51 protein-coding genes (1 of these 51 cut by a window edge) are annotated in these 55,736 nt (G+C 68.3%); 23 read left to right on the top strand and 28 right to left on the bottom strand.

The features are described 5' to 3' along the window. The 4 genes in view from E5P2_RS16505 to E5P2_RS16520 are tightly spaced (at most 25 nt apart) and all read left to right on the top strand, a layout consistent with a single transcriptional unit that may run on beyond the window. Positions 1–679, top strand: partial view of a 2-hydroxyacid dehydrogenase gene (locus E5P2_RS16505; protein ID WP_162568206.1) — the 3' portion only. 317 nt of this gene lie to the left of the window's left edge; only the last 679 of its 996 coding nucleotides appear in the window; the start codon falls outside the window, past its left edge; its stop codon occupies positions 677–679. 4 nt (positions 680–683) lie between these two features. Next, positions 684–1,190, top strand: a complete 507-nt coding sequence (locus tag E5P2_RS16510) for a gluconokinase (protein ID WP_232080722.1) — start codon at positions 684–686, stop codon at positions 1,188–1,190. Positions 1,191–1,203: 13 nt separating this feature from the next. Further along, a complete protein-coding gene (locus E5P2_RS16515) occupies positions 1,204–1,977 on the top strand; it encodes a glucose 1-dehydrogenase (RefSeq protein WP_232080723.1) in 774 nt (257 codons plus the stop codon). 25 nt (positions 1,978–2,002) lie between these two features. After that, the gene (locus E5P2_RS16520) at positions 2,003–3,034 is read left to right on the top strand and encodes an L-idonate 5-dehydrogenase (protein WP_162568208.1); all 1,032 of its coding nucleotides are present in this window, start codon (positions 2,003–2,005) and stop codon (positions 3,032–3,034) included. A gap of 9 nt (positions 3,035–3,043) precedes the next feature. On the opposite strand, the gene cysE is transcribed toward E5P2_RS16520, so the two are convergent. Both cysE and E5P2_RS16530 read right to left on the bottom strand, forming a co-directional pair. After that, complete coding sequence (gene cysE, locus E5P2_RS16525; protein WP_162568209.1) at positions 3,044–3,817, bottom strand: serine O-acetyltransferase; 774 nt, start codon at positions 3,815–3,817, stop codon at positions 3,044–3,046. 35 nt (positions 3,818–3,852) lie between these two features. Continuing rightward, positions 3,853–4,614, bottom strand: coding sequence for an RNA methyltransferase (locus E5P2_RS16530; RefSeq protein ID WP_162568210.1), 762 nt, complete (start codon positions 4,612–4,614; stop codon positions 3,853–3,855). 91 nt (positions 4,615–4,705) lie between these two features. Here E5P2_RS16530 and E5P2_RS16535 point away from each other — a divergent pair, with 91 nt between their 5' ends. The 3 genes from E5P2_RS16535 to E5P2_RS16545 are packed head-to-tail and all read left to right on the top strand — an operon-like array spanning position 4,706 to position 9,056. Next, positions 4,706–5,740 (top strand): inositol monophosphatase family protein, encoded by a 1,035-nt coding sequence (locus E5P2_RS16535; RefSeq protein WP_162568211.1) that lies wholly within the window; start codon positions 4,706–4,708, stop codon positions 5,738–5,740. Then, positions 5,740–7,965: an FUSC family protein gene (locus E5P2_RS16540; RefSeq protein ID WP_162568212.1), complete on the top strand. Its 2,226-nt coding sequence runs from the start codon at positions 5,740–5,742 to the stop codon at positions 7,963–7,965. The genes E5P2_RS16535 and E5P2_RS16540 overlap by 1 nt, the downstream gene beginning before the upstream one ends. Further along, entirely contained in the window at positions 7,965–9,056 is a 1,092-nt protein-coding gene (locus tag E5P2_RS16545; RefSeq protein WP_162568213.1) for a mechanosensitive ion channel family protein, read from the top strand. The genes E5P2_RS16540 and E5P2_RS16545 overlap by 1 nt, the downstream gene beginning before the upstream one ends. A gap of 4 nt (positions 9,057–9,060) precedes the next feature. On the opposite strand, the gene E5P2_RS16550 is transcribed toward E5P2_RS16545, so the two are convergent. Continuing rightward, positions 9,061–10,047, bottom strand: a complete 987-nt coding sequence (locus tag E5P2_RS16550) for an AraC family transcriptional regulator (protein WP_162568214.1) — start codon at positions 10,045–10,047, stop codon at positions 9,061–9,063. A 73-nt stretch (positions 10,048–10,120) separates the two neighbouring features. Between E5P2_RS16550 and E5P2_RS16555 the strand changes: the two genes are divergently transcribed. The 3 genes from E5P2_RS16555 (at position 10,121) to E5P2_RS16565 (ending at position 12,200) form a co-directional block, all read left to right on the top strand. Continuing rightward, positions 10,121–10,723 carry a PadR family transcriptional regulator gene (locus E5P2_RS16555; protein ID WP_162568215.1) on the top strand — a complete coding sequence of 201 codons (603 nt, stop codon included), beginning with the start codon at positions 10,121–10,123 and terminating at the stop codon, positions 10,721–10,723. Between the two features lie 7 nt (positions 10,724–10,730). Further along, positions 10,731–11,567 (top strand): siderophore-interacting protein, encoded by an 837-nt coding sequence (locus E5P2_RS16560; protein WP_162568216.1) that lies wholly within the window; start codon positions 10,731–10,733, stop codon positions 11,565–11,567. A gap of 117 nt (positions 11,568–11,684) precedes the next feature. Next, positions 11,685–12,200 (top strand): hypothetical protein, encoded by a 516-nt coding sequence (locus E5P2_RS16565; RefSeq protein WP_162568217.1) that lies wholly within the window; start codon positions 11,685–11,687, stop codon positions 12,198–12,200. Between the two features lie 21 nt (positions 12,201–12,221). On the opposite strand, the gene E5P2_RS16570 is transcribed toward E5P2_RS16565, so the two are convergent. The 7 genes from E5P2_RS16570 to E5P2_RS16600 form a co-directional block, all read right to left on the bottom strand. Then, positions 12,222–13,196: a tripartite tricarboxylate transporter substrate binding protein gene (locus tag E5P2_RS16570; RefSeq protein ID WP_162568218.1), complete on the bottom strand. Its 975-nt coding sequence runs from the start codon at positions 13,194–13,196 to the stop codon at positions 12,222–12,224. Beyond that, positions 13,193–14,065, bottom strand: a complete 873-nt coding sequence (locus E5P2_RS16575; RefSeq protein WP_232080724.1) for an amidohydrolase family protein — start codon at positions 14,063–14,065, stop codon at positions 13,193–13,195. The genes E5P2_RS16570 and E5P2_RS16575 overlap by 4 nt, the downstream gene beginning before the upstream one ends. 7 nt (positions 14,066–14,072) lie before the next feature. Further along, complete coding sequence (gene ligK / locus E5P2_RS16580; RefSeq protein ID WP_162570517.1) at positions 14,073–14,756, bottom strand: 4-carboxy-4-hydroxy-2-oxoadipate aldolase/oxaloacetate decarboxylase; 684 nt, start codon at positions 14,754–14,756, stop codon at positions 14,073–14,075. Continuing rightward, positions 14,756–15,781 carry an amidohydrolase family protein gene (locus tag E5P2_RS16585; protein WP_162568220.1) on the bottom strand — a complete coding sequence of 342 codons (1,026 nt, stop codon included), beginning with the start codon at positions 15,779–15,781 and terminating at the stop codon, positions 14,756–14,758. Before E5P2_RS16585 ends, ligK begins: the two co-directional genes overlap by 1 nt. Then, entirely contained in the window at positions 15,778–16,869 is a 1,092-nt protein-coding gene (locus tag E5P2_RS16590; RefSeq protein WP_162568221.1) for a 4-oxalomesaconate tautomerase, read from the bottom strand. The genes E5P2_RS16585 and E5P2_RS16590 overlap by 4 nt, the downstream gene beginning before the upstream one ends. Positions 16,870–16,925: 56 nt before the next feature. After that, positions 16,926–17,837, bottom strand: a complete 912-nt coding sequence (locus tag E5P2_RS16595; RefSeq protein WP_162568222.1) for a LysR substrate-binding domain-containing protein — start codon at positions 17,835–17,837, stop codon at positions 16,926–16,928. An 85-nt stretch (positions 17,838–17,922) separates the two neighbouring features. Then, positions 17,923–18,789 (bottom strand): pirin family protein, encoded by an 867-nt coding sequence (locus E5P2_RS16600; protein WP_162568223.1) that lies wholly within the window; start codon positions 18,787–18,789, stop codon positions 17,923–17,925. A gap of 131 nt (positions 18,790–18,920) precedes the next feature. Between E5P2_RS16600 and E5P2_RS16605 the strand changes: the two genes are divergently transcribed. From E5P2_RS16605 to E5P2_RS16620, 4 genes are all read left to right on the top strand, one after another. After that, the gene (locus E5P2_RS16605) at positions 18,921–19,823 is read left to right on the top strand and encodes a LysR family transcriptional regulator (RefSeq protein ID WP_162568224.1); all 903 of its coding nucleotides are present in this window, start codon (positions 18,921–18,923) and stop codon (positions 19,821–19,823) included. 78 nt (positions 19,824–19,901) lie between these two features. Beyond that, entirely contained in the window at positions 19,902–22,526 is a 2,625-nt protein-coding gene (gene mutS / locus E5P2_RS16610) for a DNA mismatch repair protein MutS (protein WP_162568225.1), read from the top strand. Positions 22,527–22,552: 26 nt separating this feature from the next. Further along, on the top strand, positions 22,553–23,380 hold the full coding sequence (locus E5P2_RS16615; RefSeq protein ID WP_162568226.1) for a proteasome-type protease: 828 nt from the start codon (positions 22,553–22,555) through the stop codon (positions 23,378–23,380). A gap of 14 nt (positions 23,381–23,394) precedes the next feature. Next, positions 23,395–24,198 carry an alpha/beta fold hydrolase gene (locus tag E5P2_RS16620; protein WP_162570518.1) on the top strand — a complete coding sequence of 268 codons (804 nt, stop codon included), beginning with the start codon at positions 23,395–23,397 and terminating at the stop codon, positions 24,196–24,198. Positions 24,199–24,220: 22 nt separating this feature from the next. Here the strand turns inward: E5P2_RS16620 and E5P2_RS16625 are convergent, their stop codons facing one another. Next, complete coding sequence (locus tag E5P2_RS16625) at positions 24,221–25,777, bottom strand: phospholipase D family protein (RefSeq protein WP_232080725.1); 1,557 nt, start codon at positions 25,775–25,777, stop codon at positions 24,221–24,223. A 55-nt stretch (positions 25,778–25,832) separates the two neighbouring features. Here E5P2_RS16625 and E5P2_RS16630 point away from each other — a divergent pair, with 55 nt between their 5' ends. From E5P2_RS16630 to E5P2_RS16645, 4 genes are all read left to right on the top strand, one after another. After that, positions 25,833–26,396 (top strand): peroxiredoxin, encoded by a 564-nt coding sequence (locus E5P2_RS16630; protein WP_162568227.1) that lies wholly within the window; start codon positions 25,833–25,835, stop codon positions 26,394–26,396. Between the two features lie 14 nt (positions 26,397–26,410). Continuing rightward, the gene (locus E5P2_RS16635) at positions 26,411–27,304 is read left to right on the top strand and encodes a LysR family transcriptional regulator (protein ID WP_162568228.1); all 894 of its coding nucleotides are present in this window, start codon (positions 26,411–26,413) and stop codon (positions 27,302–27,304) included. A gap of 105 nt (positions 27,305–27,409) precedes the next feature. Then, positions 27,410–28,732 carry an arylsulfatase gene (locus E5P2_RS16640; RefSeq protein WP_162568229.1) on the top strand — a complete coding sequence of 441 codons (1,323 nt, stop codon included), beginning with the start codon at positions 27,410–27,412 and terminating at the stop codon, positions 28,730–28,732. Positions 28,733–28,814: 82 nt separating this feature from the next. Beyond that, entirely contained in the window at positions 28,815–29,732 is a 918-nt protein-coding gene (locus tag E5P2_RS16645) for a Bug family tripartite tricarboxylate transporter substrate binding protein (RefSeq protein WP_162570520.1), read from the top strand. 21 nt (positions 29,733–29,753) lie between these two features. On the opposite strand, the gene E5P2_RS16650 is transcribed toward E5P2_RS16645, so the two are convergent. Continuing rightward, on the bottom strand, positions 29,754–30,578 hold the full coding sequence (locus E5P2_RS16650; RefSeq protein ID WP_162568230.1) for an undecaprenyl-diphosphate phosphatase: 825 nt from the start codon (positions 30,576–30,578) through the stop codon (positions 29,754–29,756). A 220-nt stretch (positions 30,579–30,798) separates the two neighbouring features. Here E5P2_RS16650 and E5P2_RS16655 point away from each other — a divergent pair, with 220 nt between their 5' ends. Next, positions 30,799–31,383 (top strand): DUF2889 domain-containing protein, encoded by a 585-nt coding sequence (locus E5P2_RS16655; protein WP_162568231.1) that lies wholly within the window; start codon positions 30,799–30,801, stop codon positions 31,381–31,383. Between the two features lie 27 nt (positions 31,384–31,410). On the opposite strand, the gene E5P2_RS16660 is transcribed toward E5P2_RS16655, so the two are convergent. The 7 genes from E5P2_RS16660 to E5P2_RS16690 are packed head-to-tail and all read right to left on the bottom strand — an operon-like array spanning position 31,411 to position 38,169. Continuing rightward, positions 31,411–32,343, bottom strand: coding sequence for a 3-keto-5-aminohexanoate cleavage protein (locus E5P2_RS16660; protein WP_162568232.1), 933 nt, complete (start codon positions 32,341–32,343; stop codon positions 31,411–31,413). 17 nt (positions 32,344–32,360) lie between these two features. Beyond that, the gene (locus tag E5P2_RS16665; protein WP_162568233.1) at positions 32,361–33,527 is read right to left on the bottom strand and encodes an acyl-CoA dehydrogenase family protein; all 1,167 of its coding nucleotides are present in this window, start codon (positions 33,525–33,527) and stop codon (positions 32,361–32,363) included. Further along, entirely contained in the window at positions 33,524–34,729 is a 1,206-nt protein-coding gene (locus tag E5P2_RS16670) for a CaiB/BaiF CoA transferase family protein (RefSeq protein ID WP_162568234.1), read from the bottom strand. Before E5P2_RS16670 ends, E5P2_RS16665 begins: the two co-directional genes overlap by 4 nt. Next, the gene (locus tag E5P2_RS16675) at positions 34,726–35,658 is read right to left on the bottom strand and encodes an HpcH/HpaI aldolase/citrate lyase family protein (RefSeq protein ID WP_162568235.1); all 933 of its coding nucleotides are present in this window, start codon (positions 35,656–35,658) and stop codon (positions 34,726–34,728) included. The genes E5P2_RS16670 and E5P2_RS16675 overlap by 4 nt, the downstream gene beginning before the upstream one ends. A gap of 47 nt (positions 35,659–35,705) precedes the next feature. Continuing rightward, the gene (locus tag E5P2_RS16680) at positions 35,706–36,665 is read right to left on the bottom strand and encodes a Bug family tripartite tricarboxylate transporter substrate binding protein (protein WP_162568236.1); all 960 of its coding nucleotides are present in this window, start codon (positions 36,663–36,665) and stop codon (positions 35,706–35,708) included. 31 nt (positions 36,666–36,696) lie between these two features. Next, positions 36,697–37,149, bottom strand: coding sequence for a MaoC family dehydratase (locus tag E5P2_RS16685; RefSeq protein WP_162568237.1), 453 nt, complete (start codon positions 37,147–37,149; stop codon positions 36,697–36,699). A gap of 36 nt (positions 37,150–37,185) precedes the next feature. After that, on the bottom strand, positions 37,186–38,169 hold the full coding sequence (locus tag E5P2_RS16690) for a Bug family tripartite tricarboxylate transporter substrate binding protein (protein ID WP_162568238.1): 984 nt from the start codon (positions 38,167–38,169) through the stop codon (positions 37,186–37,188). A gap of 125 nt (positions 38,170–38,294) precedes the next feature. Here E5P2_RS16690 and E5P2_RS16695 point away from each other — a divergent pair, with 125 nt between their 5' ends. The 4 genes from E5P2_RS16695 to E5P2_RS16710 all read left to right on the top strand — a co-directional run bounded on the left by E5P2_RS16695 (position 38,295) and on the right by E5P2_RS16710 (position 41,243). Further along, positions 38,295–39,029 carry a FadR/GntR family transcriptional regulator gene (locus E5P2_RS16695; protein WP_162568239.1) on the top strand — a complete coding sequence of 245 codons (735 nt, stop codon included), beginning with the start codon at positions 38,295–38,297 and terminating at the stop codon, positions 39,027–39,029. 40 nt (positions 39,030–39,069) lie between these two features. After that, positions 39,070–39,843 (top strand): enoyl-CoA hydratase/isomerase family protein, encoded by a 774-nt coding sequence (locus tag E5P2_RS16700; RefSeq protein ID WP_162568240.1) that lies wholly within the window; start codon positions 39,070–39,072, stop codon positions 39,841–39,843. A 17-nt stretch (positions 39,844–39,860) separates the two neighbouring features. Further along, positions 39,861–40,631: an enoyl-CoA hydratase/isomerase family protein gene (locus tag E5P2_RS16705; protein WP_162568241.1), complete on the top strand. Its 771-nt coding sequence runs from the start codon at positions 39,861–39,863 to the stop codon at positions 40,629–40,631. Positions 40,632–40,748: 117 nt separating this feature from the next. Further along, entirely contained in the window at positions 40,749–41,243 is a 495-nt protein-coding gene (locus tag E5P2_RS16710) for an H-NS family nucleoid-associated regulatory protein (protein ID WP_162568242.1), read from the top strand. A 72-nt stretch (positions 41,244–41,315) separates the two neighbouring features. Here the strand turns inward: E5P2_RS16710 and E5P2_RS16715 are convergent, their stop codons facing one another. From E5P2_RS16715 to E5P2_RS16755, 9 genes are all read right to left on the bottom strand, one after another. Next, positions 41,316–42,005 carry a DUF2894 domain-containing protein gene (locus tag E5P2_RS16715; protein ID WP_332107548.1) on the bottom strand — a complete coding sequence of 230 codons (690 nt, stop codon included), beginning with the start codon at positions 42,003–42,005 and terminating at the stop codon, positions 41,316–41,318. Beyond that, positions 41,998–42,645, bottom strand: coding sequence for an OmpA family protein (locus tag E5P2_RS16720; protein ID WP_162568243.1), 648 nt, complete (start codon positions 42,643–42,645; stop codon positions 41,998–42,000). The genes E5P2_RS16715 and E5P2_RS16720 overlap by 8 nt, the downstream gene beginning before the upstream one ends. After that, positions 42,642–44,735: a DUF802 domain-containing protein gene (locus E5P2_RS16725; protein ID WP_162568244.1), complete on the bottom strand. Its 2,094-nt coding sequence runs from the start codon at positions 44,733–44,735 to the stop codon at positions 42,642–42,644. The genes E5P2_RS16720 and E5P2_RS16725 overlap by 4 nt, the downstream gene beginning before the upstream one ends. Then, positions 44,728–45,471 (bottom strand): DUF3348 domain-containing protein, encoded by a 744-nt coding sequence (locus E5P2_RS16730; protein WP_162570522.1) that lies wholly within the window; start codon positions 45,469–45,471, stop codon positions 44,728–44,730. The genes E5P2_RS16725 and E5P2_RS16730 overlap by 8 nt, the downstream gene beginning before the upstream one ends. 116 nt (positions 45,472–45,587) lie before the next feature. Further along, on the bottom strand, positions 45,588–46,232 hold the full coding sequence (locus E5P2_RS16735) for an aspartate/glutamate racemase family protein (protein WP_162570523.1): 645 nt from the start codon (positions 46,230–46,232) through the stop codon (positions 45,588–45,590). 9 nt (positions 46,233–46,241) lie between these two features. Next, positions 46,242–47,720 carry an efflux transporter outer membrane subunit gene (locus tag E5P2_RS16740; protein ID WP_162568245.1) on the bottom strand — a complete coding sequence of 493 codons (1,479 nt, stop codon included), beginning with the start codon at positions 47,718–47,720 and terminating at the stop codon, positions 46,242–46,244. A gap of 15 nt (positions 47,721–47,735) precedes the next feature. Continuing rightward, a complete protein-coding gene (locus E5P2_RS16745) occupies positions 47,736–50,999 on the bottom strand; it encodes an efflux RND transporter permease subunit (RefSeq protein ID WP_162568246.1) in 3,264 nt (1,087 codons plus the stop codon). Positions 51,000–51,195: 196 nt separating this feature from the next. Beyond that, entirely contained in the window at positions 51,196–54,312 is a 3,117-nt protein-coding gene (locus E5P2_RS16750) for an efflux RND transporter permease subunit (RefSeq protein ID WP_162568247.1), read from the bottom strand. Positions 54,313–54,322: 10 nt separating this feature from the next. Continuing rightward, positions 54,323–55,591 carry an efflux RND transporter periplasmic adaptor subunit gene (locus E5P2_RS16755; RefSeq protein WP_162568248.1) on the bottom strand — a complete coding sequence of 423 codons (1,269 nt, stop codon included), beginning with the start codon at positions 55,589–55,591 and terminating at the stop codon, positions 54,323–54,325. Positions 55,592–55,736 lie beyond the last annotated feature (145 nt).

Consider the following 55,736-nt stretch of genomic DNA (forward strand, 5'->3'; position numbering starts at 1 on the left):
CTATGGTTTCGCGCTGATGATGGCAACGGCCCGCCGCATCGCCGAATCCGAGCACTTCCTGCGCGCCGGCGGCTGGACCAAGCCCGGCATCTTCGACATGTTCGCCGGCGCCGACGTGCATGGCGCCACGCTGGCCATCCTGGGCATGGGCCGCATCGGGCGCGCCATCGCACGCCGCGGCGCGGCGGGCTTCGGCATGCGCGTGATCTATCACAACCGCTCGCGGCTGGCGCCCGACGTCGAGGCCGAGAGCGGCGCGCGCTACGTCGACAAGGCGACGCTGCTGAAGGAGGCCGATCACCTGGTGCTCGTGGTGCCCTACTCGCCCGCCTCGCACCATGCGATCGGCGCCGCCGAGCTGGCGCAGATGAAGCCCGGCGCCACGCTGACCAACATCGCGCGCGGCGGCATCGTCGACGACGCGGCACTCGCCGAGGCGCTGCGCAAGGGAACGATCGCGGCCGCCGGCCTCGATGTGTTCGAGGGCGAGCCCACGGTGCATCCGGCGCTGCTGAAGCTGCCCAATGTCGTGCTGACGCCGCACATCGGCAGCGCCTCGGTCAAGACGCGGCGCGCGATGGCGGCGTTGACCATCGACAACCTGATTGCGGCGCTCGGCTTCGGGCCATCGGCCGGCCATCCGCCGACGCCGGTCAATCCCGAGGTGCTGGCACACTGAGCACATGCCTTTCAAACTGCTCGTCATGGGGGTCTCGGGCTGCGGCAAGTCCACCGTGGCCGCCGGGCTCGCGGGTGCGCTGGGCGTGGCGCTGATCGAGGGCGACGACCACCATCTGCCGCAGAGCCAGGACAAGATGCGCCGCGGCATCGCGCTCACCGATGCCGACCGCGAGCCCTGGCTCGACCAGCTGGGCGTGCTGCTCGCGGACGCGCAGGGCGGCGTGGTGCTGACCTGCTCGGCGCTCAGGCGGCGCTACCGCGACCGCTTGCGCGCGGCCGAACCGGCACTGCAGATCGTCTTCATCGAGATCAGCCCCGAGGAGGCGCGCGCACGCGTGGCGGCGCGCGCTTCGCATTTCTTTCCCGCCAGCCTGGTGGCCAACCAGTTCGATGCGCTGGAATCGCCGCTCGGCGAGCCCGGCGTGCTGCCCGTCGACGCGACCTGGACGATCGAGGCGCAATGCGACGCGGTGCTGCGCTGGCTCGCTCCCGCACCATCCCATTCCTGAGGAGAACTCCATCTTGAACAACGTCCTGAAAAGCTTCGACCTCACGGGCCGCACGGCGCTCGTCACCGGCTCCAGTGCCGGCATCGGCTTCGCGCTGGCGCGCGGGCTGGCCGGTGCGGGTGCGCGCGTGGTCCTCAACGCGCGCAGCGCCGGCAAGCTCGAACAGGCCGCCGCGCAATTGCGCAGCGAGGGCGCGACCGTCTTCACTGCGGCCTTCGACGTCACCTCGGGCGATGCGGTGAGCGCGGCGATCGCGAAGATCGAGGCCGAGATCGGCGCCATCGATATCCTCGTCAACAACGCCGGCATGCAGCGCCGCGGGCCGCTCGACGAATTCGAGGAAGCGCAGTGGCACGAGCTCATGAAGACCAACGTCGACAGCGTGTTCCTGGTCGGCAAGGCGGTCGCGCGCCACATGATCCCGCGCCGGCGCGGCAAGATCATCAACGTCTGCTCGGTGCAGAGCGAGCTCGGCCGCCCGGGTATCGCGCCCTACACCGCGAGCAAGGGCGCGGTGAAGATGCTGACCAAGGGCATGGCGATCGACTGGGGCCAGCACGGCATCCAGGTCAACGGCCTCGGGCCGGGCTACTTCAAGACCGAGCTGACCGATGCGCTGGTGAAGAACGCGGAGTTCACGCAGTGGCTGGTCGGGCGCACGCCATCGCGGCGCTGGGGCGATGTGGAGGATCTGGTCGGCGCGGCCGTGTTCCTGGCGAGCGATGCGTCCAACTTCGTCAACGGCCACATCCTTTATGTCGACGGCGGCGTGACGGCCACGCTCTGACGGACATCACACGAAAGAACATCCCATGGAAGCCCTCGTCATCCACGCCCCCGGCGACCTGCGCGTCGAAGACGTGCCCACGCCCGAACTCGGCCCCGGCCAGCTGCAGGTGCGCGTGCGCTGCGGCGGCATCTGCGGCTCCGACCTGCACTACTACCAGCACGGCGGCTTCGGCACCGTGCGCATCCAGGAGCCGATGGTGCTCGGCCATGAAGTCGCGGGCGTGATCGAAGCGGTCGGCGCGGGCGCGCCGTTCAAGGCCGGCGAGCGCGTCGCGATCAGCCCGAGCCGCCCCTGCGGCGTCTGCCGCTACTGCCAGCAAGGCCTGCAGAACCATTGCCTGGACATGCGCTACTACGGCAGCGCGATGCGCAATCCGCACGTGCAGGGCGCGTTCCGCCAGCAGATCGTGGTGGAGCAGTGGCAGGCGCACCGGCTGGCCGACAGCGTGAGCGACGGCGAAGGCTCGATGGCCGAGCCGCTGTCGGTCGCGCTGCATGCGGTGCGGCGCGCGGGCTCGCTCCTGGGCAAGAGCGTGCTGGTCACCGGCTGCGGGCCGATCGGCGCGCTGGCGATCATCGCGGCGCGGCGCGCGGGCGCCATGCACATCGTCGCCACCGACGTCGGCGCGCACACGCTGGGCAAGGCGCTCAAGGTCGGTGCCGACGAGGTGGTCAACGTCGCGGAAGAACCCGACGGCCTCGCGCGCTTCGGTGCCGACAAGGGCCGCTTCGACGTGCTGTTCGAGGCCAGCGGCAACGAGCGCGCGCTGCGCGGCGCCTTCGACGCGCTGCGCCCGCGCGGCATCATCGTGCAGCTGGGCCTGGGCGGCGAGATGACGCTGCCGATCAACACCATCGTCGCCAAGGAGTTCGACCTGCGCGGCGCCTTCCGCTTCCACGAGGAGTTCGCGGTCGCGGTGGAATTGCTCAACAAGGGGTTGGTCGACGTGAAGCCGCTGATCTCGGCGACGCTGTCGTATCGCGACTCGGCGCGTGCGTTTGCGCTGGCGGCGGATCGCTCGCAGGCGATGAAGGTGCTGCTGAACTTCGACTGAGCGATCCGCTCACTTGCCGATCAACTGCGTCAGCCGCTCCGCCTCGAAGCACTCGGAGCGCGCCGCATCGCCGGGCACGCAGTCCTTCTTGCCCGGCTGCGCGGACAGCGACTCGATCGCCTGCCACAGCAACGCGATCTGGTGGTCCTGGCCGGACGCGGTATCGATCAAACCCTTCATGGCCTGCGACAGCGGATCGTCCTCGAGCGTGATGCCGTAGGCCGAGAATTTCTTCTCGCCGGTCGTCACGTCGGCGCTGGCGCCGGCCTTCGACGGAATGATGCGCGCCGGAATGCCCACCGCGGTCGCGCCCGCAGGCACCGGCTTGATCACCACCGCATTGCTGCCGATCTTGGCGCCGTCGCCGACCACGAAGCCGCCGAGCACCTTGGCGCCCGCGCTGACCACCACGTCGCGCCCCAGCGTCGGATGCCGCTTGGCGCCCTTGTAGAGCGAGGTGCCGCCGAGCGTCACGCCCTGGTAGATGGTGCAGCCGTCGCCGATCTCGGCGGTCTCGCCGACCACCACGCCCATCGCGTGGTCGAAGAACACGCGCTCGCCGACGATGGCGCCGGGATGGATCTCGATGCCGGTGAACCAGCGCGAGCACTGCGAGATCCAGCGGCCGGTCCACTTCAGCCCGTGGCACCAGCACCAGTGCGCGAGGCGGTGCAGCACCACGGCATGCAGGCCGGGGTAGAGGGTCAGCACTTCCCAGCGCGTGCGCGCGGCCGGATCGCGGTCGAGGATGCACTGGATGTCGGAACGCAGGCGCGAGAACATGCGGGTTGTGGTTCTATCGATAGGGCCTGCGCAGTCTAAGGCCCCGGTTCTTCGCTTGCGGCAGGTGGGGTCTTGGGCCTGCCTTGCGCAGTCTCGGTCATCGCCTTCGCGATGCCGCGCAGGATATGGATCTCCTCCTGCGTCGGCTGCGCGCGGTTGAACAGCTGCGTCAGCCGCGGCATCAGCTTCTTGGGCGCCTGCGGATCGAGAAAGCCGATGCCGACCAGCGCGCGTTCCCAGTGCCCGAGCATGCCGGCCAGCGCCTGCGCGTCGGCCGCGGCCACGGGCGGCGTGGCGTCGCGCACGCCGTAGCCGCCGAGCGCGAGCCGCCATTCGTAGGCGATCACCTGGATCGCGGCGCCCAGGTTCAGCGAGCCGAAGGCCGGATCGGTCGGGATGCTGAGCGCGACGTGGCAGCGGTAGACGTCCTCGTTGCGCATGCCGAAGCGCTCGGAGCCGAACAGGAAGGCGACGTGCTGCTCGCCCGCCTGCGCCAGCGGTTCCAGATGCTCGCGCGGCGTGCGCGTGGGCGGGCCGAAGTCGCGCGGCACCATCGCGGTCGCGCACAGGTGGGTGATGCCGTCGAGCGCCTCGTCCAGCGTCTCGACGATGCGCGCGTTGGCCAGCACGTCGAGCGCGCCGCTGGCACGCTGGATGGTCTCCTCGCGCCGCAGCACGTTGGCCCAGCGCGGCGCGACCAGCACGAGGTCGCCGAAGCCCATGGTCTTCATGGCGCGCGCGGCGGCGCCGACGTTGCCGGCATGGCTGGTCTGGATCAGGACGAATCGGGTACGCATGTAAAATGCCCCGATTCTCGCCGCCCGCATCGCCGGGCCGCATTCCAAGGCGCGTTTCGCACGCGGCCCTTCCCGTTCTTCCCACAATCCAATGCCGTCCCCCAACCTGCACCCCATGCTCAACGTGGCCGTCAAGGCCGCCCGCGCCGCCGGCGCCATCATCAACCGCGCCGCGCTCGATGTCGAAGCGGTGCGCATTTCGCAGAAGCAGGTCAACGACTTCGTGACCGAAGTCGACCACGCGAGCGAGCGAGCGATCATCGAGACGCTGCTCACCGCCTACCCGGGGCACGGCATCCTGGCCGAGGAATCGGGCACCGAGCATGGCGCCAGGGATTCGGACTACGTCTGGATCATCGATCCGCTCGACGGCACCACCAATTTCATCCACGGCTTCCCGGTCTATTGCGTGTCGATCGCGCTCGCGATCAAGGGCAAGATCGACCAGGCCGTGATCTACGACCCGACCCGCAACGACCTCTTCACCGCCACCCGGGGCCGCGGCGCCTACATGAACGACCGCCGCCTGCGCGTGAGCAAGCGCACGCGGCTCGCCGAGTGCCTGATCTCGACCGGCTTCCCGTTCAGGAGCGGCGACAACTTCAAGCAGTACCTGGCCATCATGGCCGACCTGATGCCGCGCGCAGCCGGCCTGCGCCGCCCCGGCGCGGCCGCGCTCGACCTGGCCTATGTCGCGGCCGGCTTCTCCGACGGCTTCTTCGAAACCGGCCTGAGCATCTGGGACGTGGCGGCAGGCTCGCTGCTGGTGACCGAGGCGGGCGGCCTGGTCGGCAACTTCACCGGCGAGCCCGACTTCCTCGAACAGCGCGAGATTCTCGCGGGCGCGCCGCGCATCTACGGACAGCTGGTGCCGCTGCTGGCCAAGTACTCGAAGTTCGCGGGCGTCGACGACAAGCTGCGTGCCGGCGAACGCGTGCGCGCGGTCGACCCCGCCGCCGCGCCCGGTCATGCCTATGCGCGCAGCAGCATCGATGCGATGTCGCCGCCCGCCGAGGCCGAGGGTGCGGCCGAAGCCGCACCTGCCGCGCCCGTGCAGCGCAAGCTCACGCGCATCCGCCGCGAAGCTCCCGTCGCCCCCGTCGAAGGCGACCCGCGCGCCAAGTGATGCAGGCGCTCCGCGCCAGCGCGCGCAGCCGCGCGGCCCTGCGTGTCGCGCTGAGCCACTACGTCGCGAACGGGCTGTCGGTCGCGTTCGGCCTGCTGCTGATCTCGGGCGGCGTGCATGTGTTCATGGGTCCGCTGGCCGCGGCCGCCGCGGCCACGGGCGTGATCGTCGCCTCGCCGCCCGACCTGGCCGCGCCGCGCCGCGGCAAGTTCCTGCAGATGCTGCCGGCGCCGCTGATCGGGCTGCCGCTCTTCTTCGGGGTGCAGCTGGTGCATGCCGATCCGCTGCGCCTCGGGCTGGTGCTGGTGCCGGCGACCTTCCTCGCCTTCCTCGGCATGGCCTGGGGCAAGCGCGGCATCCCGATCGCGATCGCGGTCACCTTCTCGATGATCTTCTCGATGGCCACGCACGCGCCCACGGGCATCGACGAGGCGGTCGAGCGCACGCTGAATTTCGGGCTCGGCGCCGCGCTCTATGTGGTCTATGCGACGCTGGCGAACCTCGCGCTCAACGCGCGCTACCGCGTGCAGGTGATGGCCGACATCGTGTTCTCGCTGGCCGCGCTGATGCGCCTGGAGGCGCGCCAGTTCATGCCGCGCGATGAAGCGGACGACGTGCGCAAGACGCCGGCCTCGATGCTCGGCCAGCTGCTGCGGCAGCAGGCGGCGCTGGCCGACCAGTTGCAGGGCGCGCGCGACATCGTGCTCGAATCGCCGCGCACGCCGCGGCGCCAGAAGCTGGCCGGCATGCTGATTGCCGTGATCGAGATGCGCGACCAGCTGCTGGCCAGCGAGCTCGACCTCGACGCGCTGCGCGCGCATCCGGGCCATGGGAAGGCGCTGGCCGAGATGCGCGGCGTGCTCGAGACACTGGCCGACGAGATGACCGCGCTCGGCGATGCGCTGCTGCTCGGCCGCCAGCCCGCGGCGATGCTGGACCGCCGGCCGCAGTTGGCCGCCATCGCGCTGCAGGACGACGGCCAGCGCAAGGGCCACGCCGGGCCGACCACCGCCGTGCTCGGGCGCGGCCTGGCGAGCCGCATCGGCCACATCAACGACGAGGTGCTGCACCTGGTCGCACTGGCCCGCGGCGACGCGCAGCCCGACCTCGCACTCGTGCGCGCGAACTGGCAGATGTTCGTGAGCCCCACTGCATGGTCGCTCAGCCCCTTCTTCACGCTGTGGCGCTGGGACGCGCCGCCGTTGCGCCATGCGATCCGCGCGACGCTCGCGATCGCGACCGGCTACGTCATCGCGGTGTTTCTGCCCTGGGGCTCGCACGACTACTGGATCCTGCTGACCATCATCGTGGTGCTGCGCGGCAGCCTGTCGCAGACGCTGGAGCGGCGCAACAGCCGCGTGGGCGGCACGCTGGTGGGCTGCGTGTTCGCGGTCGGCCTGCTGTCGACGCATCCCTCGCCGGTCACCCTGCTGATCACGGTCACCGTGGCGCAGGCCGTCGCCCATGGCTTCGCGATCCGGCGCTACATCATCACGGCCGTGTCGGCCACCGTGCTCGGGCTGGTGCAGGCGCACATGCTCTACGTTGGCGTCGGACCGACCTTCGCGCTGTTCGAGCGGATCGCCGATACGCTGATCGGGGCGGCCATCGCCTGGGCCTTCTGCTACGTGCTGCCGTCGTGGGAGCGCAGCCAGATCCCGGCGCTGGTGGCACGCACGCTGACCGCGCAGGCACGCCATGCGCGGCTCGCGCTCGGGCTCGGCCAGCTGCGCGCGGTCGACAGCAGCCCCGAACTCGAATGGCGGCTCGCGCGGCGCGAGGCCTTCGACAGTCTGTCGGCGCTGGTGCAGGCGACGCAGCGCTCGCTCTCCGAACCGCGTGCCGTGCGGCCGCCGATCGAGGCGCTCGAGCATCTGCAGGCGCACAGCTACCAACTGCTCGCCCAGCTGAGCGCCGTCAAGTCGATGCTGGTGCTGCGGCGCGACCGGCTGACGCCGGCCGAGGTCGAAGGCCCGCTCGCGCGCACCGCGGAACGCATCGAGGCGCTGATCGGCGCCACACCCACCACCGGGCCGTCGATGCCGGAAAGCGGATCCGCCACCGCGCTCACCGGGCCGATCCCGCTGCCCGACCCCTTCGACAACGACATCAGCCCCTGGCTGCTGCGCCGGCTCGACCTGGCGACCGGCATCGCCGCGCAGTTGCGCGAGGATGCGGCGCGCATCCTGCAATCCCTCGACGACGAAAGACTCCGCCCCGCCTGATGACCAAGGACATGCTGCTCACCCATCCGTGGTTCGGCCCTGCCGTGGCCGCCCTGATCGCCGTGCCGCTGGCGCTGCTCGTGCACCGCGTCGGCGGGCTCGTGCTGCGCCGCCTGGCGCGCGGCACGCCGACGCTGCACGCGATGCTGGTCAACATGCAGCCGGCCGGCCGGCTGGTGCTGCCGCTGGTGGCCCTGCAGATGGTGTGGCAGGCCGCGCCGGACGATCTGCGCTTCCTCGCCCAGGTGCAGCACCTGAATGGCCTGCTGCTGATCGCCGCCGTGACCTGGCTCGCGGTGCGGGCGGTCAACGGCTTCGCCGACGGCGTGCTCGCGCAGCATCCCTACGACGTGGCGGACAACCTGCAAGCGCGCCGCGTGCTCACGCAGACCCGCGTGCTGGCCCGCACCGCGAGCAGCATGCTGCTGGTGGCCGGTGGCGCGCTGATGCTGATGACTTTTCCCGGCGCGCGCCAGGTCGGCGCCAGCCTGCTGGCCTCGGCAGGCGTGATCGGCATCGTCGCCGGTCTGGCCGCCAAGCCGGTGTTCAGCAACCTGATCGCGGGCCTGCAGATCGCGCTGGCGCAGCCGATCCGCATGGACGACGTGCTGGTGGTCGAAGGCGAATGGGGACGGGTCGAGGAGATCACCGGCACCTTCGTCGTGCTGCGGATCTGGGACGACCGGCGGCTCATCCTGCCGCTGTCGTATTTCATCGAGAAGCCGTTCCAGAACTGGACCCGCAGCAGCTCGCAGCTGCTCGGCGCGGTCTTCGTCCATGCCGACTACGGCATGCCGCTCGCACCGCTGCGCGCGGAAGTCGAGCGGCTGGTGAAGGCGGCGCCCGAATGGGACGGCCGCTTCTTCAACCTGCAGGTGACCGATGCCACCGAGCGCACCATGCAGTTGCGCGTGCTGTGCACGGCGGCCTCGTCCTCGCTCGCCTTCGACCTGCGCTGCAAGGTGCGCGAAGGCGTGATCGGCTTCATGCAGCGCGAGTACCCGCAGTTCCTGCCGCGCATGCGCATCGAGGATGGCGCGGGCGCGGACATGGCTGCGGCAGCCGTGCAGCACGCCATGACGACGGCCTGATCGGCTACAGCCGGCGCACCGGCATGCACAGGGTGCAGGAGAAGGCGCCGGTCTTCTCGTCCATCTCGAAGTCCGTGCCGTAGATCTCGATGGGTGCGCCGTCGTCGGCTTGCCAGCCGCTGTCGGGCAGCCAATCGCACAGCGCCATCCAGGCCTGGTGGATGACCGCCGACGTGCCGGTGAAGCGGGTACAGGCAAAGCGGCCGCCGCGCAAGGTCTGCACGCCGATCTCGCCTTCGGGCTTGAAATCGCCGTCGACCTCGATGCAGGCGTCGTAGCGGCATTTCCCGGGCGGCGTGACGTCGGGGTTGTCGTGGCTGATGCCGAACATCGGCCGGCGCGGCTGCATCAGCCCGTGCTCGCCGCACCAGGCGGCAAAGCGCTGCCAGGTCCGGGCGATGCCCGAATCGCCATAGGGGCCGACATGCCGCATGTAGGCGACACGGACCTCCGGCAGGGTCTTGATCTCGATCGTCATCTGCGTCTCTCCGAGTTGAGGAACACGGCCCGTGGGCCAGGAACTCTCATCCTGCAGAAAAGCCTCGACGGCCGCTTGATGCGCGTTGCGGTCGGCTTGATGAATCTTGCGCAATTGAACGCGGTGACGCTCGGCCCATGACCTGAAGGCACCGCGCCGCCACGCGGTCGGCGTCACGCCGAAGTGCGCGCTGAAGGCCCGCGTGAACACCGCCGCCGAACCGAAGCCGACATCGAGCGCAATGGACAGCACCGGCTCGAGCGGCAGAAACAGCAGCCGGCCGGCCGCCACCTCCAGCCGGCGCCTCCGCACGCGCTCGGCCAGTGTCTCGCCGGTCATGGTCTGGAACACGCGATGGAAATGCCAGGACGAGAAGTGCGCGACCTCGGCCAGGGTCGCGAGGTCGAGCGGCCCCGACAGATGCTTGTCGATGTGGTCGATCACGCGGTTGATGCGCGCGACATAGGCATGGCGCGAGGTCATCGCGGACCGCCCCACGGTGCGCAGGGGCATTTCGTTGGTTTGACTTCGACACTATTTAGATATATCTTTATCAAATCCGATACCCACAACGAGGTGCATTTCCATGCGAGATTTCAAACGCTTTTTACACGGCACACGGCGCGGCGAACACGGCGACGGGCTGGGCGGCAGCCGGACCGACGGCGGCGAACACCATGGCGAACACCACGGCGGTTCGCGCGGTGGCCGCGGCGGCGGCGGACGCGTCTTCGGCCACGGCGGCCTGCGCTTCGTGCTGCTGCGGCTCATCGCCGACAAGCCGGGTCACGGCTACGAACTGATCAAGGCCATCGAGGAGCGCCTCGGCGGCCGCTACAGCCCAAGCCCCGGCACCGTCTACCCGACGCTCACCATGCTGGAAGAGCTCGGCTACGTGCGCGTCGACGCCGCCGACGACGGCGGCCGCAAGCGCTACACCGTCACCGACGCCGGCCGCGAATTCCTCGCCGCCAACCAGGTGATGACCGACGAGATGATGGCCCGCATGAATGGCGGCGTCGACGGCGCGGGACCGCGCTCAGGCCGGCCGCCGCAGGTGGTGCGCGCCATCGAGAACCTCAAGCTTGCGATGCGCATGCGCCTCTCGCGCGAACCTCTCACCGAACAACAGGCCCACGAATTCGCCGCAGTGCTCGACAGCGCCGCCCAGCAACTCGAACGCATCTGACATGCCCATGACCGATTTCTCCACCACCCCCTCCTCCGCGCCCGAGCGCCTGCCGCGCCGCCTGCGCCACGAACTGCGCTTTCGCCAGCTCCAGGTGCGCACGGTGCAGCGCCTCACGCCGCACCTGATCCGCATCACGCTCGGCGGCGAAGCGCTCGACGGCTTCACCAGCCCCGGCTTCGACGACCACGCCAAGCTTTTCTTCCCCGACCCGCAGACCGGCGCACTCACCCTGCCCACGGCCGGACCCGGCGGACCGGTCTGGCCCGAAGGGGCGAAGCCCACCATGCGCGACTACACGCCGCGCCGCCACGACGCGGCCGCCGGCACGCTGGAGATCGACTTCGCGCTGCACGATGCCGGCCCGGCCACGCAATGGGCCGAACGCGCCCGGCCCGGCGACGTGCTCGGCGTCGGCGGCCCGCGCGGCTCCTTCATCGTTCCGACGGAGTTCGACTGGCACCTGCTGATCGGCGACGACACCGCGCTGCCCGCGATCTGGCGCCGCCTGGCCGAACTGCCCGCCGGCGCGCGTGCGGTGGTGATCGCCGAGGTCGATGGCGAAGCCGACGAGCTCGCGTTCGAATCCGCCGCCGGTATCGACCTGCAATGGGTCCACCGGCGCGGTGCCGAACCGGGCACCGGCACCCTGCTGCTCGACGCCCTGCGAAAAAAGACGCTGCCCGAAGGCGATTTCCACGCCTGGGTGGCCTGCGAATCGGCCGCGGCCAAGGCGCTGCGCGCCCACCTCGTCGGCGAGCGCGGCGCCCATCCGAAGTGGGTCCGGGCGTCGGGCTACTGGCGGCGCGGCGCGGTCGCGACACACGACACGCACGAAGACTGAACCCCTGTCCACCCCCCGAAAGCAGTAGGCCGCGCCGGCGTTTGACACACCGCAGCACAGGGTCGAGAATTTCCCCGCTCTGAGTACTTAAGGACTATTACTTTCGGGAGCTGAGAAATGAACATCGGACTTGCGCAATGGCATTTCTTCGCGGTGCTTTCGACGGGTGGACTGATCCTGCTCGCGCTGATGTGGTTCGCATGGCACCGGGTGATCGGCCGCCGCGAAGCCGAACGCCGCATCGCCGCGGCCCGGGTCCGTTCGGGACACGTGCCGCTAGAAATCCCCACCGTGCGCGGCCGTCTGGATGACCTGGGCGAGACGCCGCCCGACACGCTGCCCGAGTGGTTCATCCAGGGCAAGGGCGAGCATGCGATCGTCGACGAGCAGCCGCGCATCCGGATCCGCTATCTCGACCCCCACGGCAAGAAGGCCGAATGCACGATACAGGTCGACCACCTGGACGTGCAGAAGAAGATCATCACGGGCCATTCCGAATTGCCCGGCGACATCCACCGCCTGCCGCTGCACGCGATCACCGGCGCGCGCATCGCGGACTCCGGCCAGCGCTTCAACGTCGACCTCTGGGTGGATGCGGTGCGCGTGGCGCGCCGGCGGCGCGGACAGGCCTGAGCCGCGCAGGCGCACCCCTCCTCAGCGAACCGGTATCTTCGCGCTGGCGATGACCTCGCCCCAGCGCCTGATCTCCGATGCAAGAAGTTGCGACAGCTGCTCGCGCGTGCCGGCCTGCGCGCGGACACCGAGCGACAGCAGCCGCTGCCGCACGTCGGGCGTTTCCACGGCTTGCCGCACGGCTGCGTTGAGGCGGTCCAGCACCGCGGGCTGCGTGCGCGCGGGCGCGGCCAGCGCGTTCCACGAGGCCACGTCGTAGCCGGCGAGACCGGACTCCTGGACCGTCGGCACCTCGGGCAGCCCGGCGAAGCGCCGGCCCGAGGTGACGGCGAGCGCGCGCAGTCCGTCGGGCTTCAGCTGGGACAGCATCGGCCCCAGCACCTCGAAGCCGACATCGAGCTGGCCGGCCAGCAGCGCGGTCTGCAGTGCCGGCGTGCCGTTGTAGGGCACGATCAACGCGTCGATGCCTGCCATGGTCCTGAACATCTCGGCGGCGAGGTTCTGCGTGCTGCCGGCAGCGATGGTGCCGATCGTCAGCTTGCCGGGACTGGCTTTCGCGTCGGCCAGCAGATCGCGCAGGTTCGCGAAGCGCGAAGCATGGGGAACGAACAGCGCCAGATCGAAGAAGCCGAGCGTGCCGACCGGTGCGAAGTCCTTCACCACGTCATAGGGCAGCCTGGCGAACAGGCTGCTGCTGATCGCGTTGCCGTTGCTCAGCAGCAGCAGCGTGTAGCCGTCGGGCGCCGAGCGCGCCACCATGGCCGAGCCGACGATGTTGCCCGCGCTCGGCCGGTTGTCGATGATCACCGGCTGGCCGAGCGACTTCGCCATCGCCTGCCCCACGATGCGCGCCGTGATGTCGGCGACGCCACCGACGCCGAAGGGCACGATGATCGTGACCGCGCGGCCGGGGAAATTTACCGGCGATGCCGCGAACGCCGGTGCGGCAGCGAAGCCGAGCAACGCAGCGATCGATGCGCGCCGGGTCGGGTTCATGACCAGTACAGCCGCATCGGGTTGTCGACCAGCAGTTGGCGCTGAAGCGCCGCGCTCGGAGCGATGCGCGGAATCATGTCGACCAGCGTGCCGTCGTCGGGCATGTGCGATTTCAGGTTCGGATGCGGCCAGTCGGTGCCCCACAGCACGCGGTCCGGAAAACGCTCGACCAGACGGCGTGCGAACGGCACCACGTCGTCGTAGGTCGGCGGACCGGAGACCGACAGGCGCTCCGGGCAGCTCACCTTCGACCACACGTTCGGATGCTCCTGCATCAAGCGCACGAAGCGCTCGAACTGCGGCCCGTCGATCGGCTGGCCGACATCGGGCCGGCCCATGTGATCGACCACCACCGTGGTCGGCAGGCGGGTGAAGAAGTCCCACAGCCCGGGCAGGTCCTGCGCCTCGAAATAGACGACCACGTGCCAGCCCAGCGGTGCGACGCGCTCCGCGATGTTCGACAGCACTTCGCGCGGCGTGAAGTCGGCCAGCCGCCGCAGGAAATTGAAGCGCACGCCGCGCACGCCGGCCGCGTGCAGCATGCGCAGCTGGTCGTCGCTCACGTCGCGTGCCACCGAGGCGACGCCGCGCGCCCGGCCGCCCGAATGCGCCAGTGCATCCACCAGCGCGCGGTTGTCGTTGCCGTGGCAGGTCGCCTGCACGATCACGTTGCGCTCGAAGCCCAGGTGATCGCGCAGCGCGAACAACTGTTCCTTCGAGGCATCGCAGGGCGTGTACTTGCGCTCGGGCGCGAACGGAAACTTCGCGGCAGGTCCGAACACGTGGCAGTGCGCATCGACCGCGCCGGGCGGCGGCGTGAAGCGCGGCGTCGAGGGGGCGGGATGGAAGCAGAGCCAGTCCGGGTCCATCGCCCGCTCAGTCGACATAGCGCAGGCCGGCCTTCGCCAGCGCGTCGCGCATCTTGTACATGTCCAGTCCGAGCTCGCCGGCGGCAAGCCGCTCGCGCTTGGCGGTTTCGTTGGCCTCGCGTGCTTCGGCCGCATCGGCCGTCTGCTGTGCGAAGGCGGCCGGCACGACGACGACGCCGTCGCCATCCGCCACCACCACGTCGCCCGGATGGACCAGCGCGCCGGCACAGACCACCGGCACGTTGACCGAACCCAGCGTGGCCTTGACGGTGCCGCGGGCACTGATGGCACGCGAGAACACCGGGAACTGCATCTCGGCCAGCGTCTCGACGTCGCGCGCACCGGCATCGATCACCAACCCTTTCGCGCCGCGGGCACGGAAGGAGGTGGCGAGCAGGTCGCCGAACATGCCATCCTCGTTGTCGGTGGTGCAGGCCACGACCACGACGTCGCCTTCCCGGATCTGCTCGGCGGCGACGTGCAGCATCCAGTTGTCGCCGGGCTGGGCCAGCACGGTCACGGCCGTGCCGCACAGGCGCGCGCCCGCGTAGACGGGACGCATGCAGGGCTTCATGAGGCCGACACGGCCCATGGCTTCATGAATGGTCGCGACGCCGAGCTTGCCCAGGCGTTCCACCGCATCGGGTGCGGCGCGAACGATGTTGCGTTGGACGATGCCGAGCGTGTTCATCATTTGCCTGCCTTCTTCAATGCGGCATCGAGCCGGGGATAGACGCGACGGGCATTGCCCTCGTAGACCTTGTAGCGGTCCTCGGCGCTGAGCGCAGACGCCTCGATGTAGCGGCGCGTGTCGTCGTAGGGATGGCCGGTCTCGGGATCGATGCCGCGCACCGCGCCGATCATCTCGCTGGCGAACAGCACGTTGTCGACCGGGATCACCTTCGTCAGCAGGTCGATGCCCGGCTGGTGGTACACGCAGGTATCGAAGAAGATGTTGTGGAGCAAATGGTCCTTCAGCAATGGCTTCTTGAGTTCCTGCGCCAGGCCGCGAAAACGCCCCCAGTGGTAGGGCACCGCGCCGCCGCCGTGCGGAATGATGAAGCGCAGCGTCGGGAAGTCCTTGAACAGGTCCGAGGTCAGGCACTGCATGAAGGCCGTGGTGTCGGCGTTCAGGTAGTGGGCACCGGTCGTGTGGAACGCCGGGTTGCAGCTCGTGCTCACATGGACCATGGCCGGAATGTCCAGCTCGACCATCTTCTCGTAGATCGGATACCAGTGGCGGTCCGACAGCGGCGGCGAAGTCCAATGGCCGCCGGAGGGATCGGGGTTGAGGTTGATGGCGACGAAGCCGTAGTCCTTGATGCAGCGTTCGAGTTCCGGCAGGCAGCTGCGCGGGTCCACGCCCGGCGATTGCGGCAGCATCGCGGCGCCGATGAAATGCGCGGGAAACAGCGATGCGACGCGCGCGCAGAGTTCGTTGCAGATCGCCGCCCAGGTCGACGACACCGCGAAATCGCCGATGTGATGCGCCATGAAGCTCGCGCGCGGCGAGAAGATCGTGAGGTCGCTGCCGCGCTCGCGCATCTTCGCCAGCTGGTTGGACTCGATCGATTCGCGCAGCTCGTCGTCGGAGATCCTGAGCTCCGACGGGCTCGGCGCCGTGCCGGGATTCGCGAGGCTGTCGATCTGGCGCTTGCGCCAGTCCTCCAGCGCCTTCGGTGCCGTCGTGTAGTGGCCGTGGATGTCGATGATCATTCTTGCTCCTTGTTCCAGACTGCGGCAGGCACCATGGCCTCGCCGCGCATGATGAGCCGTGCCGTGCGAAGCAGCGCGGCCCGGGTGACGTTCTGCGGGTCGGCCGCGTCGACCTCGATCTCGACGCTGAATTCGCCGGTCGGATGCTCGACCGAGATCTGCTTCACGCGGCCCTCGGGCACCCGCGCGAGGCCTTGCGTCACCGAGCCTTCGAGCACGCAGGCGGTCGCGACCGTCACCGCCGCGAGCACGCCGATCGCGTCGTGGCACACGTGCGGAATGAAGCAGCGCGTGTTGAGGGCGCCGTCCGCCGTCGGTGCGGCCACCAGGCACATCTTCGGGTAGTTCTTCTTCGTCACGTCGCCCAGGCCCATCGCGTGGCCCGCGGCCAGCCGAAGCTGTTCGAGACGGCCCTTGAGTTCGACGTCGCCGTTGAGCGCGGCCACGCTCTCGTCACCGGTACGCCCGACGTCGGCGGCGCGGAACAGCACCATCGGCATGCCGTTGTCGATGCAGGTCACCTCGATGCCGTCGATGGTGTCGCGTGCATGGCCCGTGGGCAGCAGGCTCGCGCAGACCGAGCCGGCCGTGTCGAGGAAATTGATGGTGATGGCGGCCGATGTGCCCGGCACACCGTCGATGCGCGCGTCGCCGTCATAGCGCACGCGGCCGCCGGGCGTCTGCACGGTGATGTCGCACTGCATGTCGGTGTTGAGCGTCAGCACGCGCAGCGTGGTCGTCTCGCCCTGCGCCGCGGCCAGTCCGGTCTCCAGTGCGAAGGGCACCACGGCCGCCAGCATGTTGCCGCAGTTGGGCGTGGTGTCGACCGTGTCGCTGTCGGGCTGCAACTGCGCGAACAGGAAGTCGAGGTCGACGCCCTCGGTCCGGCTGCGGCGCACGATGCCGACCTTGCTCGTGAGCGGATGCGCACCGCCCAGGCCATCGATCTGGCGCGGGTCGGGCGACCCCATCACCGCCAGCAGCACGCGGTCGCGCCGTGCGATGTCTTGCGGCAGATCCGCGGCGTTGAAGAACGGACCGCGCGATGTGCCGCCGCGCATGAAGAGGCAGGGAATGGCTGTTTGCATGGTGTGGATCTTGCGCAAATTCCGCGCAATGAGCGAGGCCGAAAATGCGCTAGCAGCTAGCGCGTTTCGGCATGACTGCGCTGGCGCATGAGCTCGGCCACCAGCGCGGCGGTCTGCTTGGCCAGCGGCGTCGGCTTCTTGTGCGCCGGCAGCGCGAGGCACAGCACGCTGACCAGCCGCGGCTGGACGATCGGTCGCACCGACAGCTCCGGCGCGCGCGCCGACGCCTTCACCCCGCTCGCGGTGAGCACGGCATGGCCGTAGCCGGCGCGCACGAGGTCGATGATCGCGGGAACGCTCGACACCTCCCACGCGATGTCGAGCTTGAAGCCGGCCAGCGAGGCGTGGGATTCGAGCAGCTTGCGGATCACGTGGCCGCGCTCGGGAATCACGAGCGGAAATGCCGCCAGCTCGGCCAGTGGCAGCGGCGCCGGCGGGGCGCGCTTTCGCTTGGCCACGGGTGACACGAGGCACAGGTTCTCCTCGCGCAGCGGCGTCACCTCGATCGCGGCCTGCGGCTCGGGGTTGAACACCACGCCGAAGTCGATGCGTCCCGACGTGATCCATTCGGCGATGTGGGTCGACAGCCCCTCGACGACCGCCAGCTTCGCTTTCGGCCACTTGGCCCGGAACCGGTCGATCAGCGGCAGCGTGAACTGAAGCCCGACGCTCGGCGGCAGCCCGACCACCACGCGGCCCAGGGGCTCGTCGCGGCCCGCGGCCAGGTCTTCGCGCGCGCGCTCGACCTGCTCGAGGATGCCCACGCTGTGGTCGAACAGCCGCCGGCCGGCATCGGTCAGGCGCACGCCGCGGCCGTTGCGCAGCAGCAGCGTCTGATGGAGTTCGACCTCGAGCATGCGGACCTGGCGGCTGAGTGCGGGCTGCGCGACGCCGAGCACGACCGACGCCTTGCTGAAGCTGCCGAGCTCGGCCACTCGGACCAGCGTCTCCAGGTGCTTGAAGTTCATCTCGCCCGAGGATACTGGAGACGGCGGCGCGCGGAAGGCAGGAGGCCGGGCGCCGGAGGCCTCCGCGCCGGGAGGCCTCGGGCGCTCAGGCCGCCATCCGGCCGAAGCGGCCGCTGTTGAAGTCGGCCATGGCCTGGCGGATCTCGGCCTCGTTGTTCATCACGAACGGACCGTAGCCCACCACGGGCTCGTCGATCGGCTCACCGGACAGCCACAGCACGGTCGCATCGCTGTTGGCTTCGATCTCCACGCCGGTGCCGGTGCGCTCGAGATGCACCAGCTGTCCTTCGCGCGCAACGGTGTTGCCGTTGATCAGCACCGTGCCGTGCAGCACGACCAGCGCCAGCGTGTGGCCTTCCTTCGCGTCGAACCGGCCGACGCCGCCCTGGCCGATGCGAACGTCCCACACATCCATCGGCGTGAAGGTCCGCGCCGGCCCGCGATGCCCGTCGAACTCGCCGGCGATCACCCGCACCCGGCCGGCCCCCCCGGACAAATCCACGGACGGAATCTGCGCATCCAGCAGGGTCTGGTAGCCCGCCTCGGTCATCTTGTCCCTGGCGGGCAGATTGACCCAGAGCTGCACCATCTCGATCGTGCCGCCACGTTCGGTGAAGGCCCGCGAGTGGAACTCCTCGTGCAGGATGCCGCCGCCGGCGGTCATCCACTGCACGTCGCCCGGGCCGATCAGGCCGCCCGCGCCGGTGGAGTCCCTGTGCTCCAGTTCGCCCTGATAGACGATCGTCACGGTCTCGAAGCCGCGGTGCGGGTGCTGGCCGACGCCGCGCGGGCGTGCGGCCGGTCCGAAGGGCGTCGGCGCTGCGTGGTCGAGCAGCAGGAACGGGCTCAGGTGCTGGCCCAGGCCGTCGTAGCCGAACAGCGAACGCACCGGAAAGCCATCGCCCACCCAATGCGGACGGGGGGCGCTGTAGACACCGAGGATCTTCTTCATGTTCATCTCCATGTGTCGCCGAGACAAAGGTCTTGGCCGATGGATAGAGAATAGGAACCGAACGATGATTCCGGTAGTCGGCAATACTTGCCATCAGCGTTCTATCTTGTGAACGATGAAGGCGATGGCCGATGAAAGACCTGAACGAGCTCTACTACTACGTGCAGGTGGTGGACCACGGTGGTTTCGCGCCCGCCGGCCGCGCGCTGGGCATGCCGAAGTCCAGGCTGAGCCGGCGCATCGCGCTGCTGGAGGAACGTCTGGCCACGCGCCTGATCCAGCGCTCGACAAGGCGCTTCGCCGTCACCGAGTCGGGCCAGACCTACTATGGCCACTGCAAGGCGATGCTGGTCGAGGCCGAGGCCGCCGATGAGGCCATTGCGCTGACCCATGCCGAGCCGCGAGGCATCGTCCGCATGACCTGTCCGGTGGCGCTGCTCGATGCGCGCATCGCCGACATGGTGTCGGCCTTCATGGTGGCGTATCCGCGTGTGGAGATTCACCTGGAAGAAACCAACCGCCGCGTGGACGTGGTGGGCGAAGGCATCGACGTGGCCATCCGCGTGCGTCCGCCACCGATCGAGGACAGCGATCTGGTGATGCGTGTGCTCGCCGAGCGGGGGCAATGCCTGGTGGCCTGCCCGCGCCTGCTGTCGAACGGGATTCCCAGAGTGCCTGCCGATCTGGCAGGCCTGCCGAGCATGGACCTGGGGCTGCCGCAGCATGAGCACGTGTGGAGCCTGATCGGCCCCGAGGGTGCGCAGGCGGCCATCCGCCACCAGCCGCGCCTGATCACGCGCGGCATGCTGGCACTGCGGGCAGCCGCCATGGCCGGCGTGGGCGTCGTTCAGTTGCCCTCGATGATGGTGCGAGAGCAGATCGAGCGCGGCGAACTGGTCCACGTCATCCCGGGATGGGCTCCGCGGCGCGAGATCATCCACGCAGTGTTCGCTTCGCGCCGCGGGCTGCTGCCGGCGGTCAGGGCGCTGGTGGATTTCCTGGCGGATCGGTTCCAGGCGCTGGACGAGGACTGATGAGGCCGGATGAAAAAGCGCCCCGCCGACGACACCCTGGAAAATAGCGGCATGATTCTCAGGTAGTTGACTTTTTTGATGAACAAAGCAGACATCTCTTCGCACACCCCCATGATGAGCCAGTACCTCGGGCTCAAGGCGGACCATCCGGACACCCTGCTGTTCTACCGGATGGGCGATTTCTACGAACTGTTCTACGCCGATGCCGAAAAGGCCTCGCGTCTGCTCGACATCACGCTCACGCAGCGCGGCCAGTCGGCCGGTCAGCCGGTGGTCATGTGCGGCGTGCCCTTCCATGCGGTCGACACCTATCTCGCGCGGCTGATCAAGCTCGGCGAATCGGTCGCCATCTGCGAGCAGGTCGGCGAAGTCGGCGCCGCCAAGGGACCGGTCGAGCGCAAGGTGGTGCGCGTGGTCACGCCCGGCACGCTGACCGATGCTGAGCTGCTCAACGACAAGAGCGATTCGCTGCTGCTCGCGGTGCATGCGGGCGCGCGCAATTTCTGCGGGCTCGCGTGGCTCAGCGTGACCGGCGCCGAGCTGCGCCTGGCCGAATGCCCGGCCGATGCGCTGGAAGCCTGGATCGCGCGCATCGCGCCGAGCGAATTGCTCTACAGCGCCGAGGTGACGGCCGCCTTCGAACAGCGCCTGAAAGCCGCACGCAGCGCCACGCCCTTCACGCTGTCGGTGCGGCCGGCCTGGCAGTTCGATGGCGGCCTCGGCGAGCGCAAGCTGTGCGAGCAGATGGGCAGCGCCAACCTCGCCGCCTGGGGCGCCGAATCGTTGACCCAGGCGCATGCGGCAGCGGCCGCGCTGCTGGGCTTTGCCGAGCACACGCAGGGCCGCGCACTGTCCCACGTGCAGCGGCTCGCGGTCGAGCGCGACGGCGAGCTGATCGAACTGCCGCCCACCACGCGGCGCAACCTCGAGCTGGTGCAGACCCTGCGCGGCGAGGATTCGCCGACGCTGTTCTCGCTGCTCGACACCTGCATGACCGGCATGGGCAGCCGGCGGCTCAAGCGCTGGCTGCTCGCGCCGCGGCGCGACCGCAGCGACGCGCAGGCGCGGCTGGAAGCCATCGATGCGCTGCAGGCCACGGCCTTCGGCGGCACGGCCGCGCCATGGCGCACGCTGCGCGAGCAACTGAAGAACACCAGCGATGTCGAACGCATCGCGGCGCGCATCGCGCTGCGGCAGGTGCGCCCGCGCGAACTGGTCGCGCTGCGGATGGCGCTCGCCAAGGCCGAGCGGCTCGCGCCGCTGCTGCCGGCAACTGCTTCGCTGCTGGGCCAGGTCGCGGAACATCTCGCGCCGCCACCCGGCTGCGTCGACCTGCTCGTGGCCGCGGTCCATCCGGAGCCGGCCGCGCTGGTGCGCGATGGCGGCGTGATCGCCACCGGCCACGATGCCGAACTGGACGAACTGCGCGCCATCAGCGAGAACTGCGACGACTTCCTGCTGAAGCTCGAAGCCAGCGAACGCGAACGCACCGGCATCACCAACCTGCGCGTGCAGTTCAATCGCGTGCATGGCTTCTACATCGAAGTCACGCAAAGCGCGCTGTCCCGCGTGCCCGACAACTACCGCCGCCGCCAGACGCTGAAGAATGCCGAGCGCTTCATCACGCCCGAACTCAAGGCCTTCGAGGACAAGGCGCTGTCGGCGCAGGACCGCGCACTGGCGCGCGAGAAGTGGCTCTACGAGCAGCTGCTCGATGCGCTGCAGCCCTCTGTCGCGGCCCTGACGCACCTGGCCGGCGCATTGGCCGCGCTCGATGCGCTGTGCGCACTGGCCGAACGCTCGCACACGCTGCACTGGCATGCGCCGAGCTTCGCCGCGCATCCGTGCATCGAGATCGATCAGGGCCGCCACCCGGTGGTGGAAGCGCGCCTGGCCGAGAAATCCTCGGGCGCCTTCATCGCCAACGACACCCGGCTCGGCCCGCAGCAGCGCCTGCAGGTGATCACCGGCCCCAACATGGGCGGCAAGTCGACCTACATGCGGCAGGTCGCGATCATCGTGCTGCTGGCCTCGATCGGCTCGCACGTGCCGGCCGCCGCCTGCCGGCTCGGGCCGATCGATGCCATCCACACGCGCATCGGTGCGGCCGACGACCTGGCCAACGCGCAGTCGACCTTCATGCTGGAGATGACCGAGGCGGCGCAGATCCTGCACAGCGCCACCGCGCACTCGCTGGTGCTGATGGACGAGATCGGCCGCGGCACCAGCACCTTCGACGGCCTGGCGCTGGCCGCGGGCATCGCGGCGCAGCTGCACGACCGCACGCGTGCCTTCACGCTGTTCGCGACGCACTACTTCGAGCTCACGGAATTTCCCGCGACGCACCACGGCGCGGTCAACATGCACGTGAGCGCCACCGAGGCCGGCCGCGACATCGTGTTCCTGCACGAGATGCAGCCCGGCCCGGCGAGCAAGAGCTACGGCATCCAGGTCGCGCGGCTGGCCGGCATGCCGGCTGCCGTGGTCAACCATGCGCGCCAGGCGCTCGAGGCGCTGGAGGCGCAGCAGACGCAGACGCGCGCCCAGGTCGACCTGTTCGCGCCGCCGCCGGCCGCCGAGGCGCCGGCGATCAGCGCCGTAGAATCCGCGCTGGTCGCCTTCGATCCCGACGCGATGAGCCCGCGCGAGGCGCTCGAAGCGCTCTACACACTCAAGAAACTCCAGGCGCGCGAAGCCGGTTGATGGCCCGGTTCGTGCAAGACCCTCTCATGACCTACTGCGTCGGCATCAAACTCAACGCCGGACTGGTGTTCCTCTCCGACTCGCGCACCAACGCGGGCGTGGACCACATCAGCACCTTCCGCAAGATGATCGTCTACGAGCAACCCGGCGACCGCTTCATGGTGCTGTTGTCGGCCGGCAACCTGAGCATCTCGCAATCGGTGCGCGAGATCCTGCAGATCGAGGAACTGCGCGAGACCGAAGACGGGCCGCCGATCACGATCTGGAATGCGAAGAGCATGTTCGACGCCGCGCGCGTGCTCGGCTCGGCGGTGCGCCATGTGTACGACCGCGATGCCGAAGCGCTCAAGCATGCGGGGGTGGATTTCAACGTCTCCTTCGTCTTCGGCGGCCAGGTCAAGGGCGAGAGCATGCGGCTCTTCCTGGTCTACGCGGCCGGCAACTTCATCGAGGCGACCACCGAGACGCCCTACTTCCAGGTCGGCGAATCGAAGTACGGCAAGCCGGTGCTCGACCGCGTGCTCACGCCCGAGACGCCGCTCGACGAAGCCGCCAAGTGCGCGCTGGTGTCGATGGACTCGACGATGAAGTCCAACCTCTCGGTCGGCCTGCCGCTCGACCTCGTGGTGTACGAAGCCAACCGGCTGCAGACCGACAAGGTGGTCTGCATCGATGCCGACAATCCGTACTACCGCATGATGCACAACAGCTGGGGCCAGAAGCTGCGCGAGGTGTTCGACAGCATCGAGGACCCGGTCTGGGACGACGGCTTCACCGAGCATCCGCTCAAGATGCCGGCCACGCGCCACGGCGCGCTGCGCAAGATCTCGACGCCGGAAGAAAAACTGATTTGAGCGCGTCCAGGGGCATGCCGCCCGTCATCTTCTCGCACGGCAACAGCTTTCCCGCGAGCACCTACCGCGTGATGCTCGACAGCCTGCGCCAGCGCGGCTTCGAGATCGACGCGATCGAGAAATTCGGCCACGACCCGAAATACCCCGTGACCGACAACTGGCCACACCTCGTGCAGCAGCTGGCCGACTTCGCACAGATGCACGTCGACAGGACCGGCGGCCCGGTCTTTCTGGTCGGCCATTCGCTGGGCGGCTTCCTGAGCCTCATGTGTGCCGCGCTGCACCCCGGCCTCGCCCGGGGCGTGGTGCTGCTCGATTCGCCGCTCATCGGCGGCTGGCGCGCCGGCACGATCCATCTCATGAAGCGCACGCCCTGGATGAAGAGCGTGTCGCCCGGCACGGTGAGCCGCAAGCGCCGCAACAGCTGGGAGCACAGCGAGGCGGTGTTCGCGCACTTCCGCGAGAAGAAGGCCTTCGCACGCTGGGACGAGCGCGTGCTGCGCGACTACATCGAACACGGCACCTTCGATGCCGAGGATTCGCGCACGCTGAGCTTCGACCGCGACATCGAGACCGCCATCTACGACACCATCCCGCACAACCTCGGCGCCCTGCTGCGCGCGCATCCGCTCAAGTGCCCGGCCGCCTTCGTGGCCGGCCGCCAGTCGGTCGAGATGCGGCGCGTCGGCATGGCGATGACGCAGCGCGTCACCAGGGGACGCATCACGGTGCTCGACGGCACGCACCTGTTCCCGATGGAAAAGCCGATCGCGACCGCGGCCGCGGTCGAGGCGTCGCTGCGCAATCTGATCGACTGAAGGCCGGGCGCGCGCGCCGGCGCTACAGCAGGTCTTCCGGCACCAGCGGTGCGAAGGTCTGGTTGTAGACGCGCTGGAACCAGGTCGACTCGGGCTCGCTGTGGAGGATGACCTCCTTCTCGTTGTCGATGGTGAGCCATTCGATCCGGTCGCCGGGTTCGGCCAGGCGCAGCCGGTAGGCGCTTTCGAGCTTGCTGATGTTGATGATGCGCAGCATCTCGCGCGCCAGCTGCGGGCTGTCGACCACGATGCCGAGCTCGGTGTTCTCGGTGGCCGAACGCGGATCGAGGTTGGCCGAGCCGATGAACATCTCGCGCCGGTCGACCACGGCCGTCTTGGCATGCAGCCGGCCGACCGACTTGCCGAACATCCCCAGCCGCTCGCTGCGCGCAGTGCGCGCCGGACTCAGCTCGTAGAGGTCGATGCCGGCCTTGAGCAGCCGCACCCGGTAGCGGACGTAGCCGCCGTGCACCAGCGGCTCGTCGTTGGCCGCGAGCGAGTTGGTCAGGAGCGTCACCTTCACATTGCGCCGGCGCAGGTCTTCAAGCGACGCGATGCCGCTCTCGCCCGGCACCAGGTAGGGCGTGGTGAGGAAGATGTCGTGCTCGGCCTCCATCAGCCGCGCCCACAGGCGCTTGGTCACACTGGCGTCATAGGCCAGGTCGGGCCGCATGAAGCGCAGCTTGGCTGGCGGATCGGCGATCGCATGGGCCTCGCCCCACAGCAGGCCCATGCGGCCGGCATCGAGCTCCTCGCCGATCGGGCCATAGCCCAGCGTGTCGGTCGAGGGCAGCGGGATCCTGCGCTCGGGGCCGGCCATGCCGACCGAGACGTCGAAGGCCTGGTCCCGCACCGGGACCTGGCGGCCGGGCCGCACGATCTGGGCGATCGGATAGACCTCTTCGCTGTTCCAGTAGTCGTCGAAGATGTTGCCCAGCTGCGCGACCACCTTGCCGACCACCAGCGCGTCCATGTCGACGAAGTTCTGCGCGATGTTCAGCGTGAAGTATTCGTCGGCGATGTTGCGTCCGCCCGCGACCGCCATCACGCCGTCGGCGATGAAGAGCTTGTTGTGCATGCGGTGGTTGAGCCGCGGCAGGTCGAAGGCCGAGGCGATGAAACGGCTGGCCAGGTGGCCGCGCGCACAGCAGAAGGGATTGAACAGGCGCACCTCGACGTTGGGCGTGTCCTGCAGCGCCAGCAGCATCTGCTCGGTGCTCGCGGTGTAGAGGTCGTCGACCAGGAGCCGCACGCGCACGCCGCGCAAGGCCGCTTCCTTCAGCGAGCGCAGCAGCAGGCGGCCGGCGCCGTCGTCTGCGATCAGGTAGTACTGCAGGTCGAGCGTGTGCTGCGCGCGCGCCGCGAGCTCGATCCGGGCATCCAGCGAATAGACGCCGAGCGGCATCAGCCGAAAGCCCGAATGCTCGCCGGGCGGCGTCGACGCGGCGACGACCTTCGCGAGCGGTGTCGACGCATCGACCGGCAGCGTCAGGGTCGGCGCCATCTGCTTGAACGGCGGCAGGCTGCCGCAGGCGCCGAGAAGCACGCACAGCAGCAGCACCATGGCACGCCATGCCATGCGGACTGCGAAAGGCTGGAATAACATGCGGGCCGGAACCTGACGGGATGAAGACATGAAAAAGCTGCTGCCTGGAACTGCGACCGCCATTGTGCAGATGATGCTCGTTCTTGGCTTTGCCGGGCCCGCACGGGCCGCGCTCGACGTCGGCCGCGCCGCACCGATGTTCAGCACCCAGGCCGCGCTCGGCGGCAAGCCCTTCAAGTACGCGCTGGCCGATGCGCTGGCGAAGGGACCGGTGGTCGTCTACTTCTTCCCCGCGGCCTTCTCCAAGGGCTGCTCGATCGAGGCCCATGCCTTCGCCGAGGCGATGGATCGCTTCGCGGCGGCCGGCGCCACGGTGATCGGCGTGTCGACCGACGACATCCAGACGCTCGCGAAATTCTCCAGCGAGGTCTGCCAGGGCCGCTTTCCGGTGGCGTCGGACGAGAGCAAGTCGATCAGCCAGTCCTTCGATGCGATGATGGAAACGCGGCCCGACTACGCAACCCGCGTGTCCTATGCGCTCTCGCGCGACGGCAAGGTGGCTGCCGTCTACCAGAGCCTCGACCCCGATCAGCATGTCGAGAAGATGCTCGAGGCCGTGAAGAGCCTGTCGCCAGGCCGCGCCGGCAAGTAGGCGGTGCGGGTCGGATGAGCTATTCGTTCAACGACATCGCCTATTTCCTCGAGGTCGTGCGCCAGGGCCACCTGGGCCGGGCGGCCGAGTCCATCGGTGTGACGCAGCCGACGATCTCCAAGGCATTGCGGCGCCTCGAGGAAGCCGTGGGCATGCCGCTGCTCGAGCGCAGCAGCCACGGCACGCGGCTCACCGGCAACGGCGAGCTCTTCGTCGAATCGGCGCGGCGCTTTCATGCCCAGCATGTCGAGATGGCGCGCGTCGCGACGGAGATACGGGCGCAGCACCAAGGACTGCTGCGCATTGGCCTGACCAATTCGGCGGGCGACACCGACGCCGTCCGTGCGCTCGCCGACATGGTCTGCAGCCGGCCGGGGCTGCGGATCCGCCTGACGATCGGCAAGTCGGACGCGCTCAACGACGAGGTGGAGCAAGGTGCGCTCGATCTCGCCGTGGTCCCGTCCTACCCGGGCGCGAACTTCAGCTGCACCCATGCGCGCATCGGCGAGGACAAGGTCCAGGTCGCGGCGCGAACGCGGCATCCGCTCTTTCAGCGGGCCACGGTGACGCTGGCCGATCTGTCGGCCTACCCGTGGATCCTGGCCAGCCGCGCGAGCGCGGCGCGGCGCCTGGTCACCGAGATCTTCGAGCGCGAGGGCGTGCCGCCGCCGCAGGTCGCGCTCGAGGCCGACTACACCTCCGGCACCGCGATGGGCCTCTTGGCCAGCACCGACCTGCTCGCGCTCGTGCCCGGCTCCATGCTGCGGGGCTGGGCGGCGCAGGTGGCGCCGCTGCCCGTGCCCCAGCTCGCGTTCCAGCGCACGCTGGTGCTGCTGGCGCAGCCGCGCGCAAGCTGGTCGCCGCTGATGACGACGTTCCGGGATCTGCTGCTGGCCGGACGTTCCTAACCCGCGAGGGCATTCCGGATCGTCATCCGAAAACGCGCTCACCGGAATGGCCCACGGGGCCGGACTGGCTAGATTGAAGGGCTCGACTTCGACCGGGCCCGACACGTGCATCAACCCAACATCGTCCTCATCGTTGCAGACAACCTCGGCTGGGGAGAACTCGGCTGCTACGGCGGTGGCGCGCTGCGCGGCGCGCCGACACCGCGCATCGACGCGCTGGCCCGGCAGGGCCTGCTCCTGCAGAACTTCAATGTCGAAAGCGATTGCGTGCCGACGCGCTCGGCGCTCATGACGGGCCGTCATCCGATCCGCACCGGCTGCCTGCAATCGGTGCCGGCGGGCCTGCCGCAGGGACTGGCGCGGTCGGAGGTCACGCTGGCCCAGGTCCTTTCCGACAGCGGCTACGCGACGGCGCACTATGGCAAATGGCACCTGGGCGACATCCCGGGCCGCTACCCTTCCGACCGCGGCTTCGACACCTGGTACGGCATTCCGCGCACCACCGACGAAAGCCAGTTCACCTCGACCCCGGGCTTCGACCCGTCGGTGGCCGAGTTGCCGCACATCATGCGAGGCACGCGCGGAGCGGCGTCGGAGAAGGTCAAGGTCTACGACCTCGAGAGCCGGCGCCGCATCGACGAGGAACTGGTCGACCTGTCGCTGGCCTTCATCCAGCGCAACCACGCGGCGCGCAAGCCCTTCTTCCTCTACCTGCCGATGGTGCACCTGCACTTTCCGACGCTGCCGCATCGCGACTTCGCGGGCCGCACCGGCGCGGGCGACTTCGCGGACTCGATGGTGGAGATGGACCATCGCGTGGGCCAGGTGGTCGACGAGATCGACCGCCTGGGGCTGGCCGACGACACGCTCTTCATCTTCTGCAGCGACAACGGCCCCGAGTTCCGCCCGCCCTACCGCGGCACCGCGGGGCCGTGGCGCGGCACGTACCACACGGCCATGGAAGGCAGCCTGCGCGTGCCCTTCATCGCGCGCTGGCCGCAGAAGATCGCCGCCGGCCAGGTCAGCAACGAGATCGTGCACGTCACCGATCTGTTCACCACGCTGGCCGCGCTGGGCGGCGCGCGCATTCCGGACGACCGGCCGATCGACGGCATCGACCAGCGCGACTTCCTCCTCGGGCGCACGGCGCGTTCGACGCGCGAAGGCTTTCTCTTCTACATCAAGAACGACCTGCGCGCGGTGAAGTGGCGCGACTGGAAGCTGCACTTCTTCTGGGAGCCGGAAGTCAACGAGGGCAAGGGCAAGCTCGAGTCGCCCTATCTCTTCAACCTGACGCGCGACCCCAAGGAAGAGAGCGACGTGCTGGCCTTCAACACGTGGGTGCTGCAGCCGGTGCTGCGCATGGTCCAGGCCTTCAACGACAGCTGCAAGACATTTCCCAACACGGTTCCGGGCGCACGCGACTAAAACCTCTCTCCATGGATTCGACATCGTGAAAGCTTCCTCTTCGCTTCCGCGCCGCGCCATCGCACTGGCGGCGCTCGCATGCATGCTCCCGCTGCACGGCCTCGCAGCGGCCGCCGACTGGCCGCACGAAAAGCCGATCACCTGGATCGTCGGCTTCGCGCCGGGCGGCAGCCTCGATGTTCTCACCCGGCTCGCGGCGCGGCGGCTGAGCGAGAAGACCGGCCAGCCGGTGGTGGTCGACAACCGTCCGGGCGCATCGGGCGTCATCGCGCTGCAGGCAGCGGCCAAGGCGACGCCGGACGGCTACACGCTGATCTCGATCCCCGGCCCCATCCTGTTCAACCAGCGGCCGCCGGAACTGGGCAAGGAGCTGGTCGCGGTGGCCAGGATCGCCGAGGGACCGATGGTTCTGGTCGGTCCGGCGGCGGCACCGACATCGACCGTCGCGGAGTTGCTCGCGGCAATGCGCGCCACGCCGAAGGCCTGGAGCTACGCGAGTTCCGGCAACGGCACCTCGCAGCATCTGGCCGGCGAACTGTTCAACATCACGGCCGGCACGGCGATGACGCACATCCCATACAAGGGCGGCGGCCAGGCGGTGACGGACGTGGTCGGCGGCCAGGTGCCGCTGGCGATCCTGGGCGTCACGCCGGTGCTGCCGCAGATCAAGGCCGGCAAGCTCAAGGCCTATGCCGTGACCTCCTCCTACCGCATCGAGAGCCTGCCCGAGGTGCCGACGATGCAGGAGGCCGGCCTCAAGGGCTACGAGGCCACGCAGTGGTACGTGGTCGGTGCGCCGGCCGGCACGCCCGCCGCCCGGGTGACGCAATTGAACGCCTGGATCAACGAGATCATGGCTTCCAGCGAACTCAGGCCGGCGCTGGTTTCCAGCGGATCGATCGCGGGCAAGGGCAGCGCGCGGGACACGCAGGCCTTCGTCGCCGCCGAGACGAACAAGTGGAAGGACATCGCGCACAAGTCCGGACTCGCCCTGGACTGAGCGGCTGCCACGCGGCGCGCGCTACTCCGCCCAGACCACCGCGCCGCTCCACGCGGTGGCGAGCACCACGATCCCGAACGCGATCCGGTACCACGCGAAGGGCACGAAGCTGTGGCTCGCGATGTAGCGCAGCAGCCAGCGCACGCACAACCAGGCGCTGACGAACGAGAACACCAGACCGACGAGGAACAGCGGGATGTCGGCCAGCGACAGCAGCGCGCGCTCCTTGTAGAGGCTGTAGACACCGGCGCCGATCAGCGTCGGAATCGCGAGGAAGAAGGAGAACTCGGTCGCCGCCTGGCGCGACAGGCCCAGCAGCATGCCGCCGATGATGGTCGAGCCGCTGCGGCTGGTGCCCGGGATCATCGCGAAGCACTGGACCACACCGACCTTCAGCGCGTCCCACGGCGTCATGTCGTCGACATGCTCGACGCGCACCGCGCCGGGCGGGCGCTTCTCGGCCCACAGGATGATGAAGCCGCCGATGATGAAGGTGCTGGCCACCACGATCGCAGTGAACAGGTGCGCCTTGATCGCCTTGCCGAACAGCAGGCCCAGCACCACCGCGGGCAGGAAGCCGACCAGCACGTTGAGCGCCAGGCGCCGCGCCTTGGGCTGGCGCGGCAGCGCGACGACGGTCGAGCGGATCTTCTCCCAGTAGACCCCGATCACCGCGAAGATCGCGCCGGTCTGGATCGCGATGTCGAACACCTTGGCCTTGTCGTCGTCGAAGCCGAGCAGCGAACCCGCGAGGATCAGGTGCCCGGTCGACGAGATGGGGAGAAACTCGGTCAGGCCCTCGACGATGCCCATGACGGCGGCCTTCACCAGCAAAACGATATCCACGCGCGCTCCTTGTAAGAGTGCCGATTATCGCGAGGACATCGCTCAGCCTCCGTTCATTGCGCTCGAGCGCTCGGAAGATCGAGGTGCAGGCGATGCGTTGAATGATGTTAAAAATCGACGTCAGCTCGCCAACAGGCTCGCGACGGCAAGCCGGATCCGAGCGGGACCTCTTTGCTGCGCGCCGAGTCGCGCGGCGCTATCCAGGAACGAAAGAAAAAGCATGGACGCCCTCCCCGACCCCGTTTCTCGCGAGCCCGCGCACATCCGTGCCATCACGACCCGCAGCTTTCTGCGCGTCGATGGGCTCTGGGACCTCGAGGCCGAACTGGTCGATACCAAGGCCTATGCGACGACGACCAACGGCGACCGCTCGCGTGCCGCGGGCGAGCCGGTCCACCACATGCACATCCGTCTGACGATCGACGACGCGCTGATCGTGCACGCAGCAGTGGCGGCCATGCCCAGCACGCCCTTCGATGAATGCGCGCCCGCAGCCGACCCCTTCGGCGGCCTGGTCGGCGCAAGGATCGGTCCGGGTTGGCGCAAGCAGGTCGATGCGGCCATGGGCGGCGTGCGCGGCTGCACCCACCTGCGCGAGTTGCTGGGTGTGATGGCGACGGTCGCCTTTCAAACCGTTCCGGGCTACCGGCGCCACCAGCGGCTACAGCGTGGAGAGGCCCCCCTCGTCGCCACCGAGCCCGACCATCAGATGGGCAAATGCCTGAGCTGGGATTTCGATGGCCCTGTCATCGCGCGCATCGCGCCGCAATTCATCGGCTACCGCCCGAAGGCACCGTCGCGCTGAGACGCCGTGTGATGCGGCAAGGTCCTCTCAAAAGCCGACAGCAGAAGAACCTTTCAGCTGGAGAATCTCCCGCGCCTCATCCGCCGTGGCGATCTCCAGCCCCAAGCCTTCGAGGATGGCGCGCACTTGATGCACCTGCTCGGCATTCGATTTCGCCAGGCGGCCCTTGCCGATCCATAGGCTGTCTTCCAGGCCCACCCGCACGTTCCCGCCCATGGACGCTGCCATCGCTGCCACTTTCATCTGACTGGCACCGGCACCCAGCACCGACCAGCGGTAGTTGTCGCCGAACAGCCGATCGGCCGTGCGTTTCATGTGCATCACATCGTCGGGATGCGTGCCGATGCCGCCGAGGATGCCGAACACGGTCTGGATGAAAAACGGAGCCTTCACCAGGCCACGCTCGACGAAGTGCGCCAGGTTGTACAGGTGCGAGGTGTCGTAGCACTCGAATTCGTAGCGCGTGTCGTTCGCCGAGAGCTCGGTCAGCACGGTTTCCAAATCGCCGTAGGTGTTGCGAAAGATCAGGTCCTTGCTTCCTTCGAGGTAAGGGCGTTCCCAATCATGCTGGAACTCCTTGAAGCGCTTGAGCATGGGGAACAGGCCGAAGTTCATGGTGCCCATGTTCATCGATGCAACCTCGGGTCGAAGCACCTTCGCTGGCAGCATGCGCTCCTGCACGGTCATGTAGGGCGAGCCGCCGGTCGTCAGATTGACGACCGCCTTGCTCCGGGCCTTGATCTGCTCCAGGAATGGCTTGAATGCCTCCGGGCGCTGATCCGGCTTGCCGGTGACGGGATCGCGGGCATGCAGGTGAATGATTGCCGCGCCCGCTTCGCAAGCCGCGATGGACGCCTCTGCGATTTCGTCGGCCGTGACCGGCAGGTGCGGAGACATCGATGGCGTGTGGATCGCGCCGGTCACTGCGCAGCTGATGATGACCTTCTTTTGCTGGAACATGGAAACTCCGGAGGCTCTCAGTAAGACTTGGGAAGGTTCAGCACCTTCTCCGCAATGAAAGACAGGATCAGTTGGATGGACACGGGTGCCAGCCTGGGAAGCATCGCCTCTCTCAGGTAGCGCTCGACGTGGTACTCCTTCGCGTAGCCCATGCCGCCATGCGTCAGCACGGCCGTCTCGCAGGAACGGAAGCCCGCCTCGGCGCAGAAGAACTTGGCGGCGTTGGCCTCTGCGCCGCAGGGCCGGCCCTGGTCGTAGAGCCATGCGCCGCGCCGGTACAGCAGTTCCGCCGCTTCCAGTTCCACCCAACGCTCCGCCAGCGGATGCTGCACGCCCTGGTTCTTGCCGATCGGGCGGTCGAAGACCACCCTTTCGTTGGCATAGCTCGCCGCCCGGCGCAGCGCCGCGCGGCCGAGACCGGTGGCTTCGGCCGCGAGCAGCAGGCGCTCGGGATTCATGCCATCGAGGATGTACGAGAACCCCTTGCCTTCTTCTCCGATCCGGTCTTCCACCGGAATCTCGAGCCCGTCGATGAACAGCTGATTGGAATCGACGCACTTGCGGCCGAGCTTCTCGATCTCGCGAACCTCGACGTGGCTGCGGTCCAGGTCGGTGTAGAAGAGACTGAGCCCTTGCGAGGGCGACTTGACCTGTTCGATCGGCGTGGTCCGCGCCAGCAGCAGGATCTTGTGAGCGACCTGGGCGGTGGAGATCCAGATCTTCTGCCCGTTCACGATGTACCGGTCGCCCTTGCGCACCGCCATCGTCTTGAGCTTGAGCGTGTTGAGCCCGGTGTTCGGCTCGGTGACGCCGAAGCAGGCTTTCGCCTCGCCCTTGATGATCGACGGAAGCCAGCGGCGCTTCTGTCGTTCCGTGCCATGCACGGCGACAGGATGCAATCCGAACACGTTCATGTGAATGGCGGAAGCGCCGGACAGGCCTGCGCCGGAGCCCGCGACGGCTTCCATCATGAGGGTGGCTTCGAGGATGCCCAGGCCCGCGCCGCCGTGCTCCTGCGGCATGGCGATGCCGAGCCAGCCAGCGTTGGCCATGGCGCGGTAGAAGTCCTCGGGAAAGCCGCCTTCGCGATCCCTGAGCAGCCAATAGTCGTCGCCGAAATCGCGGCAGATGCCGGCCACGGCTTCCTGGATCGCACGTTGTTCATCACTCAGATCGAAGTTCATCGCGCTTCCCCTTTCGACGTGAGGCGGACGATCTCCGCCTCGCTGTAGCCGAGCTCGGCCAGCACTTCACGCGTGTGCTCGCCGTGCATCGGCGCGGCCCGGCGGACCTCGGTGCGTTCGCCATCGAATCGCAGCGGCTGCGCCACGGTGGCGAGCGTGCCGAGCGCAGGATGCTCGTACTCGAACACCATGCCGCTGGCGCGCGTGTGCGGATGCGCCGAGAGTTCGCCGAGAGTATGCAGCGGCGAGCAGGGGATGCCGGCTGCGTCCAGCGTCTGCAACCAGTCGGCCCGCCCGCGTGTCCGCATGGCGGCGCTGACCAGTGACAGCGTCTGGGCTCGATGCTCGACGCGCGCCGCGTTGGTGGCGAAGCGCGGGTCGTCGCGCACGGACTCCAGCCCGGCCAGGGCGCAGAAGCGCTGCCAAAGCGCGTCGTTGGCGACGCCGAGAATGAGCGGCTTGTCGGCGGTCTCGAACACCTGGTAGGGACACAGCGACTCGTGGCCGCTGCCCGGCCGAACGGGTTCGGTGCCGCGTTCCCAGAAGTTCTGCAGGAAGTAGGCGAGGAAGCCGGTCGCGGTGTCGAAGAGCGAGGCTTCCACCGTGCCGCCGACACCGCTTCGTTCCCGCTCGTACAGCGCCGCCAGGATGCCGGCGAGCGCATGCAGGCCCGTGCCCTGGTCCACGGGGGAGAAGGGACTGCGCACCGGCGGCCCGTCTGCTTCGCCGGTGATGGAGAGCATGCCGCAGAACGCCTGCAGTATCACGTCGTAGCCCTTGCCCTGGGACATCGGCCCCACGCTGCCGAAACCCGAGATGTCGCAGAACACCAGCCGGGGGTTCAACGCGCGAAGCGATGCGCTGTCGACGCCGAGCTTCGTGGCCACGCCCGGTCCGAAGCTCGTGATCGCGACGTCCGCTCGCCGCGCGAGCCGATGCACGATCTCGCGGCCGTCGTCGGTGGCGAGGTCGACCGCGATCGAGCGCTTGTTGCGATTGGTGCTGATGAAGATCGCGCCGGTTCGCGCTCCCCCGCCCTCGCGCAGCGGAGGCCAGCCACGGGTTTCGTCGCCGCCGCCCCGCGGCGACTCGATCTTGATCACGTCGGCACCCATGTCGCCCAGGTACTGGGCGCACAGGGGGCCGGCAAGAACCTTGGACAGGTCCAGCACGCGCAGGCCGCGCAGAGGCTGTTTGCTCATGAACGATCCGATCCGCCTTCCGCCGTGCTTGCGGCGAAGCGCTGCGCGAGCGCGAGCAGGCGCTGCGCCTGCTTCAGGTGCGGCATGTCCAGCATCTTGCCGTCGAGGCCGACCGTGCCCAGTCCCGGGTTGCTCTCGAAGATCTCGACCACGCGTCTGGCGTGTGCAAGCTCCTCGTCGCTCGGCGTGAACGCAGCGTTGATCGTGTCCACCTGGCCGGGGTGGATCGCGATCTTTCCGGTGAAGCCGCGCTGGCGCGCACGCTGTGCATCGCGACGCAGGCCTGGATCGTCCTTGAAGTCGGCCCAGATCGTGTCGATGGGCTGCACGCCCGCGGCATGCGCACCCGCGAGGCAGAGGGAGCACGCGAGTTGATAGATGGTGTCGTACTCGCCGTCCTGTGCGCGGTTCGTGCTGGCGCCCAGTGCGGCCGCGATGTCCTCGGCGCCCCAGGTGAGAGCGGCCAGCCGTGACGAGCAACCCTCGTAGCTGCCCAGGGTGAACAGCGCCTGGGGCGTCTCGGTGGCGACCGGCATGATCCGGATGCTCCCCTTGGCAATGCCGTCGCGGACTTCGATCGCTTCCAGGTAGTGAGAGAGCCTGACCACGTCGGCGGCCCCGCGCACCTTCGGCAAGACGATGCCATCGGGCGCGCCCTGCGCCGTCACGAGGTCCTGCAAGGCCGATTCCGTCTCCAGCGGGTTGATGCGAACCCAGAGTTGCTGGCGGCTGCGATCCGGCCGGCTGCGCAGATAGTCGAGCGCCATGCCGCGAGCGATCTGCGTGCGACTCGGAGCGACTGAATCCTCCAGGTCGAGGATCAGGGCGTCGGCCGCGCTGTCGGCGCCCTTGGCCATCTTGCGCTCGCTGTCGGCGGGCACGAACAGAAAGGACCGGACGGGTCGGATGGGGTCGGGTAATTGGTTCATGTTCGGAATCGGATAGGCATGGCGCGCGAGCGCCGGGTGGTGTCGAATCAGTTCGCCTTCAGGCCGGCCGCAGTGATCAGGCGGCCCCACTTTTCCTTCTCGGATGCGGCGAACGCCTTGAGTTCCTCGGCGGACTTCTTCTGCGGTTCGATGCCGAACTGCAGAAGCTTGTCCTGCACGTCGCTGCGTGCCAGCACCTTGTCGAGGGCAGCGGAAAGCGTGTGCGAGACCTCGGCCGGCACGCCCTTGGGCGTGTACAGCACGGTCCATCCCACCAGCTCATAGCCCTTCACGCCCTGCTCGGCCAGCGACTTGACGCCGGGCAGCAGCTTGCTCTGGGTGGCGGAGGTCACGCCGAGGGCCTTCACCTGATTCGACGTGATCGCGGCGCGCAGCGAGGTGATCGTGTCGACCATGAATTCGACCTGTCCGCCGATGACGGCCGTCAGGGCCTGGCCACTGCCCTTGAAGTCGACCGGGAACATCGGTGCCTGGGCGAGCGACTTGAAGAGCTCGTGCGCGGTCCGGCACGTCGTGGTCGAGACCGCCGTATTCAGGGCGTTGGGCTTCGCCCGGGCCGCACGGATCAGGTCCTGGATGTCGTTGACGGAACTGGCGTTGTTGGCGACGTAGACCAGCGGCAGGATGCCGATCATCCCGATGGCCTCGAAGTCCTCGGCCTCGTAGCCGGGGTTCGCGTAGATGAATGCGTTCGCCGCATTGGTTGCGTTCGTGCCCACCATCAGCGTGTAGCCGTCGGCAGGCGCATGGGCGGCGAACTGCGCACCCACATTGCCGTTGGCGCCGGGCTTGTTCTCGATATAGACCGCTTGCTTGAGTTCCTTGCCGAGCGCATCGGCAACGAAGCGGGCCACGATGTCCGTGCCCTGCCCGACCGCGTACGGCACGATCACCTTGATCGCCTTCGATGGATAGGCGTCGGCGAACGCGCTGAGTGTGCCGGCTGCCAGCAGCAGGCCGGCGATGAAGTGGTGCAGCTTTCGCATGGATGCTTCCTTGGTGTGAGTTCGACGCGGATCAGTCCGGCTGGCGCAGCATCAGGGCCTGCCGCGTGCAGGTGCAGACTTCTTCGTCGCGCTGATTGAAGCCCTGGTGCAGGAAGGTGATGATTCCGGCGTTCGGGCGCGAGTGGCTTTCGCGGCTCGCGGTGACGGTGGTCCTCGATCGGATCGTGTCGCCGGCGAACACCGGCTTCGGGAAACGCGTATCGGTCATGCCGAGGTTCGCGATGGTGGTGCCCAGCGTCGTGTCCTGGACCGACAGCCCGATGACGAGTCCCAGCGTGAAGATGCTATTGACCAGCGGTCTGCCGAACTCCGTTCCCTTGCAGTATTCCGCGTCGATGTGGATGGCCGCGGGATTGCATGTGGCATTGCTGAACCACATGTTGTCGGCCTCCGTCACGGTGCGCCGGATCTCGTGTTCGAACACCTGCCCGACGCTGAATTGCTGAAACCACAAACCTGCCATGTCGCCTCCTGTGTCCTGTGTGGGCGTGATTGGAAGTCACTCGCCCTTGATGCCCGCGCCCTGGATCACCGGCCTCCACTTGTTCGTCTCGGCGACGATGAATGCGGCGGCGCCTTCCGGCGTCATCGGCTCCAGGCGATCGAGGCCAAGGTCGTCGAAGGTCTTCTGCAATTGCGAACTGCCGACGGCGGCCGTGATCTCGCGATTCAGCCGCTCGATCACGGCGCGCGGCGTGCCCTTGGGCACCAGCACCGCATTCCATCCATAGGCGGAAAAGCCGGGGATGGCAGCCTCCGCCAAGGTCGGCATATCCGGCAGGGAGGCCAGGCGCTTCGGCGTCGTGACGCCCAGGCCGATCAGCTTGCCGCTCTTGACGTACTGCACCGCCGAGGACGCCTGGCCGACCATGAAGGCGACCTGCCCGCTGAGCAGGTCGTTCATCGCCGGCGCCTCGCCCTTGTACGGGATGTGCTGGGCCTTGACGCCGGCACTTCGCAGAAAATGTTCCGCCGCGATGTGCAGGGTCGTGCCCACGCCGGAGGACGCATAGCTGAATCGGCCGGGCTGCGTCTTGAGCAGTTCGATGAAGGCGCGCGCGTCTCGCGCCGGCACCGACGGGTTCACGGTCAGCATCAGCGGCGTGCTGTTCACGACCGCGACCGCGGTGAGATCTTCCGGCCGGTAGGGAAGATTGCCGTAGACCGCCGGCGCGAAGCTGTAGGCCGCGGAGGCGAAAAGCAGCGTGTAGCCGTCCGCCGGCGAGCGCGCCACGGCCTCGGTCCCGATGGTCGAGCCCGCCCCGGCGCGGTTGTCGATCACCACGGGCTGCTTCAGCCGCTCCGACAGGGTTCTCGCCAGGGCGCGCGCGACGACATCGGTTCCACCGCCGGCGGAAAAGGGCACGACCATCCTGAGAGGCCGGGCGGGATAGTTGTCTTCTGCGAACACCGACAGCGGTGAAACTGCTGCGGCTCCCAAAAAGAATGCAGCCAGCGCGTCGCGCCGGTTGAAGCCTTCCATGTTGTCTCCTTTGTTGTGTCCGACGCCAAAAAAACTCTGTCGCGGGATTGCGTCGAGTTGGTCGAACCATTGACAGATCGGATCGTACAAAGATACGATTGATCTGTAAACACCAAAATCAAGCCGTGAACGACGTCAAACTTTCTCCCATCCGTGCGCCGAAGAACTCGGACCTGCTGGCGCGCGAACTGCGCCGGCGCATCCTCGACGGCGCACTCGAGCCGGGCATGCCGCTTCCCGCCGAACGCGAGCTCATGGCCCAGACCGGCCTGAGCAGGGGATCGGTTCGCGAAGCCCTGCGCATCCTCGAAACCGAAAGCCTCGTCCGGACTCGCCCGGGCCGGCTCGGCGGCACGGTCGCCAGCCGACCGGACGATCAGTCGATGCACCGATCGGTGTCACTCTTCGTGGGCGGCCGCGGCATCAGCCTGCTGTCGCTGCTGCAGACGCGGGAAGCGGTGGAGCCCTCGCTCGCCGCGCTGGCGGCGCAGAACCGCACGGCGGCGGAGCTGCAAAACCTGGTCGACGTCACGCGGCGCGTCGAGGAGGCGTTCGCTGACGTGCCGCAGTTCCTGCGCGAGAACGTCAATTGGCATTGCGCCATCGCCGACGCGAGCCACAACGAATTGCTGCGGGCGTTCATGCTGTCGATCGCCAACCTCGTCTACAAAGCCTCGGCCATCGAGAACTTCGCGACGGAAGACGTGCGCCATACCGTGATCAGAGCCCACCGCCGGATCCTCGCCGCGATCACCGAGAAGGACGCGGAGGCGGCCAACCGTCGCATGGCGCGGCACCTGGCGGCCTTGAGCGCTGCCTGCAAGAAGTTTCCCAACGCACCCCTGGTGATCGAAGTCTGATCAACGGCGGCCCAATCCTTCATTCCGGAGACAAGAACGGATGTCCATCGATTTCACATTGGCTCGGCATGTCGCCACCCTCACGATCAACCGTCCCGAGCGCATGAATGCGATGGATGCGGCGCATTACAAAGCCCTGTCCGATGCGTGGCTCAGAGTGCGCGACGATCCGGAAATCCGGGTCGCGATCGTGACCGGTGCCGGAGAGAAGTCCTTCTCGGCCGGCGCCGACCTGAAATCCTTCGTCAATGCGCAGCCGGCACTCTCCGAGACGCTTCTGACGCAGAAGGATCAACTGCTCAACCGCGGCCTCGAGGTCTGGAAGCCGGTCATTTCGGCGATCAACGGCTATTGCGTCGGGGGCGGCATGACCTTGATGCTGGCATCGGACCTGCGCATCGCGGCCGAGCATGCGACCTTCTCGGTCGCCGAGGTCAAGCGCGGCATTTTTCCCGGCAACGGCGGCACGCAGCGCATCGCCCAGCAACTGCCGCATGCCATTGCGATGGAACTGCTGCTCCTGGGAGACAGCATCGACGCCCAGACCGCTCTGCGCTGGGGTCTGGTGAATCGCGTCGTCCAGCCATCGGCGCTGATGGAAACAGCCTTGGCTTTCGCGCACCGGCTGGCGCGCAATGCGCCACTCGCCGTGCAGGCCGCGAAAGAACTCGCGATCCGCAGCCGCGACGTCGATCTCGCGACCGGCCTGCGGCTGGAACAGATCATGCTGCGCCTGCTTCAGGGAACGGAGGACGTCGTGGAAGGCACCCGTGCTTTCGCGGAAAAGCGCCAGCCGGAATTCACCGGTCGCTGAGATCAGGAAGCCGAACCATGAACACACGATTCGTTGTGGAAGACGCCGTGGCGCGGATCACGCTGGACCGTCCGGAAAAGATGAACGCGCTCACCGTCGAGATGCGCGAGGCGCTCGGCACGGCCTTCGAGGCCGCCGGGCGGGATCCGACGGTGCGGGCCGTGCTGCTGGACGCCGCCGGGCCGGCGTTCTGCGCGAGCGGCGATGTGGGCAGGATGGGCGACTTCACGCCGGAGAGCGGCAGGGCCTTGCTGAAGCTGGCACAACGCATGGTTCGCAATCTGGCGAACATCGAGAAGCCGGTGGTCTGTGCGGTCCGCGGCGCGGTGGCCGGCATCGGATGGAGCATGGCGCTGGCGTGCGATGTGGTGATCGCATCCGAAAGCGCGCGCTTCTCCCAGGTATTCCGCCACGTCGGGCTGGTGCCCGACGGAGGTGCCGTGTATTTCCTGACCCAGCATCTCGGCGTCCAACGCGCGAAGGAACTGGTGTATTCGGGTCGCCGCATCGACGCCCGGGAAGCACTGGCACTCGGACTGGTCTCCCAGGTCGTGCCGGATGGCGAACTGGAAGAAGCCGCATGGGCTCAAGTGCAGAGCCTCGCGAACGGACCCACCTTTGCGCTGGGTGTGGCCAAGAAGATGTTCAAGCTGATGTACCAGCCGGATCTCGAAGCCCTCCTGGATGCCGAGGCCTGGGCGCAGGGCCTGGCGCTTTTGACCGAGGATCACAAGGAAGGCGTGCGGGCCTTCTTCGAAAAACGCAAGCCGAAATTCCAGGGACGTTGATGCCGCATTGTCCGGACTCGCATTGTCTGGACTCGATCTGTCGTCCGGACACCATTGTGCGTCGCACGGCAATGCGCTTAAAGTCGCAACTCCACACGCACCTGGGACTTTCATTCAATGACTCAAAGCTACAAGCAGATTCAACGGCAAATCGAGGCACTCCAGCAACAGGCGGAAAAATTGAAGAAGAAGGAAGTGGGAGGCGTCATTGGCCGCATCAAGGAGGCGATTGCGCACTATGGGTTGACTGCAGACCAGCTCTTTGGAGGCAAGTCCGGCGGCAGCAAGTCGAAGGCGGCCAAGGCCGTCGCTGTCGCGCCTCAGTCGGCCAAGTACGCTGACGGCCAAGGCAACGCGTGGTCGGGTCGAGGCCCGCGTCCGCATTGGCTGCGCGATGCATTGAAGGCTGGAAGAGCACTCGATGAGTTCGCAACCGCAGGTTCTTCGCCCGCCAAGACGACGCGCAGCGCAGCGAAGGCTTCGAAAGCGAAGAAGCCCAAAGCGAAGTATCGCGACCAGGCCGGCAACAGCTGGAGCGGCATGGGTCCGCGCCCGAGGTGGCTCAAGGAAGCGATGGCGGCCGGAAAGTCACTGGAAGAACTCACTGCGTAGAGTGCCGCTGCATTCCGGCGGGTGCGCCGGATGCAGAGGGTCTCAAGCGTCCTGCAGACTGCCCGACATCCATCAGCCGGACCTGCCGCGAGCCGTCTTCCGATGGCTTTCGGCACGCGGGGCATGGGTGCCTGACAGGCCACGGCCCGCATCTGCCTGATCGAGCCAATGCAACACGTCGACATAGGACATGAACCGGTTCAGGTATTCCGGCGACAGGTCACGCATCAGTATGAGAGATCGATGCACGAGCTGATGCGAATTGAGAGGGCCGGCATTCTCCGGCACCTTCGCAAGTGACTGCAACAGGCGCCGCTCGGCACTGAGCCGCGACCAGGTGCTCCTGAAATATCGGAGCGTCTTCAGTTCGGGATGGGAAGCGAGACTCGGCGTGCCATCGCTTGCTGTTGCGCCGCTCTCACGGGCAGAGGCACGCCGATCGATGTCGTCGACAAGCTCGGCCAGCGCCCCGCGATCGAGTCGGCCCTCCTGCTTCGCATCCGCCGCCGGCGGTGCCGATGGGCCATCCGCGCGACGGGCCTTTGCGAGATCCTCGCCATACACCGCCAGCAGCTTGACGACCTTGTCGTCCAGGATGCGTCGCGCTTCGCCGTGGTGGACGGATGCCCGTGCGGCCAGCGCTTCGATGAAGTGAAAGCGCACAGGATCGAACCGATGATCGCCACGCTCGCGCCGCGCGCGGACCATCCCGGCGGGGTCCGCGGCCTCCATGCCCGTCGTGCAGGGCTTGCCGCTACTCACGGGACTTGAGACTTCCGTCGGATCGCCTGGGCGTGGGCGCTATTTCCACACGCCGGTTGCGGGCGCGTCCGTCGGCGTCGGCATTCGATGCCACCGCTTGCTCGGACCCGAAGGCAGCGGCGAACAGCGAGGCCGACGGCATGCCTTCCTCGATCAGCGTCCGTGTCACCGTCAAGGCGCGCTGCGCCGACAGTTCCCAGTTGTCGGCGAACTGGCGATTGCCGCCGCGAACCTGCCGGTCGTCGGTGAAGCCGCTGACCATCAGAATCTCGTCGCGGGCCTGCAGGTAAGCGGCCAATGGTGCGGTCAAGCTCCTCAGCAACTGCCGGCCTTCGGGCTGCAATTCAGCGGAGTTGAAGGCGAACAGCACGCTGCCATTGATGCCGATGCGCCCGTTGCTGAGCGTCACGCGGCCCGTCGCCAAGGGCCCTGCCAGGGCTTGCTCAAGGGCCATTCGGCGCTGCGCTTCCACCTGCCGCTGCTTGACTTCGGCTTCCAGCTTTGTCGCGAGCTCGAACTGCATGCCGAGCACGCACACCAGGATCAGCACGAAGGCGCCCAGCATCCCCGCCATGAGGTCGCCGAAGACGGCCCATACCGGCACGGTCGGCTCCAGGCCGGCATCCATCTCCTCCCTCATCGCGCGTCGGCGTCCACGAGGGCCTGCTTGCTGCCTAGGCGCTGCAGATCGTCGACGATCTGCTTCTGCGACATGATGCTCAGGTCGATGACCTCCCTCGCCTGCGCGACGTAGTACGCCAGCTGCTCGTCGCTGCGCGCGATGGACTTGCCCAGCGTTCCTTCGATGCGCTGCAGATGCGCGCCGAGCTTGTCGTTCGATTCGCTGAACAGCTGAACGGCAAAGCCGAATGCGTCGCCCAGGCTCGCCACTTCGACGGCACTGCCGGTGATCTGCGCGGCGACGGCGGCCATCTTGCCGGTCTGCGCATCGACCGTGTCCGTGAAGCGGCTGCCGACCCGGTCCAGCATTTCCGCCGACGAGGTGACCAACGCGTCGATGGCCGTTCGCTGCTCGCCGGACGCATGGTTCACCGCGTCGAGCAGTGTCTCGAGCACGCTCAGCATGCGGCTGCGTTCCTCCAGCATCGCGTTGTCGCGCGCCATGCTGTCGGAAAGCTTCTGGCGCAGCTCGGCCACCACCTCGGCTGCGGCACGAGGCGCCTCGGCGGCGGCTTGCAGCAACCGGGCGATCTCGGCGACCGTGGTCTCTGCGTGTGCGCCCGTCTGTGCGGACATGTCGCGGGCGGTCTGCGCCAGCGTTTCGCAGAGCTGCTGCTGCGCACCGAGGGTCTGCGCGCCCGTTTGCTGCCACTCCTGCTGCAGCGAGGCGGCCATGGCCGACAGCGCATGCGTCCAGGCCGACAGCCGCTGCTCATCGCGCAATGCCGTTTCCGCCTGCAGGTCGGCATGCGCCTGGCCCACGTTGCGCAGCAGCGAGTCCGCGTGCTGCCCGAAGCTCGCCGCCACCGTGGCCAAGGCCTGGTGCGCATCCCCTGACTGCTTCTCGCTGACCCGCTGATGCTGCGCAAGAACGCTGTCCCAGGTGTTCGACACACGGGCCATCGTGCTTTCCAGATGGCCGCCGACCTCCTGCACCAGAGAGGCCGAACGCTGTTCGAAGCTTTCGGCGAAGTGGTCGTGCGCATGGCGCAGCGCCTCGGACAGCGCTTCGCTCGTGTGCCGGTGCTCGGCGAGCGCGGTCTTCCAGGTCTGCGCCACGCTGGTGTGGGTGGCTTCGAAGCGGATCGACAGACCGTCGAGTTGCTGCTGCACGGTGTGCGCGACGGTCTCGTGCAACCCGGCGGTCTCGCGCGCGATCCCTGCCATCGTGGCTTCGACGACCGGCTGGATCGTCGCGCCGGCGATGCGGGCGCTTTCGCTCAGGCTCTGGTTCAAGGATTGCCCGACGGAAGAGGCCAGACTGGCGTATGCGGCCTCGGTCTTGCGGTGGAAGCTGTCCTGGCCGGCGGCCAGGCGCTCGTTCAGCGCTTCGCTCTGCCGTTCCATCGTCGCCATCATGCGTTGCAGCCGATCGACCAGCTCGGGCATCGCCTGGTCCTGCCGCTGCAGCAGCTTGAAGGATTCCTCGCGCTGATGGGCCAGGGAGAAGCCCCGCAAGGTGGTCGCGATCCGCTGGTCGAGCCTTTGTCCCGCCTGCAGCCGCTCGCGCCGGCACAGCGCCGAGGCGAGGCCCAGCATCGCGGAAGCCGCCACGCCCGCGACCGATGTGCCGAAGGCCAATCCCAAGCCCTTCACGGGGGCAGACAGCGAGGCGCGGATGGCCTGCAGGTCGGTCGCGCTCTCCAGCGCGATGCCGGTGCCCTTCAGCGTGACGACCATTCCCAGGAAGGTGCCCAACATGCCCAGCAACACCAACAGCCCGGCCAGGTACGGCGTCAGCGCCGGGCCGGGCAAGCCAACGCGCTCACCTTCGATCCGCAGGCGCACCGCGTTGCGCAGGGAAGGATCCAGCTGCTCGAGCCAGGGGCCGAGGCTCGTCGGGGGATCGCGCAGGTCCGCCGTGGCGCGAGTCAAGGTGGACGTGGCCTGGCGGAAGCGCTGCAATTCCAGCGCGCCCATCAGGTAGAACGCGGCGACGAGCACCGTGATGGCCAACGCCAACGGGCTCGAACCGACGTAGCCGGCAGCGGCCCAGCACACGGCGGCCAGGCCGGCGACAAGGACGGCGTGATGAAGAAATCTATTCATGGCAGTCTGGTGGCCTCATGCGAAGGGCTTCGAGCAGCCCTTCGATCGGTTGCATTCGAAAATCAAGTTCGGCGAGGAGCAGGTCCTGCATGTCCTTGCAGAACAGATCCAGCCACTCGCCGGGTGGCGTCGTGTCGCCGGGATCGATCGACGCCTGTGCTGCCTGGCGCAGGCGCTCGAAATGCCTTGCGAGCCCTGCGGAAGCCGCCGTCAGCAAGCTGCGCTCGCGCGCACCCAGCACCTGTTCCATCACGACGTCCACGGCAGCAAGCCGGGCCATGGCAGGCGATCGGGCCGCCAGCGCCGCCCGCAGCCGGCTGCGCAACGGGGCGATGCTCGACTCCATGGCCTGCTGCTGGGCAAGGTAGCGCTGACGGTAGGGCTTGAAGGCGGCTGTCGTGGCCGCGGTGTCTCCGGGCGTCGACGCACGCAGGCGCCGGCCTTCTTTGTCGGTCGTGGAGAGGCCATCCTCGGCGATCGCATTCTTCAATGCGGTTCGCACGCGGGCGTATTCGCCTTCCTCGGCGCTGCTGGAGGCCCGGGCGCCGGCGGGCGCAGGCGCCAGGCCACCATTCAGTGCCGCGGACAGCGAGATGGCATCCGTCCAACCGAACCATTGGCTCAGTCGATCCGCAGTGGCCTGTCCGGATTCGCGGACTTCGGTGCCGGTCAGCCGAGAGAGCACGCACACCAGCGCCGAGCCGTTGAAACCTGTGCGCTGTGAAACGTGCGCCATACCGCCTGAACGAAAAACCGTGCAGTCTACCTTGATCGAATCGGCAAGGCCGCCCTGCCCCATTCGGCCGGCGGAGGCGAGACGAGTCTCCGCTTCCTGTCGAGCGATGAGGATGTCTAGCCCGACAACCGTGTACGCAGCGCCCGCACCGCGCTGTCGACGGTGGTCAGCACCGGCAGCCTCGATGCCAGTTCGCAGGCCTGCCGCGCACGGGCCATGCTGAACTGGGCCAATGCGATGCGCGTGCAGCCGCGCGCACGCAGCAGTTCGGCCTGTGCGGCGATGAGCCGGTCGTGCGTCTCCCCGTCGCCGCGATTCAACGCGTCCATCGCGCCGTCGGCCAGCGCGGGTTCGAGTGCCATGCCGGCCGGAAACTCGGGCGGCATCGACCTCAGCGTCGGTGCGAAGGTGGCGATGAGCCCGAGCTTGCCGGCACCCGCCGCCGCATCCGCCACCATCGCCTCGTTGGGCTTGAGCACGGGCAGGCCGGCATGCCGCTGCGCGACGGCCTCGATGCAGGGCCCGAAAGCCGAGCAGGTGAAGAGGATGCCCTGCGCGCCGGCGTCGACCGCATACTGCGCCAGCCGCTGGAAGCGCTCGTGCATCGCGGCGTCGAGCCCTCGGCCGCTGCGTGCGAGATCGGTCGAGAGGCTGTCGTCGAGCAGGTTCATCCGCGACGCCTGCGGCCAGTCGCGTTCGAAGGCGGCGTTGATCGGAGCGACCGAATGGCTCAGCGCGTGGATGAGGGCGATGCGTGTCACGGGCATCGCTCAGCCGCCTTTCGACGATGGCTTGGCCGAAGCCCCCTCGCCTTCCCATCCGGCCTGCCAGCCGCCGCCCAGCGCCTGGATCAGCGCGACGGCCGCGTTCTGGCGGCTGACCTGCAGCTGGATCAGCGTGCGCCGTGCGCTCAGCGCCGAAGCCTGTGCGGTCACCACGTCGGTGTAGCTGACCTGCCCTTGCCGATAGCGGTTGAGCAATTGCTGCTCGGTGCGGTCCGCCGCCTCCGAGGCCTCGCGGCGCAGGCCGTCCTGCTGCGCCAGCCGGCTGCCGGCGGTGAGCTGGTCCTCGACGTTCTGGAATGCGGTCAGCGCGGTCTGGCGGTAGCGCGCGACGGCCGCATCGCGCGTGGCGGTGGCGGCATCGACGCGCGCACCGATCGCGCCCGCATCGAACACCGTCTGCGCCACCGAGAGACCGAGCGACCACAGCGTGTTCGAGGCGCCGAACAGGTCGCCCACGCGGCTCGCGGTGCTGCCGACCGAGGCGCTGAGCGACAGGTTCGGGTAGTAGGCCGAGCGCGCGATGCCGATCTGCGCATTGGCCGAGGCCACGTCGCGTTCCGCGGCGGCGATGTCGGGCCGGCGCTGCAGCAGCGTCGAGGGCACGGCAAGCGGAATGCCCGGCACGGTCGGCGTCCAGTCGGCGGCCGGCAGGCTGAACTCGGCCGGCGCGGCACCGATCAGCACCGCGATCGCATGCTCCAGCGTGTCGCGCGTGCGCTGCAGCGCGACGCGGTCGGCGCGCGTGTTGACCAGCAGCGTCTGCGCCTGCAGCACGTCGGTCTGCGCGGCGATGGCGGCGTTGTAGCGGTTGCGCGTGATCTCATAACTGCGCTCGTAGCCTTCGATGGTCTCGGCCAGCAGCTTGAGTTCGGCATCGGCCTCGCGCAGCGAGAAGTAGTTGGTCGCCAGATCGCCGAGCGCCGAAAGGCGGGCCGCGGCCAGGTCGGCCTCGCTCGCCTGCGCGCTGGCCTGAGCGCCCGTCACGGCCAGACGCAGGCGGCCCCAGACGTCGGGCGCCCAGTCGGCGCCGAGCGAGGCATTGAACGAATTGCTGGGCGTGGTGTTGCGCGCGCCCGAACGGGTGGCGCCGCCGCCGAGCGAGACCGACGGAAAGAGCGCCGCACGCTGCTCGCGCACCAGCGCCTGGGCCTGCGCATAGTTGGCGACGGCGGCGGCGATGTTCTGGTTCGATACCTGCACGCGCTGCGCCAGCTCGTCGAGCTTCGCATCGCCGAAGAGCTTCCACCATTCGCCGCGGTCCAGCGCATCGGCCGGCGCCGCGGGCAGCCAGCCCTGGGCCGTGGGCGCTTCTTTCCAGGCCGCCGGCAAGGCGGTCGTGGGACGCTCGTAGGCCGGCCCGACGGCGCAGGCGCTCAGGGCCGCCGCCAGGGCCAGCGCCAGGGACGTTCGTGCGAGGCGGCGGCTCGGGCGGCCGCGGAGGGATGGGCGGTTCGGTGCGGTCATGGGTTCAGGCGGCGATCATGCTGGAGCGCCGGGATCGGCGGCCCGGGCCAGGTGTTTTTCGTTGGCCGGGCGCCGGCGCAGCTTGTCGAGCAGCACGTAGACGACCGGCGTGGTCAGCAGCGTGAGCAGCTGGCTCGCGATCAGTCCGCCGATGATGGCGACGCCCAGCGGCTGGCGCAACTCGGCGCCGAGGCCGAAGCCGATCGCGAGCGGCAGCGCGCCGAGTGCGGCGGCCAGCGTGGTCATCAGGATCGGGCGGAAGCGCAGCATGCAGGCCTCGCGCACCGCTTCGGTCGCGGTCAGCCCGCGCGCTCGCTCGGCCTCGAGCGCGAAGTCGATGATCAGGATGGCGTTCTTCTTGACGATGCCGATCAGGAGGAAGACGCCGATCAGCGCGATGATGGAGAACTCCATGCGGAACAGCAGCAGCGCCAGCACCGCGCCCACGCCGGCCGAAGGCAGCGTGGTCAGCACGGTGATCGGATGGATCAGGCTTTCGTAGAGCACGCCGAGCACGATGTAGATCACCACCAGCGCGGCCAGGATGAGCAGCAGCTGCTGCCCCTGCGACTGCTGCGCGGCAAGCGCCGTGCCCTGGAAGCTGCCGCGCACGTTGATCGGCATCGCGATGTCGGCCTCGGCCTCGGCGACGATGGCCTTCGCGTCGCCCAGGCTCACGCCGTCGGCGAGATTGAACGAGACGGTGCTCGAGAGCTCGGTGTCCTGGTGGTCGATCGAGGTCGGCACCGCGCGCTCGCGGAGCGTGGAGAAGGCCGCCAGCGGCACCATCGGCGTGACGGCGGTCGCGACCTGCTGGCCGGCGGACGAGGTGCGCGAGGCGGGGTTGGCCGAGGTGACCGTCGAGGTCCCGCTGCTGGCGTCGGTGTTGAGCTGCAGCGAACTCGTGATCGTGTTGCCGCTCGCGGTCGTGACCGAGTTCAGCGTCGACGGCACGTAGACGTCCTTGAGCACGATCGGCGAGCGCTGGAAGCGCGGCGCCCATTCCATGATGACCGAATACTGATTGAGTTCGTCGTAGATGGTCGCCACCGAACGCTGGCCGAACGCGTTGTAGAGCGCGTTGTCGACCGCGCTCGAGGTCACGCCCAGGCGCGCGGCGGCGTCGAGGTCGACGTCGACGTAGGTCTCGACGCCGTTGTCCGCATCGTCGCTGTCGACGTCGGTCAGCTTGGTTTCCTGGCGCAGGCGATCGGCCAGCTTGGTGGACCAGGTGCGCAGGTCGGCGAGGTTGTCGCTCTTGAGCGTGTACTGGTAGGTCGAGTTGCTCGCGCGCCCGCCCATGCGCAGGTCCTGCACCGGGCTCAGGAACACGCGCAGGCCGGTCAGCTGATTGAGCTGCGGACGCAGGCGGTCGATCACCGCGTTGGTCTTCTCGCTGCGCTCGGAGATGGGCTTCAGGTTGACGAACATGAAGCCGCCGCCCGCGCGGCTGCCGCCCGCGAAGCCGACCACCGTGTCGACCGCCGGATCCTTGTGGATGATGTCCACGGCTGCCTTCAGCTTGTCGGCGATCGCCACCGACGAGATGCTCTGGTCGGCCCGCAGGCCGGCATTGAGCTGGCCGACGTCCTGCTGCGGAAAGTAGCCCTTCGGGATGGCACTGAACAGGTAGATGTTGAGCCCGATCACCGCCAGCAGCACCAGCATCACCACGCCCTTGCTCGCCAGCGCCCAGTCCAGGCTTTGGGCGTAGGTGCCCAGGGTCCATTCCCAGGCGCGTTCGGCCTTGCTGCCGAGCCAGGCACGCACGCGGCCCGGCGGCTTGCCCTTTTCCCCGGCCTCGCTGCGCAGCAGCATGGCGCACAGCATCGGCGTGGTGGTGAGGGAGATCACGAGCGAGATCAGCACCGAGGCCGACAGCGTGACCGCGAACTCGCGGAACAGCCGCCCGACCTGCCCGCCCATGAACAGCAGCGGGATGAACACCGCCACCAGCGACAGGCTGATCGACAGCACCGTGAAGCCGACCTCGCGCGCGCCGCGCAGCGCGGCCTCCATGCGGTTCATGCCGGCCTCCACGTGGCGCATGGTGTTCTCGAGCACCACGATGGCGTCGTCCACCACGAAGCCGGTCGCGACCGTGAGCGCCATCAGGCTCAGGTTGTTGAGGCTGTAGCCCAGCAGGTGCATCACGCCGAAGGTGCCGAGCAGCGACACCACGGTGGCGACCGCGGGAATGATGGTGGCGCGCGCCTTGCGCAGGAACAGGCCGACCACCAGCACCACCAGCACGATGGAAATCATCAGCGTGCCCTCGATCTCGCGCAGCGAGGCGCGGATGGAGTTGGTGCGGTCCGACGCGACCTGGATGTCGATGTCCTGCGGCAGCTGCGCGCGCAGCTCGGGCATCAGCTTGCGCACGCCGTCCACCGTGTCGATGATGTTGGCGCCCGGCGACTGCGTGACCAGCACGATCACCGCGGGCTCGCCGTTGAACAGGCCCAGCGTGCGCGTGTTCTCCACGCTGTCGATCACACGCGCCACGTCGCCCAGCCGCACCGCGGCGTTGTTGCGCCAGGCGATCACCATGTCGCGGTAGGCGTCGGCGCGCAGGCCGGGCGCGGGCGTGTAGATCTGCATGCGGCGGTCGGCGGTCTCGATCGCGCCCTTGGGCCGGTTGGCGTTGTTGGCCTGGATCGCGGCGCGCACGTCCTCGCTGCTGATGCCCAGGCGATTCAGCGCGAAGGGCTCGAGTTCGACCCGCACCGCCGGCAGCGAACCGCCGCCGATCTCGACCTCGCCCACGCCTTCGACCTGCGACAGCCGCTGGCTGACGATGTTCGAGACCGCGTCGTAGATCTGGCCCGGCGTGCGCGTCTTGGAGGTCAGCGCGATGATCATGATCGGCGCTGCGGTCGGGTTGCGCTTGCGGTAGGTCGGGTTGCTGCGCAGCGTGGCGGGCAAGTCGACGCGCGACGCGTTGATGGCGGCCTGCACCTCGCGCGCGGCGCTGTCGATGTTGCGGCTGAGGTCGAACTGCAGCGTGATGCGGGCAGCCCCGGTCGAACTCGTCGAAGTGAGTTCGTTGACGCCGGGGATGATGCCCAGGCGGCGCTCCAGCGGCGTGGCCACGCTCGAGGCCATGGTGCTCGGGCTCGCGCCCGCCAGGCTGGCCTGGACCGAGATGGTCGGGAAGTCGACCTGCGGCAAGGGCGAGACCGGCAGCACGAAGAAAGCGACGATGCCGGCCAATGCGATGCCGATGGTCAGCAGCACCGTGGCGATCGGTCGCTCGACGAAGGGCTTGGAAAGGTTCATGCCCAAAGCCCCTCGGTATTGCTCCCTCTCCCTCTGGGAGAGGGCTGGGGTGAGGGCACTGGGCCTTTGAACGGTTGTCTTCGTTGGTCAGGCCGTTGGCCGGGAATCAAACGCAACGCACAAAGCAAAGGCCCGGCGCCCTCACCCCAGCCCTCTCCCAGAGGGAGAGGGGGCAAGACTGAAAGTCCACGGCGCATCATGTCGACGCCGCCCCGTCGGGGGGCTGACGCCTGAACCGGCGCCCCAACCGGTCGAAGCCCAGGTAGATGACCGGCGTCGTGAACAGCGTCAGCACCTGGCTCACCACCAGCCCGCCGAAGATCGCGAGGCCCAGCGGGCGCCGCAGTTCGGCGCCCTCGCCCCATCCGAACATCAGCGGCAAGGCAGCGAAGAGCGCGGCCAGCGTGGTCATCAGGATGGGCCGGAAGCGCAGCAGCGCGGCCTGGTGGATCGCCTCGCCGGGCGACTTGCCCTGGTTGCGCTCGGCATCGATCGCGAAGTCGATCATCATGATCGCGTTCTTCTTCACGATGCCGATCAAGAGGATGATGCCGATGATCCCGATCACGCCGAGGTCGTTGCCGGTCACCATCAGCGCCAGCAAGGCACCCACGCCGGCCGAAGGCAGCGTCGAGAGGATGGTCAGCGGATGGATGTAGCTCTCGTACAGCACGCCGAGCACGATGTACACGCACACCACCGCCGCAAGAATCAGCCACAGCTGGTTGGTCAGCGAGCTCTCGTAGGCGCCGGCGGCACCAAGGAAGGTCATGGTAATGCTGGCCGGGACGCCGATCTCCTTGGCCGCGGCGCGAATGGCCGCGACCGACTTGCCGAGCGCGACATCGGGCGCGGTGTCGAAGCCCACCGTCGCCGCCGGGTACTGCGCCACGCGCGTGACCTGCAGCGGCGCGAGCTGCTCGCGCACCGTCGCCAGCGCCGACAGCGGCGTGGCGGTGCCCGCGCCGGTGCGCAGCTGCAGGTTGCCCAGCCCCTGGGTCGACGACAGCGCCTCGCGCTGCGCCTCGAGGATCACGCGGTACTGGTTGGTCTCGGTGAAGATGGTCGAGACGATGCGCTGGCCGAAGGCACTGTAGAGCGCATCGTCGACCGAGCTGGCCGTGACCGACAGGCGCGATGCGGTGTTGCGGTCGATGTCCACATAGGCTGCGAGCCCCTGCGCGCCCGCATCGGTGGTGGCATTGCGCACCTCCGGCGTCTGCGCCAGGCGCGCGACCAGCTTCTTCGCCCAGTTGTTCACCGTGGTCGTGTCGACGCCTTCCAGCGAGACGCGGAACTCGGTCGGCCCGGTCTCGGCGTCGATCGTCAGGTCCTGCGTCGGCTGCAGGTAGAGCGTCACGCCGGCGACGCTGTTGCGCACGCGGTCGCGCAGCCGCTGCATCACGGTCGCCTGCGCGTCGTGGCCGCCGCGCAGGTTGACCAGCATGCTGCCGGTGTTGAGCGAGGTGTTGTTCGCCGCGTCGACGCCCACCACCGAACTCAGGCTCTGCACGTCGGGATCGGCCAGGATGGCATTGGCCGCCGACTGCTGCAGCTCGGCCATGCGCACGTACGACACCTCTTGCGCGGCTTCGACGCTCACTTGCAGCTGCCCCGTGTCCTGGGTCGGGAACAGACCCTTGGGAATGACCACGTAGAGCAGCACCGTCAGCCCGAGCGTGAGCAGCGCGACCAGCAGCGTGAGGGACTGATGGCGGAACACCCATTGCAGCCAGATGTCGTAGCGGCCGATCACGCGCTCGAAGAAGCGCTGCACGGCCGCGCCGAAGCGGCCGCCCTCCTCGGCCTGCGGCTTGAGCCAGCGCGCCGACATCATGGGCACCAGCGTCAGCGAAACCACGGCCGAGATCAGGATGGTGATCGCCAGCGTGACCGCGAACTCGCGGAACAGCCGCCCCACCACGTCGCCCATGAAGAGCAGCGGGATCAGCACTGCGATCAGCGACACCGTCAGGGAGATGATGGTGAAGCCGATCTGCGTCGCGCCCTTGAGTGCGGCCTGGAACGGCGGCTCGCCCTCCTCGAGGTAGCGCGCGATGTTCTCGATCATGACGATCGCGTCGTCGACCACGAAGCCGGTCGCGATGGTCAGCGCCATCAGGCTCAGGTTGTTGAGGCTGTAGCCCAGCAGGTACATCAGGCCGAAGGTGCCGATGAGCGAGATCGGCACCGCGATGCTGGCGATGATGGTCGCACGCAGGCTGTGCAGGAAGAAGAAGATCACCAGCACCACCAGCAGCACGGCCAGGCCGAGTTCCATCTGCACGTGGCGCACCGAGGCGCGGATGCCGGTGGTGCGATCGCTCAGCACCTCGACCTTGAGCGAGCCGGGCAGCGAGGCCTGCAGATCGGGCAGCTGCTTCTTGATGGCGTCGACCGTGCCGATCACGTTGGCGCCGGGCTGGCGCTGGACGTTGAGGATGATGGCCGGATACAGCGCCGCGTCCTGACCGCCCGCACGCAATGCGGCCCAGGCGCCCAGCTGCGTGTTCTCGGCGCCGTCGATCACGCGCGCCACGTCGCTCATGCGCACGGGCGCGCCGTTCTTCCAGGCGACGATCAGGTTCTTGTAGTCGGCCGCGGTCAGCAGTTGGTCGTTGGCATTGATGGTGTAGGCGCGCTTCGGCCCGTCGAAGCTGCCCTTGGCGCTGTTGGAATTGGCCGCGGCGATCGCCGTGCGCAGCGTGTCCAGCCCGATGCCGACCGAGGCCAGCGCATCCGTGTTGGCCTGGATGCGCACCGCGGGCCGCTGGCCGCCCGACAGCGACACCAGGCCGACGCCGCTGACCTGGCTCATCTTCTGCGCCAGCCGCGTGTTGACGAGGTTCTGCACCTCGGTCAGCGGCATGGTGTCGGAGCTCACGGCCAGCGTGAGGATGGGCGCATCGGCCGGATTGACCTTGGCGTACACGGGCGGCGCCGGCAGGTCGGCCGGCAGCAGCGAGCCGCCGGCATTGATCGCGGCCTGCACCTGCTGCTCGGCCACGTCGAGGGTCTGGTCGAGCGCGAACTGCAGCGTGACGATCGAGACGCCGTTGGCGCTCACCGAGCTCATGCGGTCGAGGCCGGCCATCTGGCCGAACTGGCGCTCCAGCGGCGCGGTCACGGTGCGGCTCATCACCTCGGGGCTGGCGCCGGGATAGAGCGTCTGCACCTGGATGGTCGGGTAGTCGACCTCCGGCAGAGCCGCCAGCGGCAGGAAGCGGAAGCCCACGATGCCCGCGAGGACGATCGCGAGCATCAGCAGCGCGGTCGCGACCGGCCGCTCGATGAAGGGGCGCGAGGGACTCATGCGAGTCCCTTCATTGCGGCTGCCGCTGGCGCCTGCGCTCGCTGCCGCCGGCACGCGGACTCGAAGCGCCTGGGCGCGGGCCCGTGGCGGGCTTGTCGCCCTGCAGTTGCACGCGCGCGCCGTCCTTGATGCGGTCGCCGCCTTCTGTCACGACATCCTCGCCGACCTTCAGCCCATCGGTGATCGCGACCACCTCGACCGTGGACTCGCCGCGCTTGACGGCGCGCATCGAGACCGTGCGGTCTTCATTGATGACGTACACGTAGGTGCCGTTCGGGCCGGTGCGCACCGCGGTCACCGGCACCACCACCGCGCTCACCGTGCGCAAGGTCAGCTGGATGTTGACGAACTGGCTCGGGAACAGCGTGGTGCCGGCGTTGCCGAAGCGCGCCTTGGCCTTCACGGTGCCGGTGCTGGTGTCGACCACGTTGTCGAGCGTGGAGAAGGTGCCGGTGTCCAGCGTCGTGCTGCGCACGCGGTCCATTGCCTTGACGACCAGCGGCGCGCCCTTGGCGATCTGGGTCTGGATGTCGGGCACGCGGTCCTGCGGCACGGCGAACTGGACGTCGATCGGATTCATCTGCGTGATCACCGCGATCCCGGTCGTGGGATTGGCCGCGACGGTGTTGCCCGGGTCGACCGTGCGCAGGCCGATGCGGCCCGCCACCGGCGCGGTGATGCGGGTGTACTCGACGTTGAGCCTCGCGGCAGCTTCGGCCGCGCGGTCGGTGATCACGGTGCCTTCGAGCTGCTTGACCAGCGCGGCCTGCGTGTCGACGTCCTGGCGTGCAATCGAATCCTGGCCCAGCAGCGTGCGGTAGCGCGTCAGCGTGACGCGGGCCGCTTCCAGCTGCGCCTCGTCGCGCACGCGGGTACCCTGGGCCTGCATCAGCGCCTGCTCGTAGGGACGCGGGTCGATGCGCGCCAGCAGCTGGCCCTTGGCGACGGTCTGCCCTTCGGTGAACAGCACCTCGGTCAGGATGCCGCCGACCTGCGGCTTGAGCGTGATGGTGGCCAGCGGCGTGACGGTGCCCAGCGCCTCGATCGTGACGGGAAGATCGGCTTGGCGCGCAGCCGCATGACCGACGGTGGAGCTCGCGCCGCCGAAGCCGGGGCCGCCCGCGGGCTGTCCCGATCGCTTGATGAGGTACCAGGCGCCGCCGGCCAACAGCAGGACGATCAGCAACGCGATCAGGCTTCCGAGCCAGCGGCGGCGCCGCGGCGGTGGCTGCAGCGCGGGCGGGTCGACGGGTGAAGGCTCGGGAGGATGGGATTGCATGGGATGGATGGGGACAGGCAGGCAGCCTTGAGTGGAGCGTGGAATCGTAGCGTTCCTCGCTTACGGAGCGTAAAGCCCCTGTAAAGCCGGCGCCGCGCGGCTGCCATTCGCGCCCGCCGGCTGCAGTTCACGCCGGCGCAGTGCA

It is taken from the genome of Variovorax sp. SRS16, from assembly GCF_901827165.1.
Classification (GTDB): domain Bacteria; phylum Pseudomonadota; class Gammaproteobacteria; order Burkholderiales; family Burkholderiaceae_C; genus Variovorax.

Excerpts from the sequence above, each read along its gene's own strand:
- E5P2_RS16660 (WP_162568232.1), bottom strand. The coding sequence starts at position 32,343 with ATGTTCCAGCAAAAGAAGGTCATCATCAGCTGCGCAGTGACCGGCGCG.
- E5P2_RS16740 (WP_162568245.1), bottom strand. The coding sequence starts at position 47,720 with ATGACCGCACCGAACCGCCCATCCCTCCGCGGCCGCCCGAGCCGCCGC.
- E5P2_RS16545 (WP_162568213.1), top strand. The coding sequence starts at position 7,965 with ATGACCAAGGACATGCTGCTCACCCATCCGTGGTTCGGCCCTGCCGTG.
- E5P2_RS16720 (WP_162568243.1), bottom strand. The coding sequence starts at position 42,645 with ATGAGGGAGGAGATGGATGCCGGCCTGGAGCCGACCGTGCCGGTATGG.
- E5P2_RS16550 (WP_162568214.1), bottom strand. The coding sequence starts at position 10,047 with ATGCCCCTGCGCACCGTGGGGCGGTCCGCGATGACCTCGCGCCATGCC.
- E5P2_RS16540 (WP_162568212.1), top strand. The coding sequence starts at position 5,740 with ATGCAGGCGCTCCGCGCCAGCGCGCGCAGCCGCGCGGCCCTGCGTGTC.
- E5P2_RS16630 (WP_162568227.1), top strand. The coding sequence starts at position 25,833 with ATGAAAAAGCTGCTGCCTGGAACTGCGACCGCCATTGTGCAGATGATG.
- E5P2_RS16510 (WP_232080722.1), top strand. The coding sequence starts at position 684 with ATGCCTTTCAAACTGCTCGTCATGGGGGTCTCGGGCTGCGGCAAGTCC.
- E5P2_RS16750 (WP_162568247.1), bottom strand. The coding sequence starts at position 54,312 with ATGAGTCCCTCGCGCCCCTTCATCGAGCGGCCGGTCGCGACCGCGCTG.
- E5P2_RS16710 (WP_162568242.1), top strand. The coding sequence starts at position 40,749 with ATGACTCAAAGCTACAAGCAGATTCAACGGCAAATCGAGGCACTCCAG.
- ligK (WP_162570517.1), bottom strand. The coding sequence starts at position 14,756 with ATGAACACGCTCGGCATCGTCCAACGCAACATCGTTCGCGCCGCACCC.
- E5P2_RS16530 (WP_162568210.1), bottom strand. The coding sequence starts at position 4,614 with ATGCGTACCCGATTCGTCCTGATCCAGACCAGCCATGCCGGCAACGTC.
- E5P2_RS16570 (WP_162568218.1), bottom strand. The coding sequence starts at position 13,196 with ATGAACCCGACCCGGCGCGCATCGATCGCTGCGTTGCTCGGCTTCGCT.
- E5P2_RS16520 (WP_162568208.1), top strand. The coding sequence starts at position 2,003 with ATGGAAGCCCTCGTCATCCACGCCCCCGGCGACCTGCGCGTCGAAGAC.
- E5P2_RS16620 (WP_162570518.1), top strand. The coding sequence starts at position 23,395 with ATGCCGCCCGTCATCTTCTCGCACGGCAACAGCTTTCCCGCGAGCACC.
- E5P2_RS16645 (WP_162570520.1), top strand. The coding sequence starts at position 28,815 with ATGCTCCCGCTGCACGGCCTCGCAGCGGCCGCCGACTGGCCGCACGAA.
- E5P2_RS16655 (WP_162568231.1), top strand. The coding sequence starts at position 30,799 with ATGGACGCCCTCCCCGACCCCGTTTCTCGCGAGCCCGCGCACATCCGT.
- E5P2_RS16615 (WP_162568226.1), top strand. The coding sequence starts at position 22,553 with ATGACCTACTGCGTCGGCATCAAACTCAACGCCGGACTGGTGTTCCTC.
- E5P2_RS16675 (WP_162568235.1), bottom strand. The coding sequence starts at position 35,658 with ATGAACCAATTACCCGACCCCATCCGACCCGTCCGGTCCTTTCTGTTC.
- E5P2_RS16590 (WP_162568221.1), bottom strand. The coding sequence starts at position 16,869 with ATGCAAACAGCCATTCCCTGCCTCTTCATGCGCGGCGGCACATCGCGC.
- E5P2_RS16700 (WP_162568240.1), top strand. The coding sequence starts at position 39,070 with ATGTCCATCGATTTCACATTGGCTCGGCATGTCGCCACCCTCACGATC.
- E5P2_RS16585 (WP_162568220.1), bottom strand. The coding sequence starts at position 15,781 with ATGATCATCGACATCCACGGCCACTACACGACGGCACCGAAGGCGCTG.
- E5P2_RS16685 (WP_162568237.1), bottom strand. The coding sequence starts at position 37,149 with ATGGCAGGTTTGTGGTTTCAGCAATTCAGCGTCGGGCAGGTGTTCGAA.
- E5P2_RS16745 (WP_162568246.1), bottom strand. The coding sequence starts at position 50,999 with ATGAACCTTTCCAAGCCCTTCGTCGAGCGACCGATCGCCACGGTGCTG.
- E5P2_RS16555 (WP_162568215.1), top strand. The coding sequence starts at position 10,121 with ATGCGAGATTTCAAACGCTTTTTACACGGCACACGGCGCGGCGAACAC.
- E5P2_RS16680 (WP_162568236.1), bottom strand. The coding sequence starts at position 36,665 with ATGCGAAAGCTGCACCACTTCATCGCCGGCCTGCTGCTGGCAGCCGGC.
- mutS (WP_162568225.1), top strand. The coding sequence starts at position 19,902 with ATGAACAAAGCAGACATCTCTTCGCACACCCCCATGATGAGCCAGTAC.
- E5P2_RS16665 (WP_162568233.1), bottom strand. The coding sequence starts at position 33,527 with ATGAACTTCGATCTGAGTGATGAACAACGTGCGATCCAGGAAGCCGTG.
- E5P2_RS16625 (WP_232080725.1), bottom strand. The coding sequence starts at position 25,777 with ATGGCATGGCGTGCCATGGTGCTGCTGCTGTGCGTGCTTCTCGGCGCC.
- E5P2_RS16725 (WP_162568244.1), bottom strand. The coding sequence starts at position 44,735 with ATGAATAGATTTCTTCATCACGCCGTCCTTGTCGCCGGCCTGGCCGCC.
- E5P2_RS16670 (WP_162568234.1), bottom strand. The coding sequence starts at position 34,729 with ATGAGCAAACAGCCTCTGCGCGGCCTGCGCGTGCTGGACCTGTCCAAG.
- E5P2_RS16575 (WP_232080724.1), bottom strand. The coding sequence starts at position 14,065 with ATGGACCCGGACTGGCTCTGCTTCCATCCCGCCCCCTCGACGCCGCGC.
- E5P2_RS16755 (WP_162568248.1), bottom strand. The coding sequence starts at position 55,591 with ATGCAATCCCATCCTCCCGAGCCTTCACCCGTCGACCCGCCCGCGCTG.
- E5P2_RS16730 (WP_162570522.1), bottom strand. The coding sequence starts at position 45,471 with ATGGCGCACGTTTCACAGCGCACAGGTTTCAACGGCTCGGCGCTGGTG.
- E5P2_RS16705 (WP_162568241.1), top strand. The coding sequence starts at position 39,861 with ATGAACACACGATTCGTTGTGGAAGACGCCGTGGCGCGGATCACGCTG.
- E5P2_RS16690 (WP_162568238.1), bottom strand. The coding sequence starts at position 38,169 with ATGGAAGGCTTCAACCGGCGCGACGCGCTGGCTGCATTCTTTTTGGGA.
- E5P2_RS16535 (WP_162568211.1), top strand. The coding sequence starts at position 4,706 with ATGCCGTCCCCCAACCTGCACCCCATGCTCAACGTGGCCGTCAAGGCC.
- E5P2_RS16600 (WP_162568223.1), bottom strand. The coding sequence starts at position 18,789 with ATGAAGAAGATCCTCGGTGTCTACAGCGCCCCCCGTCCGCATTGGGTG.
- E5P2_RS16605 (WP_162568224.1), top strand. The coding sequence starts at position 18,921 with ATGAAAGACCTGAACGAGCTCTACTACTACGTGCAGGTGGTGGACCAC.
- cysE (WP_162568209.1), bottom strand. The coding sequence starts at position 3,817 with ATGTTCTCGCGCCTGCGTTCCGACATCCAGTGCATCCTCGACCGCGAT.
- E5P2_RS16595 (WP_162568222.1), bottom strand. The coding sequence starts at position 17,837 with ATGAACTTCAAGCACCTGGAGACGCTGGTCCGAGTGGCCGAGCTCGGC.
- E5P2_RS16560 (WP_162568216.1), top strand. The coding sequence starts at position 10,731 with ATGACCGATTTCTCCACCACCCCCTCCTCCGCGCCCGAGCGCCTGCCG.
- E5P2_RS16635 (WP_162568228.1), top strand. The coding sequence starts at position 26,411 with ATGAGCTATTCGTTCAACGACATCGCCTATTTCCTCGAGGTCGTGCGC.
- E5P2_RS16565 (WP_162568217.1), top strand. The coding sequence starts at position 11,685 with ATGAACATCGGACTTGCGCAATGGCATTTCTTCGCGGTGCTTTCGACG.